Here is a 57,671-nt window from a genome sequence, read left to right on the forward strand (position 1 = left end):
GCTCAAGCCCGGCGGGGATCACCGACAAGCTGATTATCGACGCCACCACGCCTGTCGCCCCGGACAACCGTGGTCATTACAGCCAGCCGGTGGTGGACTTACCGGAAACCAAAGCCTGGGCTGAAAAACTGACCGCTATGCTGGCCGTACGTAAATAAGGAGAACAAGATGATTTGCCCACGTTGTGCCGATGAACAGATTGAAGTGATGGCGAAATCGCCGGTAAAAGATGTCTGGACGGTCTACCAGTGCCAGCATTGCCTTTATACCTGGCGCGATACCGAACCGCTGCGTCGCACCAGCCGCGAACATTATCCACAAGCGTTCCGTATGACGCAGAAGGATATTGATGATGCGCCAATGGTGCCGAGCATTCCGCCGCTGCTGGCGGCAGATAAGCGTTAATAAAAAATGCCGGGTAGAGGTTTTGCCTTACCCGGCCACGTTATTTAATTTTATAAAACGATAACCGTCCGCTCTCTGGCGAGCCGGTATCAATATAAACCTGATTGGCAAATATCTGGATATTCGTAAACATCATATGACCGAAGATAAAACAGTCGGCACCGTTTATTTCTTTTAACTCACCTTTAAGCGATTTCTGAACACGGTCAACAGGCCAGAGTAATTCGCTTTCTACTATTTCTTTGCCAAAGAGATATTCATTCCCTGGGTAATCTGCATGTGCGATGACATATTTTACTATGCCGTTAGTGATTTCAATAATATGTGGAAGGTTATGGAATCTTAGCAACAGATCTATTGCCTCTTGTTGTTCCGTATCATTTAAATCAAAAAACCAGTCGCCGCCGCTGGCTAACCACATATTTCCATCGCCAGTCGAGAATGCATCAAGCGCCATCGCTTCGTGGTTGCCTTTAACCGACGTAAACCAGGGCTGGTTTAACAGGCGTAGAACGTTCAGACTCTCCGGCCCACGATCAATGTTATCGCCTGTGGAAATAAGTAAGTCAGTTTCAGAGCAAAAAGAGAGTTGATGTAAGCGGGATTGTAATAATTGATATTCACCATGAATATCACCAACGGCCCATATATGGCGATAGTTATGAGCATCAATTTTTTGATAGCGAGTGGTAAGCATTTGCATAGACTCATATTTATATAATATGTATTATTATACCAGACCAGAGTATTGAAGTCTTTGGAGTAATAAATCACAAAAGGATGTTTTAAGATGCTGAGATATTTATATGCTTTCGTGTTAGTTTTCTGTTTTTTCACCTCTAATGTACAAGCTGCTTCTATAGAAGAAATAAATCGTTTAGAAAAACTTATAACCGAAGGTGATGTAATTGAGTGTACAGCGAATTTCAGTCAGACGGAGAATAACGAAACATACCAACTTAACCTTTTGGGAATAATGAAAGTTACTTACTCTGGGGAAAGTGAAAAACGCTACCACTCGACACAATATTATCGTTTAAACGGCTCCAAAATTCCCTTTATTCGTTATGAGATGGATATCATCACTACTCATGAAAAATCAAAGTTAAAAGAAGAGATTGTGCCTGACAGCGTACAGGTATTTTATCCTTCAGCACCAGAGCAAGAAGCGATATTAGCAGAAGCTGTACGGAAAATCGCACCAATGTCTATTGATCATGACGATATCACATTTACGACATTTCCTGATTACCAGGTGAAAGTGAAATCCCCCTCTATGCCAGAAGCGATGACTCAGTCTTGCCGGGTGCAAACGAAAAAGTAGTGAATAAACCCGACGGCATTGTGCCGTCGGGCATGTCAGGTTTACACCAGACTCTTCAAGCGATAAATCCACTCCAGCGCCTGACGTGGAGTCAGTGAATCCGGGTCGAGATTTTCCAGTGCCTCGACCGCTGGCGAGGTTTCTTCCGGTACTGACAGCAAAGACATTTGCGTACCATCCACTTGTGTAGCGGCGGCGTTCGGCGAAATGCTTTCCAGCTCACGCAGTTTTTGCCGCGCGCGTTTGATCACATCTTTCGGCACGCCTGCCAGCGCAGCGACTGCCAGGCCGTAGCTTTTGCTCGCCGCGCCGTCCTGCACGCTGTGCATAAAGGCGATCGTGTCGCCGTGTTCCAGCGCATCGAGATGCACGTTGGCTACGCCTTCCATTTTCTCAGGTAACTGGGTCAGCTCGAAGTAGTGGGTGGCAAACAGTGTCAATGCTTTGATTTTATTTGCCAGATTTTCCGCACATGCCCATGCCAGCGACAGACCGTCGTACGTGGATGTACCACGTCCGATTTCATCCATCAGCACCAGACTGTGTTCGGTCGCGTTATGTAGAATATTGGCGGTTTCGGTCATCTCCACCATAAAGGTTGAACGCCCGGAAGCCAGATCATCCGCCGCGCCGACGCGAGTGAAGATACGGTCAATCGGGCCAATTTCCACGCTTTGTGCCGGTACGTAACTGCCGATATACGCCATTAGCGCAATCAGTGCAGTTTGGCGCATATAGGTACTTTTACCGCCCATATTCGGGCCAGTAATGATCAACATGCGACGCTGCGGCGACAGATTCAGCGGGTTGGCGATAAACGGTTCATTCAGTACCTGTTCTACCACCGGATGGCGGCCTTCGGTAATGCGAATACCAGGTTTATCAATAAAAGTCGGGCAGGTGTAGTTCAGGGTATAGGCCCGTTCTGCCAGATTAACCAGTACGTCGAGTTCTGCCAGCGCGCTCGCGCTCTGCTGCAACGCTTCCAGATGCGGCAACAGCAGGTCGAACAGCTCTTCATAAAGCTGTTTTTCCAGCGCCAGTGCTTTGCCTTTTGAGGTGAGAACTTTATCTTCGTACTCTTTTAGCTCTGGAATAATGTAGCGCTCGGCGTTTTTCAGCGTCTGGCGACGCATATAGTTGATTGGTGCGAGATGGCTTTGTCCACGGCTAATCTGAATGTAATAGCCGTGCACCGCGTTAAAGCCAACTTTCAACGTGTCCAGACCGGTACGTTCGCGCTCGCGGATTTCCAGACGCTCCAGATAATCGGTCGCGCCGTCAGCCAGCGCGCGCCACTCATCCAGTTCCTCGTTATAGCCCGGTGCGATAACACCACCGTCGCGTACCAGCACCGGCGGCGTGTCGATGATTGCGCGCTCCAGCAGATCGCGCAGTTCGGCAAACTCGCCCATTTTTTCACGCAGTGCCTGTACCGGTGCACTATCGACAGTTTCTAACTGCGCGCGCAGTTCCGGCAGTTGCTGGAAGGCGTGGCGCATACGAGCAAGATCGCGCGGGCGAGCAGTACGCAACGCCAGACGCGCCAGAATACGTTCCAGATCGCCCACCTGACGCAGCACAGGCTGTAACTCAGCGGTGAAATCCTGCAATGCGCCAATAGTTTGCTGGCGCTGAAGCAACACACGGGTGTCGCGCACAGGCATATGCAGCCAGCGTTTCAGCATACGGCTACCCATCGGCGTGACGGTGCAGTCGAGCACGGAAGCCAGCGTATTTTCCGCGCCGCCCGCCAGATTCTGGGTAATTTCCAGATTACGACGCGTCGCGGCATCCATAATGATGCTGTCCTGCTCACGTTCCATCGTGATAGAACGGATATGCGGCAGGGTGGTGCGTTGGGTATCTTTTGCATACTGCAACAGGCAACCGGCAGCACAAAGCCCGCGTGGCGCGTTCTCGACGCCGAAACCAATCAGATCACGAGTGCCAAATTGCAGGTTTAACTGCTGACGCGCGGTATCAATTTCAAACTCCCACAGCGGACGGCGGCGCAGGCCGCGACGACCTTCAATCAGCGACATCTCGGCGAAATCTTCCGCATACAGCAGCTCTGCCGGGTTGGTGCGTTGCAGTTCTGCCGCCATCGTTTCGCGGTCAGCCGGTTCGCTCAGACGAAAACGCCCAGAGCTGATATCCAGCGTTGCATAGCCAAAACCTTTGCTGTCCTGCCAGATAGCCGCCAGTAGGTTATCCTGGCGTTCTTGCAACAAGGCTTCATCGCTGATAGTCCCCGGTGTGACGATACGTACAACCTTGCGCTCAACCGGCCCTTTGCTGGTCGCCGGGTCGCCAATTTGTTCGCATATAGCGACGGACTCGCCCTGATTCACCAGCTTAGCGAGATAGTTTTCTACCGCATGGTAGGGGATACCCGCCATCGGGATCGGTTCACCCGCAGATGCGCCGCGTTTGGTCAGCGAAATATCCAGCAGCTGCGACGCCCGTTTAGCGTCGTCATAAAACAGTTCGTAAAAGTCACCCATCCGGTAGAACAGCAGGATCTCCGGATGCTGGGCTTTCAGCTTGAGATACTGCTGCATCATTGGGGTATGGTCTGAGAGATCCTTGTCGATAGACTCTTTCATATTGATTCTACTCATTTTTTAAGTCTTGAGATTCCGCATATAGCCTCATGCAAAACCGCGTTAAACCCATATAAATCGATAAATTTGTATGCCAGAAGTATACCGGTATGTATCGGGTACATACTCTGACTTGCTGGTATACATTTATAAAAATGACACTTCTCAGTCGATTATAATCAATAAGTTATCTATCGACGTGAAACCAGAACTCGACCAGCAAGGGGGCGTTGTCTACTTACCCAATCCTGAACGAAAGCCGTATCTTATCACTGACAACCACAGAGATTCACCCGTGGTTTTGGTGTCAAAATCAGTGCCACCAAAGGAATCTATATAGGCGTATCATCAACAGACAAGCGGCCCACGACAAGGCACTGAAACAGGTTATCAGATCAATGGTTGGTTATGTCTCAGATTTTGCCAGCATTGTTCAGGCACGCGAGACTGCTCGCAAATTCGTTGAAACGATGAAGTTGACTAGGTAGTTCGAGTGCAGTGAAGCAAGAAAAAGAGGTTTTTTGTACAAAATAGAAGTTATCTTATGAGCAGCTCTAAACTAGCAAAGCTCATTGCATTGAATGCAATAATAAAGTCAAAAAAAGTATGACAGAAAGTTAAACCTTAGAGTGAAAGAGCCGGCTGGCGCGAGGAGTTTGTTTCAAGAGTGATAACAGCTGCAATACATGTGATTGAGATTGAAGCGGGAAATACCCAGCAATAACGATGTCAACTGGCTTAGCTATATCCTGTTCTTTATTCTGATGACACATAAAAAATTCAGAGGCCGTTCACAGCTCTAAGAAAGTAATGGACTTGGTTGGCAACAGAAGAAAATAAAAAACAGTCATTTTAATATTGATGAATGTTTAATATCTATGTGCTTTACTAAATATACACCTTATTATAGATTTTTCAAGATGGTTGCTATTGATAATATTAATATGGGTATCAATATAATTTAATATCGCTTTACTCATATATTCAATATATTTGTTGAAAGGATATAGAATTATACAACGAACAATAACGGAGTATGTCGATGACAAGTAAAGATATCACCACGGAAATAGAAGAAATTGAAATGTTAAATTCAGAAATGTTTCTATGCGGATTGGAAAAAAACATCAATTCTGAAAATAGTAATTCTCCTGTTTCCGATTATACTAGTGTCTTGAAATATCTGCGTAAAGAAGTTCAGAAGGTCACAACGCAACGAGAGGAAATAGAATTTGCCATGCTTTTTAAAGAAAAGTTGGCAGAATTTGCTGTGCGCTATAATTTACCAGAAGATCATTTTTCAATTGATATCGGTGGCGCACCATTTTTAGTTAAAGAATAAGGAGGGGAACATCTCATTTCAACTACTCATTTTGAGAATGGTGCATATTTCAGCCATCCACATGCTGACCATCAGATGGACTTAAGGGCTGATCAGCTTCCTAAAATAAAAATAGGTCAATACGTTCGTTTTGGCCGAAACGCATCGGTCAATGCTGGCGGCGATATCACTATTGGTATCGGTGTGTGGCTGTCACCGGGAAGCCAACTTCTTCGTCAGAATCATGATCCCTACGGTCGCCCATCTGTAGGGGCCAGAACTGTGGCAATGACAACGCTACCTGCTATAACCCTCTCTGATTATGCATGGGTCGGGAGAGAGGCTATGGTTGGATGGGCTGCAGACTATATTGGGAAAGCAAGCATTATTGCAACGAGAACGTTTGTAAATACATGGGTAGGGGATTATTCAATTGTAGGAGATCGAGGAAAGGTTTTACAATATATGCCATTTAAAGCCTATTTACTTGAGCATAAAAAATTATCATTCAAAGAAATGTTGATGATTGATGACTGGGTTTCTGTCGATGAAGAGTGGTTATGTTATTATAGGAATAAAGTTGAAGGTAACATTATAAACAACATCTTACATGAACAAATACAATTAAATAAAAATGATAGCGTTTTAATCATTAATCCACCAAATGCTAATGGTCTTGCTGATTTTACTAAACAGAAGTTGGATATAATCTCAACGGAACGAAGAGTTTGTGCTTCTGTATTACAATGGTGTTTAGATAATAATTGCTATAATGTTCGATTCAGAGGGGATTTTAATTTATCTTCATTACCATTTTTAACAGGAGGTAGTGCGCATTATCGTAGGAAAATAGGATATTCTCTTGTGTTGTGCCACCTTTCAGCTAAAGAAATTAATGATAAGTTAATGAATGAGATCATGCGAGTAGCCGCTCCTGGTGCTAAAATAATTTTGCAATTAGAAGCATATAAATTAATGTGGAGATCATGGTCTCGTGAATCATTATATAGTGAGATGGTTTTTGATCGTGATATTTCCTATGGGGAAAAATCATATGTTATAATAGAGAAAAAAAGATGAAATCTATGCCTTATGTAATGTTATCTCTGGCGGCTATATTCTGGGGTGGTAACTATGTTGTTGGTAAGATTATGGTGGTCAATATGGACCCTATTCTGTTATCAGAATTTAGATGGCTACTTACCAGTATAATCCTTGTTATATTTAATTTTTTGGCAATTAAAGAAAATATTAATTTAATAATTCGCAATAAAAAAAGCATTATATTATTAGCCATATTGGGACAAGTTATGTTTCCTGTGGCATTATATATTGGCTTACAATACACAACATCGTTAAATGCCGCTATATACTTATCGTCCACGCCTGGGCTAGTTCTTGCATTTAACTGGATGTTTTTTAGGGATTATATATCAAAATCAAATATTGTTGGTGTTATAATTAGTACATTGGGTGTTGCCTGGTTAGTTACAAAAGGCGATATAACTAATCTACAATTTTTGGAAAAAATTAATCGTGGTGACTATTGGACAATGATTTCCGCAGTTAGTTGGGCGATCTATTGTTCTTTCCTTAGAAAGAAACCGAAAGAAATATCTGGAAACGTATTTGTAACTGCATGTGCAATCGTTGGTGCAATTATATTAATACCATTTAGCTTGATTAATATAATTTACAATGGAGCATCATTAACATTCGCTCCTGATTTTTCTAATGTTCTTGGTATGGCATATCTTGTCATTTTTCCATCCTGGCTATCATATCTGTTTTGGAGTAAAGGTATTTCAATCATTGGTGCAACCAGAGGAGAGATTTTTACACATTTGATCCCATTATCTGCAGGTGTATTAAGTGTTATATTTCTCCAAGTGAAATTAGCACAATATCATGTGGTAAGTATTTTTGCTATATGCATAGGCGTTTTCCTTTGCTCTCGCCACGGAAAGAAGCCACTGAGTAAAATTTCATAAATGGGGATCTATATGAAATCACTTATTGATTGCACAATTAATGGGAATAGATTTGTTATCCTTCAAAAAGAATACTTTGATAAGAAGGATGTATATTTAATAAAAAACATATCAAGCTATGGACTTCTTCGTAAAAGCATTGAGCACAATATGTCTATACCATCTATAGTGGATAAATTACCTAATGTAAGACGGATACAGCAAGAAGATATAAAAAATAATATATATAATGTCCCTGTTAAGCCCGTCGATGACAGAAACGTTTTTGTCAGTTCTTTTGGGCGGACCCATGATATGATAAATGGATTGCCTGCCAGGAATCGAGAACTGGATTGGTTCTTTAAAGGAAATGGCTCTACGTTACGAACTACTGGTGAACGCATAACTCTTCCTATGCAGTCATTCTCAGGAGGAATTGAGGTCGAGTATGTATTAGTTATTATAATAACTAATAATGGAAGGCCAAAGATTGTTGGGTATACGATAGCTAATGATTTCTCGGATGTTGGAATGAGAAAAAAATATCCTAACTTAGCTAATCTATCTAAGTTGATGACCACAGGTATTGGGCATAAGTTAATATTAACTGATAAAATACCAGCGTATTCAAAGGTGGTTTGCAAGGTAGTGCGTGAGGGGTTAAATATATGGCAGAAAGAAAGTGCGCTTGGGTTCGAAAATATGAGTTTTCCCCAAAATAAACTAATGGATATCTTATTTAATAATGATTTGTTAAAGTCTCCTCCTTATTCTGTTCATTATTTATTATTAGGCGCGTCAATTAGCACCGATAAAGCGGGATTTGAGTTGCGTCATGGAGATAATATCATAATTGAATCTATAGAGGATGATCTTCTTCTGAATAATCCTTACGAAGAAGAGGCTGTTATATATTCATGTTGTTTGTAAGTATATTAGATAGGGGAGTTATTATGTGGCGGTGATGATTAGCGCCACATATAATCATTTAATTATTGATAATGATTTTATTTAAACTCATTTTATCTCTTTGAAATAATCTTTGATGATACCAACCAATGATAGAACGAAATGATGTTGTGAGTCTTTCGCATAAGATAAAACTGTATTAAATGGTGTAAACGTACCTGAAATATTGTGAATTTTTACAGTGCCTTTATATATCGTTGATGTGGCTAAAATCTTGGGGACCATTGAAATTCCTTTGTTTTTAGCTACGCCTCTAAAAAGAACAGAATAGGAACCACATTCTATAATTTTTTTGGGATGAAACCCAGCGGTAGAAAATAGGCTGTTAAGATTTCTGGACGATGCACTCCTTTTGCTACTCACCAGGAAAACACTATCTTTGAGCTCAGATAAATGTAATATTTCTCCTCTGTCCCGAGAAGAAATGATGACCATGTCGTCGGAAAATAGGTGAAAGTGACAGTTATTTTCTGCAACGATACCTGCGCCAGTAATAACAATATCCAGATCTCTGTTTTGTAGTTTTTCTGCCAATTCTAGAGAATTTCCTAGTGTTATATCAATATCTATTTTTTTATCATTGGCTCTATCGATAATAGTATGTAAATGTTCAGTTGGCAGGCTGGAAATACAGCCTAACCTAATTTCACGATAAGTATTATCTGTATGTAATTTACTTTCAATTTCATCAATCAGTGACAGAATTTTTTGAGCATAATCGTATAATAACCGCCCTTGTAACGTAGGGAATACACCATCACTTCGACGCTCCAGAAGTGAGACTCCAACCTTGCTTTCTAATTGTTTCAGGCGTAATGAAATACTGGATTGAGTTCTGTATAAGAAACGTGCAGCCTGGGTTACGCTACCGGTATCGACTGTTGCCATAAAAGCCTTTAATTCAGAAATTTCCATATTTAGTCTCTCAAAATAAATATACATCCGGTGCAGCTGGATTTTTTATATGCGCCTTGAGGCTTTGTTGGTAGTCGCTGCCTCACAGATGCATCGCGATCTGGCATTTACTTCTATGAATTACTTGGCCTGTAAATGAGATCGAGAGTTGTTCACTTATTTTATCCTCTTCTTTTTGGTGCTTAATGTACTCCTTTTAATCATTCAGTTAATGATGCTCGCCTCGGCAAAGTTCAGCAGTGCTGTTCTTACCTCTGGCTTTGGTATAAATGCGATATAGTTATTTTCACGAATTGTTCAGTCAGCCATTGTTTGCGGGCTTCTGGTCGCCGTTGTATAGGGATTCGGATTTAGTTCTCTGTGCATTTCCACATGTATGAGCATTATACGCTGAACGGTTCTCTGTTAACCACTGCGCCGTTGTGTCTGGCTGATGAAGTGTTTTCCATCGCTATCAGTATCATATTTTACAAGGTTGAAACATCGTAACCTCCGCTACCTGCGGCCCAATATATGGTTTCCCCATTTCGGCAGAGCAGCGCGAACTTCACACCCACTTTTTCACTGTTGTAGCAATGGAACCCGGAGTCATCTGAACACCAGTGCATATCGCCTTCTAAGGGTATGTGCTCGTTATTATGTAGCCACAGTAGATTATGCTCGCCCATTATACTTTCAAAGCCATTTGGCATTTGTTGAATTCACTACAGCATAAAGCTGACTGTTGACAATACTCAGAATACCTGATGTGAGAAAATTATCTGAGTATTCAGGCAGAAGAGGTTAAGTTGTTCTCTAAAAACATAAGAGCAAAAATAATGGCAATTCCAACAGTCGGAGAATCCATGAATAATCCTTATTTCAATAAAAAATTAATTTGTCTGATAAAATGTCGTGGTGTTTTTTTATTTAATTGACTATATTTCAATGGATGAATTTTGGATATAATAATGCATCAATAAAGTAGAACTGTTTATGAATTAAATATTCGATAAGTTAAACTTCATATTGAATGAATTTGATTTGCATTTAGTTGAAAATAATATTTCAGATATCAGATGGTTGTGCTGGACGTTAATATTAAAAATTAAAGTTATTAACTTTACTTTTTAATGAAGACGTTAAACATTATAGATGATATAACCCAAAGCAAAATTTGTGTGCTGGAGGAGGGGTTTTGATTGCATGACTTTGATATACAGATTTTAATGACAAAAAAGAATATAGCTTTTGCATGATGACTATGAAACAAGCTCGCAAATTGCCTCAGCTGGAGCCCCTCCTCCTTCAGAGCCATAGTCCCCATTAAAATAAAGTTGTAATATAAATGCACCTTAAGAGTATGGAGGCATCATGTCCGGCAAGCGTATCTCTCGTGAAAAACTGACGATTAAAAAAATGATCGATCTTTATCAAGCGAAATGCCCGCAGGCGTCAGCGGAGCCGGAGCATTACGATGCGTTGTTTACTTACGCGCAAAAGCGGTTGGATAAATGTGTGTTTGGCGAAGAGAAACCGGCGTGTAAGCAGTGTCCGGTGCACTGTTACCAGCCAGCAAAGCGTGAGGAGATGAAGCAGATTATGCGTTGGGCGGGGCCGAGAATGCTGTGGCGTCATCCGATCTTAACCGTGCGTCATCTGATTGATGATAAACGTCCAGTGCCAGAACTGCCGGAAAAATATCGCCCGAAGAAGCCACGTGAATAACATGCCGGACAGGCAGATCTGTCCGGCACTTCATGCTGTTAAACCAATGCCGCTTTATCAATCCCCAGCCGTTTCATCCGTGACAGCAGGGTGGTGCGTTTTAACCCCAGACGTTGTGCAGCGCCTTTTGGCCCGGCAACCACGCCATTAGTCTCTTTTAATACGCGGACAATCAGTTGATATTCATCTTCGCCTTCCTGGGCGACGACCGTCGCGGTCGGCGGTGTTTCAGGTTCTGACAGGGGGATATCGGGTAAAGAGAGTTGTAGGACGTTACCGCGTGTCAGCAACACCGCACGCTCAATGACGTTTTCCAGTTCGCGCACGTTACCTGGCCATTCCATATTGCTCAATGCGCGCAGAGTCTCGGCTGGAATGCTGTCAATGTTACGACCCAGGCGGCGGGCAATTTTGAAAGTAAAAGCTTTAGCCAGCAGCGGAATATCTTCCGGGCGCTCGCGCAGCGGCGGCAGATGAATCGGGAAGACATTCAGACGGTAATAGAGATCGCTTCGAAACTCGCGGTCAGCGACCATTTTTTTCAGATCGCGATTGGTCGCGGCAATTAAACGTACGTCAGTCTGAATGATTTTGTTGCTGCCGAGGCGTTCGAATTCCTGTTCTTGCAAGACACGCAGCAACTTAGGCTGTAACTCCAGCGGCATATCGCCCACTTCATCAAGGAACAGCGAGCTTTTATCAGCCAGTTCAAAACGACCAATACGCTGGGCGCTGGCACCAGTAAAAGCCCCTCGTTCGTGACCAAACAGGTCGCTTTCCAGCAGTCCCGCAGGCATGGCGGCGCAGTTCATCTTCACCATTCGCCGACCATTGCGGTTGCTAAGATTGTGGATCGCGCGGGCAATCAGTTCCTTACCCGTTCCCGTTTCACCGAGAATGAGTACGGTACTGTCGCTTTGCGCTACCATCTCAACCTGCTTGAGCACGCTATACATGGCTTCGCTGCGACCAATAATCTCGCCAAATTCGCTATCCACATTATTGAGCTGTTCAGTCAGAGCAAGGTTTTCATCAACCAGACGCTCTTTCAGACGATGGATTTCCTGATAGGCGAGGGCGTTATCCACGGCAATCGCCACACGTTCAGCAATCTGGCGCAGCAAACTCAGGTTAGTGGTGGTAAAGGTTTTCTCTTCGCACTGCGCCAGTTTCAGCACGCCCAGCATGGTGTTGCCAGACATCAACGGTAGCAGGCACAGCGTCTGGATCTGGTTGCCCCAGGTGTCGAACAACATGCGTTCGTAGGGGGCTAAATCGTCTCGTTCGTGGAGATTAAGCAGCAGCATCTCTTTGCTTTTAAATACGCGCTCGGTGAGGGTTCCTGCCTCATCAACTTCACTCTGCTCGTGAGTGGGATGCTGCTTATCGAGATAGTGAGTGGAGTAAACATTGAGTTTGTTTTTGCGGTGGCTGCGTAAAACGATGCTGATATCGTCGATATCGAAGTAGTAGTGGATTTCTTTAGCCACTTCGCTGACCAGGTCGTCCATGTCCAGACGAGAAAGTACCGCGTTGGTGATGGCAACCAGGATGCGGAAGTTATCCCGTTCCCGGCATAGCAGTTCGTAGTCGACATTGTTGATGACGCGGCTCTGAATTTGCTCGCTGACAACAGAAACAATCTGCGTAAATGTTTGCAGTCGATTGAACTCTTTTTCGCTCCACGGGCGATCGTCATAACGAATAAATTCACAGCCGCCAAAAATATGTCCTTCCGCTGCCTGCGGCATCAGGCAATAGTGACCAAATTTGGGGTATAGCCCACTCGCGGCCAGTTGCGGCCAGGTGTCACAAAACTCTTCGTAGCTGCAGTGCAGTGTGTCAGGGCGCGATAAAATGCTGCGCACTGGACCATGTGCCAGAATGGTTTCGTCTTCGTATTTAATGGGATTGTCTTTGTCACGCGACGCGTAATAAGACGCACGTTGAGTCTGCGCTTGCCACAACACAATAGCCGCGTTGTCGGCGAGCGCAGAACGCTTTACCAGTTGCGAAAGAGCCTCACACAGCGAGGCCATATCGGGCTGCTGCAATAGTGTCCGAGTGATGTCGAACAACCCTTGTTGTCCGAGATCACTCATCGGTGTATACGACATGTTGTTCTTCCAGGAAAGCACCGCTAAGCGGTGCAAAAGGTAAATGACAAATTCCAGGGGCTAGATTTTTATTAGCATATACGAGGTAGCGGTTCGGCGTGTGGTAGATCGAGAGTTCGTTTCACGCCATAAAGTCCAGCGAGACGAACACCTTTACGCTCAACCACTTCGCCAATCAATGCTGCATCTTGCCCCAGTGGGTGGGAACGCAGCGCCGCCAGCACTTGCTCTGCCGCGTTACGCTCTACGGCAATCACCAGCTTACCTTCGTTGGCAAAGTTGAGGGCGTCCAGTCCCAGCAATTCGCAAACGCCACGCACGGCAGGTTTAACCGGCAGTGCTGCTTCTGAAAGTTCAATACCGCAACCGCAGGCTGCCGCGAACTCATGAACTACCGCGTTCACTCCACCACGGGTAGCATCGCGCAGCGCTTTCACGCCGGGAATGTCGCGCAATGTCTGAATCAGCGGCGTCAGTACCGCGCAATCGCTGACCAGCTCGCCGTCCAGCCCCAGCTGCTCGCGCAGGTTAAGGATAGTTGCACCGTGGTCGCCGAGCGTACCGCTAACCAGCAGAACATCGCCTGCGGTGAGAGTTTGTGCTCCCCAGTGAATATTCGCTGGGATCGAGCCCATGCCGGCAGTATTGATAAACAGTTTATCCGCCGCCCCACGCTGTACCACTTTCGTGTCGCCAGTGACGATGGCGATTCCTGCCGCGCGGGCGGTTTCTGCCATGCTGGTTACTACCGCTTTCAGCGTCTCCATCGGTAATCCTTCTTCAAGGATAAATCCACAGGAGAGATAACGTGGGGTAGCGCCGCTGACCGCAACGTCATTGGCCGTGCCGCAAATCGCCAGCTTGCCGATATTACCGCCAGGGAAGAACAGCGGGTCGATGACGTAACTGTCAGTGGAGAACGCCAGACGGTCGCCTTCCGCCATCAGTTGCGCCAGGTCAAGACGAGCCTGATCTTCCTGTTCTGCCAGCCACGGATTAGCAAACGCCTCCATAAACAGGCTGTTGATTAATTGCTGCATCGCCTGGCCGCCGCTGCCGTGGGCGAGTTGGATATTATTCACGCTTCACTCTCCTGCTGACGATACTGATACCATGCGGCACATGCCCCTTCGGAGGAAACCATAAGTGCGCCGAACGCGGTTTGAGGATTACAGGTGTTACCAAACAGCGGGCATTGATGCGGCTTACATTTGCCGGTCAATACTTCACCACAACGTGCGCGTGGGTCATCGCAAACCTGCTGCGGTGCCGGGCGGAAATGTGCTTCGGCATCGAATCGTTGATAATCCGGCGTCAGGTGCACGCCAGAAGATTCGATCACCCCAAGGCCGCGCCATTCGCTATCGCCATTGACGCAGAAGACGTCAGCAATCGCCTGTTGTGCCAGCAAATTACCTGCATCTGGCACCACTCGTCGGTACTGATTCTCTACTTTGCTGTGGTCCGCTATTTTCTGCTCCACCAGCATCACCACGCCTTGCAGTAGATCAAGTGGTTCGAATCCAGCTACCACCAGAGGACGATGAAAATCGCTGGCGATAAAATTATAGGCATCGGTGCCAATCACCATACTGACGTGACCCGGCGCGAGAAACGCGTCGATGCCGTTATCGGGTTGTTCCAGCAAACTGCGCAACGTAGGGATCAGCGTAATATGCTGACAGAAAAAGTAAAAATTCTGCACATCGCGGGCTTTTGCCTGTTGCAGAGTGATGGCGGTGGTCGGCATGGTGGTTTCAAACCCTAAGCCAAAGAACACCACTTTACGAGTTGGGTTATCCTGCGCCAGTTTCAACGCATCCATTGGCGAGTAGACGATGCGCACATCGGCGCCACGTGCTTTTGCCTGCAACAACGACCCCTGTTTCCCCGGTACGCGCATGGCGTCGCCAAAGGTACAGAAGATGACGTCCGGATGGCTGGCAATTTCCACGCAGGTGTCGATTCTGCCCATTGGCAGAACGCACACCGGGCAACCAGGGCCGTGGATAAACTCAACGTTTTCCGGCAGTAACTGGTCGAGACCGAATTTAAAGATGGCGTGGGTATGACCGCCGCACACTTCCATAATCCGCAGAGGGCGGTCGGCAGTGTATGAAAGATGTGAAGCACGTTCGCGCAGATGCTCAATTAACTGCATCACTTGTTCCGGCGCGCGATATTCATCAACAAAACGCATTATTTTTCCTCGCCATACAACAGCGCGCCGACATCCGGCTCAACGTCAAACATATTTTGTAAGGCGTCGAGAGTGTCGCGCGCTTCGGCTTCATTAATTACGCTCATGGCAAAGCCAACGTGGACCAGTACCCACTGGCCTACGCGCGGCTGACCGTTTTCATCGCAACTGCCGACTAGCGTTAAATCGACATCGCGCTGAATGCCGCAGACGTCGACTTTCGCCTGGTTGCCGTCAATGGTGCGAATCTGGCCAGGAACGCCTATGCACATCGCTGTGCCTCCAGCCAGTTCAGCCACAGGTCCATCCCTTCGCCGCTGGTGGCGGAAATGAGGATGATTTCAATTTCTGGGTTCACTTCGCGGGCACAGGCGATGCACTTCTCAACGTCAAAGTTGAGATACGGCAGTAAATCAACTTTGTTGAGCAGCATCAGCGAGGCGGCGGCAAACATATGCGGATATTTCAGCGGTTTGTCTTCACCTTCGGTAACGGAAAGCACCGCCACTTTGTGTTTTTCACCGAGATCGAAGCTGGCCGGGCATACCAGGTTGCCAACGTTTTCGATAAACAGAATACCGTTATCGTCCAGTGGCAGGCGCGGTGCGGCGTCGGCGATCATCTGGGCATCGAGATGGCAGCCTTTACCGGTATTCACCTGAATCGCTGGTGTGCCGGTAGCGCGAATGCGGGCGGCATCGTTCACGGTTTGCTGGTCGCCTTCAATCACCGCACACGGAACGCTATCTTTCAGGCGCATTAAGGTTTCCGTCAAAAGCGTAGTTTTACCGGAACCAGGGCTGGAAACCAGGTTGAGTACCAACTGATTGCGGGCAGCAAAGCGCGCGCGGTTGCGTTCAGCCAGACGATTGTTTTTGTCCAGCACGTCAATTTCGACTTCCAGCATCCGACGCTGGCTCATACCCGGCGCATGAGTGCCAGCTTCACCGTGACCATAATGCAGGTCGCCTTCTTCGGTCTGGCTGGGGGTAAATTCAGGCGCTTTAATGCCGGTGATTTTCATCTTCGGCCGTGCCGCCGGGGCAAAAGGTGCGCTACGAAACGCGGAATGAGGGTTATGTTCATCACCCTCGATATACAGGTTGCCTTCACCGCAACCGCATGTTGTACACATCGCTCACTCCTGGTCTATTTCTATTCGCCGAATCTGTAAACCGTCGTCTGCCACAATCTGTAGCATGTCACCATGACACTGCGGACAGCGGCGGACGCGCTGGCTCAGTAGCGTCACATACTGCTGGCATGTTTCACACCAGCATTCGGCCTCTTGTTCTTCGAGGTGCAGTTTACAACCTTCTGCCACGCTGCCGCGGCAAACCAGATCAAAACAAAAGGCAAGAGAGCTGGTTTCGACACAAGAAAATGCGCCAATTTTGAGCCAGACCCCAGTTACGCGTTTTGCGCCGTGCTGTATGGCCTGCTGTTCGATCAATTCCAGTGCCCGCTGGCAGAGGGTTATTTCGTGCATATCGCCTCCCATTAACTGTTGCCCGTGACAAGCAATAATTATGCCAGTGTTGATTATCTCTGATGTGAACAATGTCGATGATGTCGAAATGACACGTCGTCATGGCGTCGAAAGTCGGCTGACTTATAAAAAATATATAAATAACAATGAGATAAAAATTGGCACAAAAAATGCTTAAGGCTGGCATCTCTGTTAAACGGGTAACCTGACAATGACTATTTGGGAAATAAGCGAGAAAGCCGATTACATCGCACAGCGGCATCGTCGCCTACAGGACCAGTGGCATATCTACTGCAATTCGCTGGTTCAGGGGATCACGTTATCAAAAGCGCGCCTGCACCACGCCATGAGCTGCGCGCCAGATAAAGAACTCTGTTTCGTACTTTTTGAACATTTTCGTATTTACGTCACCCTGGCGGATGGTTTTAACAGCCACACCATCGAGTACTACGTCGAAACGAAAGACGGTGAAGATAAACAGCGGATAGCACAGGCTCAGTTAAGCATTGACGGCATGATTGATGGCAAGGTCAACATCCGTAATCGAGAACAGGTTCTGGAACACTATCTCGAAAAAATCGCTGGTGTTTACGACAGCTTATACACCGCCATTGAGAACAATACGCCGGTGAATTTAAGCCAACTGGTAAAGGGGCAAAGCTCAGCAGCATGAGCTGAGGCTTTGCCTGGTTTGCAGGCGTCATGCCTGTTTGGGGATGGGCGTGTCGATGAGTGTCGAAAATGACATTTCATCGGCATGTTTTCGTCAAAAATGACAATCACCTGAGGAATGCCCGGTGAATCGTTTTGTAATTGCTGACTCCACGCTCTGTATCGGCTGCCACACCTGTGAGGCTGCCTGTTCAGAGACGCATCGCCAGCACGGCCTTCAGTCTATGCCGCGCCTGAGAGTGATGCTTAATGATAAAGAATCTGCGCCGCAGCTCTGTCACCACTGTGAAGATGCACCTTGTGCGGTAGTCTGCCCGGTTAACGCTATCACTCGTGTTGATGGCGCAGTCCAGCTGAATGAAAGCCTGTGCGTAAGCTGCAAACTGTGCGGCATCGCCTGTCCATTCGGCGCAATCGAATTTTCCGGCAGCCGTCCGCTGGATATTCCTGCAAATGCCAATACCCCGAAAGCGCCACCGGCACCGCCTGCTCCGGCGCGTGTCAGCACGCTGCTTGACTGGGTGCCGGGTATTCGCGCTATCGCTGTCAAATGTGACCTTTGTAGCTTTGATGAACAAGGTCCGGCCTGCGTGCGGATGTGCCCAACCAAAGCCCTGCATCTGGTGGATAACACCGATATCGCCCGCGTCAGCAAGCGTAAGCGTGAGCTGACCTTTAACACGGACTTTGGCGATCTCACCTTGTTTCAGCAGGCTCAAAGTGGAGAGGCTAAATGAGCGCAATTTCACTGATCAATAGTGGCGTGGCGTGGTTTGCCGCCGCCGCTGTTCTGGCATTTCTCTTTTCATTTCATAAGGCGCTAAGTGGCTGGATTGCCGGAATTGGCGGCGCAGTTGGTAGCGTGTACACGGCAGCGGCGGGGTTCTCCGTGCTGACTGGTGCAGTCGGCGTGAGCGGCGCGCTTTCGCTGGTGAGTTTCGATATTCAAATCTCCCCGCTTAACGCGATTTGGCTGATTACCCTCGGCCTTTGCGGTCTGTTTGTCAGCCTCTACAACATTGACTGGCATCGACATGCGCAGGTGAAGTGCAACGGTTTGCAGATCAATATGTTGATGGCTGCTGCCGTCTGTGCCGTCATCGCCAGCAACCTCGGTATGTTCGTGGTAATGGCAGAAATCATGGCCCTGTGTGCGGTGTTCCTCACCAGCAACAGTAAAGAGGGCAAACTGTGGTTTGCGCTGGGGCGTCTTGGCACTCTGCTGCTGGCGATTGCCTGCTGGCTGGTCTGGCAGCGTTACGGCACGCTGGATCTGCGCCTGCTGGATATGCGCGTGCAGCAACTGCCGCTCGGTTCCGATATCTGGCTGCTCGGCGTGATTGGTTTTGGCCTGTTGGCTGGGATTATCCCGCTGCACGGCTGGGTGCCGCAGGCACATGCTAACGCCTCTGCGCCAGCTGCGGCGTTGTTTTCCACTGTAGTGATGAAAATTGGTCTGCTGGGCATTTTAACCCTGTCACTGCTGGGCGGTAATGCACCGCTGTGGTGGGGAATTGCGCTGCTGGTGCTCGGCATGATTACCGCGTTCGTCGGCGGTCTGTATGCGCTGATGGAGCACAACATCCAGCGCCTGCTGGCTTACCACACCCTGGAGAATATCGGCATCATCCTGCTGGGGCTGGGGGCTGGCGTAACGGGTATCGCACTCGAACAACCGGCGCTGATTGCCCTTGGCCTGGTCGGTGGTCTGTACCATCTGCTTAACCATAGCCTGTTCAAAAGCGTACTGTTCCTCGGGGCGGGGAGCGTCTGGTTCCGTACCGGTCATCGCGATATCGAAAAACTCGGTGGTATTGGCAAGAAAATGCCGGTTATCTCCATCGCTATGTTGGTCGGGCTGATGGCAATGGCTGCGCTGCCGCCGCTGAACGGTTTTGCCGGGGAATGGGTTATCTATCAATCCTTCTTCAAACTGAGCAATAGTGGCGCGTTTGTTGCCCGTCTGCTGGGGCCGCTGCTCGCTGTGGGTCTGGCAATTACCGGTGCGCTGGCGGTGATGTGTATGGCGAAAGTCTATGGCGTCACTTTCCTTGGCGCGCCGCGTACCAAAGAAGCCGAAAACGCCACCTGTGCGCCGCTCCTGATGAGCGTATGCGTAGTGGCACTGGCGATTTGCTGCGTAATTGGCGGTGTTGCTGCGCCGTGGCTATTGCCGATGCTCTCTGCTGCTGTACCTCTGCCGCTGGAGCCTGCTAACACCACCGTTTCTCAACCAATGATCACACTGCTGCTGATTGCCTGCCCGCTACTGCCATTCATCATCATGGCGATTTGCAAAGGCGACCGTCTGCCGTCACGTTCCCGTGGCGCGGCCTGGGTGTGCGGCTACGACCATGAAAAATCAATGGTGATTACCGCTCACGGTTTTGCCATACCGGTTAAACAGGCGTTTGCGCCAGTGCTGAAACTGCGTAAATGGCTGAATCCGGTGTCGCTGGTGCCGGGCTGGCAGTGCGAAGGCAGTGCGTTGCTGTTCCGCCGGATGGCGCTGGTTGAACTGGCGGTGCTGGTGGTGATTATTGTTTCACGAGGAGCCTGAGAATGAGTGTTTTATATCCGTTAATTCAGGCGCTGGTGTTATTTGCCGTTGCGCCGCTGCTCTCCGGTATTACCCGCGTGGCGCGCGCCCGCTTGCATAACCGTCGCGGGCCGGGCGTGTTGCAGGAGTATCGCGACATTATCAAACTGCTGGGCCGCCAGAGCGTTGGCCCGGATGCCTCCGGCTGGGTGTTCCGCCTGACGCCGTATGTGATGGTGGGCGTCATGCTGACTATCGCTACTGCGCTGCCGGTGGTGACCGTTGATTCTCCGCTGCCGCAGCTGGGTGATTTGATCACCTTACTGTATCTCTTTGCCATCGCGCGTTTTTTCTTTGCCATTTCTGGTCTGGATACCGGTAGCCCGTTTACCGCTATCGGCGCGAGCCGTGAAGCGATGCTGGGTGTGCTGGTCGAGCCGATGTTGTTGCTTGGTCTGTGGGTTGCCGCGCAGGTTGCCGGTTCCACCAACATCAGCAACATCACCGACACCGTTTATCACTGGCCGCTGAGCCAGAGCATCCCGCTGGTGCTGGCGCTTTGTGCCTGTGCGTTCGCCACTTTTATCGAAATGGGCAAACTGCCGTTCGACCTGGCGGAAGCCGAGCAGGAGTTGCAGGAAGGTCCGCTCTCTGAGTATAGCGGCAGCGGCTTTGGCGTCATGAAATGGGGTATCAGCCTGAAACAACTGGTGGTGTTGCAGATGTTCGTCGGGGTGTTTATTCCGTGGGGACAAATGGAAACCTTCACCGCTGGTGGACTGCTGCTGGCGCTGGTGATTGCCATCGTCAAACTGGTGGTCGGCGTCCTGGTTATCGCGCTATTCGAAAACAGCATGGCCCGTCTGCGTCTTGATATTACTCCACGCATTACCTGGGCTGGGTTTGGCTTTGCATTTTTAGCGTTCGTCTCCTTGCTGGCGGCGTGATTAAAGAGAGTTTGAGCATGTCTGAAGAAAAATTAGGTCAACATTATCTCGCCGCGCTGAATGAGGCATTTCCGGGCGTCGTGCTGGACCACGCCTGGCAGACCAAAGATCAGCTGACTGTCACCGTGAAGGTGAACTATCTGCCGGAAGTGGTGGAGTTTCTCTACTACAAGCAGGGCGGCTGGCTGTCGGTGCTGTTTGGTAACGACGAACGCAAACTGAATGGTCATTACGCCGTTTATTACGTGCTGTCGATGGAGAAGGGGACTAAGTGCTGGGTAACGGTTCGCGTCGAAGTTGATGCCAACAAACCGGAGTATCCGTCCGTGACGCCGCGCGTTCCGGCGGCGGTGTGGGGCGAGCGCGAAGTGCGCGATATGTACGGTTTGATTCCGGTTGGTCTGCCGGATGAACGCCGTCTGGTGCTGCCGGATGACTGGCCGGATGAACTTTATCCGCTGCGTAAAGACAGCATGGATTATCGTCAGCGTCCGGCACCGACCACCGATGCTGAAACCTACGAGTTCATCAACGAACTGGGCGACAAGAAAAACAACGTCGTGCCGATTGGTCCGCTGCACGTTACTTCTGACGAACCGGGCCACTTCCGTCTGTTCGTCGATGGCGAAAACATTATCGACGCCGACTACCGCCTGTTCTATGTCCATCGCGGCATGGAAAAACTGGCGGAAACCCGCATGGGTTATAACGAAGTGACCTTCCTCTCTGACCGTGTGTGCGGGATCTGCGGCTTTGCTCACAGCACCGCCTACACCACGTCGGTGGAAAACGCGATGGGTATTCAGGTGCCAGAACGTGCGCAGATGATCCGCGCCATTCTGCTGGAGGTGGAACGCCTGCACTCGCATCTGCTCAACCTCGGCCTCGCCTGCCACTTTACCGGCTTCGACTCCGGCTTTATGCAGTTCTTCCGCGTGCGTGAAACCTCCATGAAAATGGCAGAGATCCTTACCGGTGCGCGTAAAACCTACGGCCTGAACCTGATCGGCGGGATTCGTCGCGATCTGCTGAAAGACGACATGATCCAGACCCGCCAGCTGGCACAACAGATGCGTCGTGAAGTGCAGGAGCTGGTGGATGTGCTGCTGAGCACACCGAACATGGAACAGCGCACTGTCGGCATTGGTCGTCTGGACCCGGAAATCGCCCGCGATTTCAGTAACGTTGGCCCGATGGTCCGCGCCAGCGGTCACGCCCGCGATACCCGCGCCGATCACCCATTTGTCGGCTATGGCCTGCTGCCAATGGAAGTCCACAGCGAGCAGGGCTGCGACGTTATTTCCCGTCTGAAAGTGCGTATCAACGAAGTCTATACCGCGCTGAACATGATCGACTACGGTCTGGATAACCTGCCGGGTGGCCCACTGATGGTGGAAGGCTTTACCTACATTCCGCACCGCTTTGCGCTGGGCTTTGCCGAAGCGCCGCGCGGCGACGATATCCACTGGAGCATGACCGGCGACAACCAGAAGCTGTACCGCTGGCGCTGCCGTGCCGCGACTTACGCGAACTGGCCGACCCTGCGCTACATGCTGCGTGGCAATACCGTTTCCGATGCGCCGCTGATTATCGGTAGCCTCGACCCTTGCTACTCCTGTACCGACCGCATGACCGTGGTCGATGTGCGTAAGAAGAAGAGCAAAGTGGTGCCGTACAAAGAACTCGAGCGCTACAGCATTGAGCGTAAAAACTCGCCGCTGAAATAAGGAATCGCCATGTTTACCTTTATCAAAAAAGTCATCAAAACCGGCACGGCGACCTCGTCTTATCCGCTGGAGCCGATTGCGGTTGATAAAAACTTCCGTGGTAAGCCAGAGCAGAACCCGCAGCAGTGCATCGGCTGCGCGGCCTGCGTCAATGCCTGCCCGTCAAACGCCTTAACGGTTGAAACTGACCTCGCCACAGGAGAGCTTGCGTGGGAGTTTAATCTCGGGCGTTGCATCTTCTGTGGACGCTGCGAAGAAGTTTGCCCGACGGCGGCGATCAAACTGTCGCAAGAGTACGAACTGGCGGTGTGGAAGAAAGAAGACTTCCTGCAACAGTCCCGCTTCGCGCTGTGTAACTGCCGCGTCTGCAATCGTCCTTTCGCCGTTCAGAAAGAGATCGACTACGCCATTGCGCTGCTTAAGCACAACGGCGACAGCCGCGCGGAAAACCACCGCGAAAGCTTTGAGACTTGCCCGGAATGTAAGCGCCAGAAATGCCTGGTGCCGTCCGACCGTATTGAACTGACTCGCCATATGAAAGAGGCCATCTGATGAGCAATTTATTAGGCCCCCGTGACGCCAACGGCATTCCGGTCCCGATGACGGTGGATGAATCCATCGCCAGCATGAAGGCGTCGTTACTGAAAAAAATCAAACGTTCTGCCTACGTTTACCGCGTGGACTGCGGCGGCTGCAACGGCTGCGAAATCGAAATTTTCGCCACTTTGTCGCCGCTGTTCGATGCAGAACGCTTCGGCATTAAAGTCGTTCCTTCACCGCGTCATGCGGATATTTTACTGTTTACCGGCGCGGTCACCCGTGCAATGCGATCCCCTGCGCTGCGTGCGTGGCAGTCCGCGCCGGACCCGAAAATTTGTATCTCCTACGGTGCCTGCGGTAACAGCGGCGGGATCTTCCACGATCTCTACTGCGTGTGGGGCGGTACGGATAAAATCGTCCCGGTGGATGTTTATATCCCTGGCTGCCCGCCAACGCCTGCCGCCACGCTGTACGGCTTTGCAATGGCGCTCGGCCTGCTGGAGCAGAAAATTCACGCCCGTGGCCCGGGTGAGCAGGATGAACAACCGGCAGAAATTCTGCATGGCGATATGGTGCAGCCGCTGCGTGTGAAAGTGGATCGCGAAGCACGTCGACTGGCGGGTTATCGTTACGGTCGTCAGATTGCCGATGATTACCTTACACAGTTAGGGCAGGGCGAAGAACAGGTTGCACGCTGGCTGGAAGCGGAAAACGATCCGCGTCTGAACGAGATTGTCAGCCATCTGAATCATGTTGTTGAAGAGGCGCGTATCCGATGAGTGAAAAGGTGGTGTTCAGTCAACTGAGCCGTAAATTTATTGATGAGAACGATGCCACGCCCGCCGAGGCGCAGCAGGTGGTCTATTACAGCCTGGCGATTGGTCACCACCTTGGGGTTATCGATTGCCTGGAAGCGGCGCTCACCTGCCCGTGGGATGAATATCTGGCATGGATTGCCACTCTGGAGGCGGGCAGCGAAGCCCGCCGCAAAATGGAAGGTGTGCCGAAGTATGGTGAAATCGTCATCGACATTAACCATGTGCCGATGCTGGCCAACGCATTCGATAAAGCCCGGGCAGCGCAAACTTCGCAGCAGAAAGAATGGAGTACAATGCTGTTAAGTATGTTGCATGATATTCATCAGGAAAACGCCATCTATTTGATGGTGAGGAGACTGCGTGACTGACGTTTTACTCTGTGTTGGCAATAGCATGATGGGCGATGATGGCGCAGGCCCGCTGCTGGCGGAAAAGTGCGCCGCCGCGCCGAAAGGCAACTGGGTGGTGATTGACGGCGGTAGCGCACCGGAAAACGACATTGTCGCTATCCGCGAACTGCGCCCGACACGGCTGCTGATTGTCGACGCCACGGATATGGGGCTAAACCCCGGCGAGATCCGCATCATCGACCCGGATGACATCGCCGAGATGTTTATGATGACTACCCATAACATGCCGTTGAACTACCTTATCGACCAGTTAAAAGAAGACATTGGCGAAGTGATTTTCCTCGGCATCCAGCCGGATATCGTCGGCTTTTACTACCCGATGACCCAGAGGATTAAAGATGCGGTTGAAACCGTTTATCAACGTCTGGAAGGCTGGGAAGGGAACGGCGGTTTCGCGCAGTTAGCGGTAGAAGAAGAGTAGTTTTTCAGTAAGGAATCAGGACAGGGATGTTCTTGATGAGGGAATCAGAACTGATAGCAAACGCCAGATTGCCCGATGCGCTGCGCTTATCGGGCCTACCTGGTTCGTGCGACACTAGGCCCGATAAGGCATTCATCACGCCGCATCCGGCATGGTTACTTACTCTAAATCTTCGCCATTACTGGCAATCACTTTTTTATACCACCAGAACGATTTCTTACGTGTGCGCGTCAGCGTACCGTTGCCTGCGTCGTCACGGTCTACGTAGACAAAACCGTAGCGCTTGCTCATTTCACCCGTTGAAGCAGAAACCAAATCAATACAGCCCCATGTGGTGTAGCCCATCAGAGGAATACCGTCTGCAATCGCTTCGCCCATTGCGCGGATATGTTCGCGTAAATAGCTGATGCGATAGTCATCGTTAATCTCGCCATTGGCAGCAAGTTCATCTTTTGCGCCGAGGCCGTTTTCCACCAGAAACAGCGGCTTCTGGTAACGGTCGTACATCATGTTCATGGTGATACGCAGACCGAGTGGATCAATTCCCCAGCCCCAGTCGCTTACCTGTAAATACGGGTTACGCAGCGATTTCACCACGTTCGCCGCACTGCTGTTGTTGGCGTTCATCTCCGCCGAGGCGCAGCGCGAGGCGTAATAGCTGAAGGAGACAAAATCGACGGTGTTTTTCAGGATTTCATCATCGCCCGGTGCTTTGTCGATGGTTACCCCTTTTTCGCGGAATACGCGGGCAGAGTAAGCCGGATACGCGCCGCGCGCCTGCACATCGATAAAAAACAGGTTTTCCCGATCTTTCTCCAGCGCCGCCCAGACATCTTCCGGCTTGCAACTGTAAGGGTAGAAGTTACCACCCGCCAGCATACAGCCCACCTGATTTTGCGGGTTAACCTCATGGGCGATTTTGGTGGCTAGCGCACTGGCAACCAGCTGGTGATGCGCGGCCTGATATTTCACCTGATCCTGATTTTCACCTTCTTCAAACACCAGACCCGCGCCGGAGAACGGGCTATGCAACATAATGTTGATTTCATTGAAGGTTAGCCAGTATTTCACCAGACCATCAAATGCTTCAAAGCAGGTCCGGGCGTAGCGGCTGAAAAACTCCACCAGCTTGCGGTTACGCCAGGAGCCATATTCGGTGACCAGATGCATCGGCACATCGAAGTGGCACAACGTGACCAGCGGTTCGATACCGTACTTTTTACACTCTTCAAAGACAGAACGATAAAAAGCAATGCCCTGCTGATTGGGCGTGATTTCATCGCCCTGCGGAAAGAGACGGCTCCAGGCAATTGAGGTACGGAAAACCTTGAATCCCATCTCTGCCATCAGGGCGATATCTTCTTTATAACGATGATAAAAATCCGTCGCCTCATGGCTGGGATAAAACTCGTCATCGCGCAACTGAAAACGTTTTTCCAGCCCCAGTTTCACCGCCATTCGATGCTCGCCGTGTGGGATCATATCGACCGTGGTCAGTCCTTTGCCACCTTCACGGAACGCACCTTCAGACTGGTTGGCGGCAAGCGCGCCGCCCCATAAAAAACCTTGCGGAAATACTGACATTTTCATCCTCAATTAAGACTTACTTCTTTGGCGACGGTCGGTTGTGCGCTCTGATGCTTTCGCGCCTCGGCAGCCGCTTCCTCAACAGGAATATCCTCAAAGCCGAGCAACAGTGTGAGGATAAACGACAGCACGACCGCCAGCGCCATGACCGCGAACACCCAGACGATGCTCATTGGATTCGCCGGATCGAAGAACTGCACGCTGGTAAATAGCCCCGGCGCTGCCATTGAGTGGCTGGCAAGCCCCGCCATACCGGCAACCGCGCCGCAAATAAAACCGCTGATAAGACTGGCGATAAGCGGACGTTTCAGGCGGATCGCCACGCCGTATAACGCCGGTTCGGAAATCCCCGCCATAATGGCTGATGCCGCCGCAGCCAGCGCCGTCTGGCGCAGTTCCGGGTTTTTCGTTTTCCACGCCACCGCCAGTGATGAACCGCCCAGCGACAGGTTAGCGCCGATCTCTGACGGCATGACCATCCCTTCTTTGCCGGTTTCGGCAATGGTCTGAATGATGGTTGGCGTAAAGACGCGGTGCATCCCGGTCATTACCAGCAGAGGCCACAGCGCGCCCATAATGGCGACTGAAAGCCAGCCCAGATAACCATGAATGGTGTAAACCAGCGCCGAAATGGCGCTACCGATCCAGATACCAATCGGGCCAATCAGCAGGATTGCCAGCGGTGCGGCAATCAACACAATCAGCATTGGTTTGAGGAAGTTTTTGGTCACCGCCGGTGTAATGCGATCCACCCAGCGTTCGATATATGACAGGCACCAGGTCATCACCAGCGCCGGGATCACCGTGTAGGTGTATTTCACCGCGGTGACCGGGATCAGGGCAAATTCGACATGTTCCCCCTGGGCCGCTTTCGCCATCAGTTCAATAAAACTCGGATGTACCAGCACACCCGCGATGGCAATCGCCAGCGACATATTGGTTTTAAATTTGATGGCGGCAGATGCCGCGACCATTAGCGGCAGGAAGAAGAAAGCACCGTCACCAATCACATTCAGAATGGTTAAGGTCGGCGATCCTTTTGTCAGCACGCCGCTCATCTCGAGGATCATCGCCAGCAGTTTGACCATCGATCCGCCGATAATCGCCGGGATCAGCGGTGACATGGTGCCGATCAGCGCATCGAGGATCCCCGCACCAATGCGACGTAGCGTGAGTTTGGGTTTACCTACGGGCTGTGCGGGCTGCATATCTCCCGGCAGCAGGCTGACGACTTCCTGAAAGGCTTGTGAAACGGTATTGCCGATAATCACCTGACACTGGTTGTCACTGCGTACCACGCCGAGCACGCCGGGGATGGTTTTTAACGTCGGGCTGTCGATAAGCGCATCATCTTTGATAACAAAGCGCAAACGCGTCATACAGTGCGTGACTGCCGAGATGTTATCAACGCCGCCCAGTGCCGCTATCACCGAGCGTGCCAGCGCCGCATAATTTTTGGCCATCGGATTTTATCCTGTTATCAGTAGGGTAGATGTAGTTGTTATCAGTCGACGTGACGGAAAAATGCCAATGCTGAAACGGAATTAGGAAACCGGTTTCACAAAATCATGAATAGTTGTCACTAAATAAGCAAGAGAGTTAATTGTTCATTTTTTATATTTGTGAAACCGGTCACCTGAATATTTTTCCCGCCGATTGCCCAAGGACAATCGGCAAACGGTGCAGTACACTGCGTTGATTGCGTGTAAAGGGATGAAAATGATGACGACGATGCTGGAAGTGGCGAAGCGCGCCGGGGTTTCAAAAGCGACCGTTTCCCGCGTGCTTTCAGGTAATGGCTACGTCAGCCAGGAGACTAAAGATCGCGTGTTTCAGGCGGTAGAAGAGAGCGGTTACCGTCCAAACTTGCTGGCGCGCAATCTGTCGGCGAAGAGTACTCAGACGCTGGGGCTGGTAGTGACCAACACGCTTTACCACGGCATTTATTTTAGTGAATTACTGTTTCATGCCGCGCGAATGGCGGAAGAGAAAGGGCGGCAGTTGCTATTGGCAGATGGTAAACACAGCGCCGAAGAAGAGCGCCAGGCGATTCAGTATCTGCTGGATCTGCGCTGCGACGCCATTATGATTTATCCGCGCTTTTTAAGCGTGGATGAAATTGATGACATCATTGACGCGCACAGTCAGCCGATAATGGTGCTTAATCGCCGCCTGCGCAAAAATAGCAGCCATAGCGTCTGGTGCGATCATAAACAGACCAGCTTTAACGCCGTGGCAGAGTTGATAAACGCCGGACATCAGGAGATTGCTTTCCTTACCGGCTCGATGGATTCCCCCACCAGCGTTGAACGTCTTGCCGGGTATAAAGACGCGCTGGCGCAGCATGGTATTGCGCTCAATGAAAAACTTATCGCTAACGGTAAATGGACGCCTGCCAGCGGGGCCGAAGGGGTAGAAATGTTGCTCGAACGTGGGGCTAAATTTAGCGCGTTAGTTGCCAGTAACGACGATATGGCGATAGGTGCGATGAAAGCGTTACACGAGCGCGGCGTAGCGGTGCCAGAGCAGGTGTCAGTTATCGGATTCGATGATATCGCAATTGCCCCCTACACCGTTCCGGCGCTCTCCAGCGTAAAAATTCCGGTAACAGAGATGATTCAGGAAATTATTGGACGGCTGATTTTTATGCTCGATGGCGGGGATTTCTCACCGCCGAAAACCTTCAGCGGAAAACTGATCCGCCGCGACTCACTCATTGCTCTTTCGCGATAAACATTGTCATCACATGTCATCGTCACTAGTGTCGATGACATCTTTTTTCCTGCATTACAGAAATTAATTTCCTTAAATAACAGTGAATTAAAAACTGGCATGATTTGTGAATGTATCGGCGCATTAACTGTCATTGCTGGAGAATTTGATGAACCGTTTCATCATTGCTGACGCGAGTAAATGTATTGGTTGCCGTACCTGTGAAGTGGCGTGCGTGGTTTCTCATCAGGAAAATCAGGACTGTGCATCGCTGACCCCGGAAACATTTTTACCGCGTATCCATGTCATTAAAGGTGTGAACATTTCCACGGCGACAGTTTGCCGTCAGTGTGAAGATGCACCGTGCGCTAACGTCTGCCCGAATGGTGCTATCAGCCGTGATAAAGGGTTTGTTCATGTGATGCAGGAACGTTGCATTGGTTGCAAAACCTGCGTTGTGGCTTGCCCGTATGGCGCGATGGAAGTGGTGGTACGTCCGGTGATTCGCAACAGCGGCGCGGGGCTGAATGTACGGGCTGACAAAGCCGAAGCCAATAAATGCGACCTGTGCAACCATCGTGAAGACGGCCCGGCGTGTATGGCGGCTTGCCCGACTCATGCGCTGATTTGTGTCGATCGTAATAAACTTGAACAACTGAGCGCAGAAAAACGTCGCCGCACGGCGCTGATGTTCTAAAAATCTTACAGAACTGTTCTGGCATCAAAGGAATTCCCGGAAATATTCGTAGAATACGGAGCGGGCGGTATCGCCGACCTGTGACTGCCGGATGCGACGCTGTCGTGTCCGGCTGGGCGGGTTACGCAATTCATGATGGCGGGAATAACTCAATGGCAAAAAACACATCTTGCGGTGTCCAACTGCGTATTCGTGGCAAAGTGCAGGGCGTCGGTTTTCGTCCGTTTGTCTGGCAGTTGGCACAGCAATTAAATCTTCACGGCGATGTCTGTAATGACGGCGATGGCGTAGAAGTCCGGCTGCTGGAAGACCCGGAAACGTTTCTTGTTCAATTGCATCAGCACTGTCCGCCACTGGCGCGTATTGATAGCGTCGAGCGTGAGCCGTTTATCTGGTCACAGCCGCCCACCGAGTTCACCATCCGCCAGAGCACAGGCGGCACCATGAATACGCAAATTGTTCCCGATGCCGCCACTTGCCCTGCTTGCCTTGCCGAAATGAATACCCCAGGCGAACGGCGTTATCGTTATCCGTTTATCAACTGTACCCACTGCGGCCCGCGTTTCACCATTATTCGCGCGATGCCTTACGACCGCCCGTTTACCGTGATGGCGGCGTTTCCGTTGTGTCCGGCTTGTGACAAAGAGTACCGCGACCCGCTCGATCGTCGCTTCCACGCCCAGCCGGTGGCCTGCCCGGAGTGTGGCCCACATCTTGAATGGGTAAGTCATGGTGAACATGCAGAACAAGAGGCGGCATTACAGGCGGCTATCGCACAGTTAAAAATGGGCAACATTGTCGCCATCAAAGGGATTGGCGGATTTCATCTTGCCTGCGATGCACGTAACAGTAACGCGGTGGCGACACTTCGGGCGCGCAAACATCGCCCGGCGAAACCGCTGGCGGTCATGTTGCCAGTGGCTGACGGTTTACCAGACGCTGCGCGCCAGTTGCTTACCACGCCCGCTGCGCCGATTGTGCTGGTGGATAAAAAATACGTACCTGAGATTTGTGATGATATCGCCCCTGGCCTTAACGAAGTCGGGGTGATGTTGCCTGCGAATCCGCTTCAGCATTTGCTGTTACAGGAACTGCAATGCCCGCTGGTGATGACCTCCGGCAACCTGAGCGGTAAACCACCGGCTATCAGCAACGCACAGGCGCTGGCGGATTTGCAGGGCATTGCCGACGGATTCTTGATACATAACCGCGACATTGTGCAGCGGATGGATGATTCGGTGGTGCGCGAAAGCGGCGAAATGCTGCGCCGTTCGCGGGGGTATGTGCCGGATGCGCTGGTTTTGCCTCCGGGCTTTAAAAATGTTCTGCCTGTGCTGTGTCTTGGCGCGGATCTGAAAAATACCTTCTGCCTGGTGCGCGGTGAACAAGCGGTGTTGAGTCAGCATCTGGGCGATTTAAGTGACGATGGCATCCAGATGCAGTGGCGCGAAGCGTTACGCCTGATGCAAAACATCTACGATTTCACTCCGCAATACGTTGTGCATGACGTGCATCCGGGCTATGTCTCCAGCCAGTGGGCGAGCGAAATGAATCTGCCGACGCAAACGGTACTGCATCATCATGCCCACGCGGCGGCGTGTCTGGCAGAACATCACTGGCCACTGGAGGGCGGTGATGTCATTGCTTTGACGCTCGACGGTATCGGTATGGGGGAGAACGGCGCTTTGTGGGGCGGCGAGTGCCTGCGGGTGAACTATCGCGAATGTGAGCACCTGGGCGGCTTGCCTGCAGTGGCGCTTCCGGGGGGCGATTTGGCTGCGAAGCAGCCGTGGCGAAACCTACTGGCGCAGTGCCTGCGCTTTGTGCCGGAGTGGCAGAATTACCCTGAAACGGTAAGTGTGCAACAGCAAAACTGGAGCGTGCTGGCGCGAGCCATTGAGCGTGGAATTAACGCGCCGCTGGCGTCATCGTGCGGGCGTTTGTTCGATGCTGTGGCGGCGGCACTGGGCTGTGCGCCAGCCTCGTTAAGTTATGAAGGTGAAGCGGCTTGTGCTCTGGAGGCGCTCGCAGCCTCATGCGACGGAGTGACGCATCCGGTGACGATGCCGCTGGTGGACAATCAACTGGATCTCGCTACTTTCTGGCAGCAGTGGCTGAACTGGCAGGCTCCGGTTAATCAACGCGCGTGGGCGTTTCATGATGCGCTGGCGCAGGGTTTTGCCGCGTTGATGCGTGAGCAGGCCACGATGTGTGGTATCACTACGCTGGTATTTAGCGGCGGGGTTATTCATAACCGTTTGCTGCGTGCACGTCTGGCGCACTATCTCGCTGATTTCACATTGCTGTTTCCACAGAGTTTACCGGCGGGTGATGGCGGTTTGTCTCTGGGGCAGGGGGTTATTGCTGCGGCGCGTTGGTTAGCGGGTGAACTCCAGAACGGATAAAGCGTGTTGCATTTGGACACCCTTGCCGGATGCGGCGTAAATGCCTTATCCGGCCTACACATGCGTCCCCGTAGGTCGGATAAGACGCGCCAGCGTCGCATCCGACATTTTGGGCACAGTAGCTGTATGTGACATGAATGCATTATGTGACCAACACATGCGCTCCCCGTAGGTCGGATAAGACGCGCCAGCGTCGCATCCGACATTTTGGGCACAGTAGGCGGATGCGACATGAACGCATTATGTGACCAACACATGCGCTCCCCGTAGGTCGGATAAGGCGCGTCAGCGTCGCATCCGACATTTTGGGCACAGTAGCCCGCCTACACCGGCAATGTTTTCAACAATCCAAATGCCTCTTTCATCCGATCCTCACTGACCACAAAGGCGCGAAGTTGGTCTGCATCGTCAACACCGCGCGCCACCATTCCCTGGCTTTCGGTATTAATCTGCCAGCGTAAATCCTGACGCTGGGTTTCGCCTGCCAGATGCAGCGGTAATTCCGGCGTTTTGATTTTCACCAGCATCGCCGGTAGTTTCAGCGGCGTGTTATTGCCGAGAAGATTTTTTGCCAGCACCATCGCGCTAAGTTGAATCGGCTGGAGGAACGGCAATACCTGACCGTTAATTTCCGCGCAATCGCCCAGCGCGTAAATATCGGCATTACTGGTTTGCAGATAACTATCGACGCAAACGCCGCGATTAATCGTCAGCCCGGCGCGTCGTGCCAGGGCGGTTTCCGGGCGCAGTCCGGTGGCGGCAATTACCGCATCCACTTCGATGCTGCGCTGGCGGTCCAGCGTTGCCTGAATGCCAGAATCCGTTTTTTCCAGCCCCTGCAACTGAGATTTCAACAGCAGATGAACGCCCATCTCCGTCAACCGATGCTGCAAGCGACTGCTTACTTCCGGTGGCATTAACGACGCCAGAATACTGGCAGCGTTGTCGATTAGCGTAACCATTTTGCCTGCACGACAAAAATCCATCGCCAGTTCGCTACCAATCAAACCACCGCCAACAATCAACACGCGTCGGGCATCCCGCAGTTGCGTTTCACAGGCGTGATACTCTTGCTGACTATTTAACGTCAGCATTAACTCACGCCCAGGCACTGGCGGGACAAAGGCGCTGGCACCGGTTGCCAGCACCAGCTTGTCGTATTGCCACTGATTATTCTGGCTTTTCACCACACGGGCTTCGGCATCGATATCCGTCACCCAGGTTTGCGGAAACAGGAGCAGATTAAACTGCTCGGCAAATTCACCCGCCGTCTGGCGGGTAAGGTCGTCGGCACGTTGCCCCTGACTGATAACATGGCTGAGGTCAGGTTTGTTGTACTCATCCATGCTGTCGGCGGCAATCAGGGTTAATGGAATACTGGCGTCCTGTTTGCGAATATTTTTCACCAGTTGGCGGGCGGCGAAGCCCGAACCAATGATCACAATGCCGTTCCTCATTTTGCCTCCGATGCCAGTTCGTCAAAGACGTCTTTGCCGAGGGAGCATTCCGGGCACAGGAAGTTATCCGGGACTTCACTCCACGGCGTTCCTGGCGCAACGTCCTGCATTGGCTCGCCTTTTGCCGGATCGTAAATCCACTGGCAGACGCTGCACTGCATCCGTGGGCCGAGGTCAGCCGTCGTGGTGGCAGAGGTTTCTTCTTTAACTACCGTATTCACCGTGCTCTGCGGCAGCGGCGCGAGCGCCCACTGACGGGCGATTTCGCGACCGTGTTCACGGCATAACTCCAGAGCGTCCTGGTCTGGTCGCCATTTCGCTTTCAGGCTAAGCGACATTTCGAAACCCGCATCCTGCAGGCGCGTGGAAAGACGATCCACCGCACCGCCGCTCCAGCCGTGAGAGCCGAAAGCACTGGCGCGTTTGTTACGGAAGCGTAATCCGGTCATCTCCTCCACCAGCCCGGCGATTTTCGGCATCATCACGTTATTCATCGTCGAAGTGCCGACCAGCACGCCTTTTGAGCGGAAGACATTGGTCAGGATTTCGTTTTTATCGCTTCGGGCGACGTTGAAAATTTTCACCGCCACGCGTGGGTCGGTTTCCGCAATCCCCTGGGCGATAGCGTCAGCCATCATGCGGGTGTTATTCGACATGGTGTCGTAGAAAATGGTGATTCTGTCTTCCTGATAATCAGCGGCCCACTTCAGGTACAGCTCGACAATTTGCGTCGGGTTATCGCGCCAGACCACGCCGTGGGAGGTCGCTATCATATCGACTGGTAAGTTAAAGCCCAGGATCTCGGTAATTTTCGGCGTTACCAGGCGGCTGAACGGCGTCAGGATATTGGCGTAGTAACGCTGGCACTGCTCGAAAAGCTCCGTCTGATCCACTTCATCGTTGAACAGATGCTCGTCGCAGTAGTGCTGACCGAAAGCATCGTTACTGAACAGCACCGCGTCGCCTGTCAGGTAAGTCATCATGCTGTCCGGCCAGTGCAGCATTGGTGTTTCGACAAAAATGAGCTGTTTGCCGTTGCCGATATCCAGCGTGTCGCCAGTTTTCACCACATTAAAATTCCACTCCGGATGATGGTGATGACCATTTATCGAGTCGATAGCGTTGGCTGTACAGTAGATCGGCGTATCGGGAATTTGTGCCATCAGTTCGGTCAGCGCCCCGGCGTGGTCCTCTTCTGCATGGTTAATCACGATGTAATCGATATCCGCCAGATCGATTTCATTACGCAGGTTCTGCACAAATTCGCGGCTGAATTTATGGTCGACGGTGTCGATCAGCACGTTTTTTTCTTCGCGGATGAGGTAGCTATTGTAGCTGCTGCCGCGCAGCGTTTTATATTCCGTGCCGTGAAAATCACGCACTTCCCAGTCACGTTGACCCACCCAATGAATGTTATTTTTCACCACAATAGACATAGCAACCTCAATTTATTCAGCGTGTTCTAAAAAGATGTCTTGCTAATTGCAGATTGCGTGCCAGTTTTTTATCTAATTGTTTTTACTCTATAAATAAAATTATGCTCATTAGTGAGTAGTCAAAATGACTATCAATAAAATGGTCGATATGACAATATCTATAGTCAAATTGACATTGAGGCAAAGATGAGTTTTTCCGTTGATGTGCTGGCGAATATCGCCATCGAATTGCAGCGTGGGATTGGTCATCAGGATCGTTTTCAGCGCCTGATCACCACGCTGCGTCAGGTGCTGGAGTGCGATGCGTCTGCGTTGCTACGTTACGACTCGCGGCAGTTTATTCCGCTTGCCATCGACGGGTTGGCGAAGGATGTACTCGGTAGACGCTTTGCGCTGGAAGGGCATCCACGGCTGGAAGCGATTGCCCGCGCCGGGGACGTGGTGCGCTTTCCCGCAGACAGCGAATTGCCCGATCCCTATGACGGTTTGATTCCCGGGCAGGAGAGTCTGAAGGTTCATGCCTGCGTTGGTCTGCCATTGTTTGCCGGACAAAACCTGATCGGCGCATTGACGCTCGACGGGATGCAGCCCGATCAGTTCGATGTTTTCAGCGACGAAGAGTTACGCCTGATTGCCGCGCTGGCGGCGGGAGCGTTAAGCAATGCGTTGCTGATTGAGCAACTGGAAAGCCAGAATATGCTGCCGGGCGATGCCGCTCCATTTGAAGCGGTGAAACAGACGCAGATGATCGGTCTGTCGCCAGGTATGACGCAATTAAAAAAAGAGATTGAGATTGTGGCGGCGTCCGATCTCAACGTCTTAATCAGCGGTGAGACGGGAACCGGTAAGGAGCTGGTGGCGAAAGCGATTCATGAAGCCTCGCCACGGGCGGTGAATCCGTTGGTCTATCTCAACTGTGCCGCACTGCCGGAAAGTGTGGCGGAAAGTGAGTTGTTCGGGCATGTGAAAGGAGCGTTTACTGGCGCTATCAGTAACCGCAGCGGGAAGTTTGAAATGGCGGATAACGGCACGCTGTTTCTGGATGAGATTGGCGAGTTGTCGTTGGCATTGCAGGCCAAGCTGCTGAGGGTGTTGCAGTATGGCGATATTCAGCGCGTTGGCGATGACCGCAGTTTGCGGGTCGATGTGCGCGTGCTGGCGGCGACTAACCGCGACTTACGTGAAGAGGTACTTGCAGGGCGATTTCGCGCTGACTTGTTTCATCGCCTGAGCGTGTTTCCACTTTCGGTGCCGCCGCTGCGTGAGCGGGGCGATGACGTCATTCTGCTGGCGGGGTATTTCTGCGAGCAGTGCCGCCTGCGGTTGGGGCTTTCCCGCGTGGTGTTAAGCGCCAGTGCGCGAAATTTACTGCAACACTATAGTTTTCCGGGGAACGTGCGCGAACTGGAACATGCTATTCATCGGGCGGTGGTACTGGCGAGAGCCACCCGCAACGGCGATGAAGTGATTCTTGAGGCGCAACATTTTGCTTTTCCTGAGGTGACGTTACCGCCGCCAGAAGCGGCGGCGGTGCCCGTTGTTAAGCAAAATCTGCGTGAAGCGACAGAAGCGTTCCAGCGTGAAACCATTCGCCAGGCACTGGCACAAAATCATCACAACTGGGCTGCCTGTGCGCGAATGCTGGAAACTGACGTCGCCAACCTGCATCGGTTGGCGAAACGTCTGGGATTGAAGGATTAAATAATCCCGGCCTGATAGAAATCCTGCAGGTTAATTGCGCCGGTGAGTTTGCCGTTTTCATCTACCACCGGTGCGGCGGTGATTTTGCGTTTCATCAGAACTTCTTTGGCGTCGATGGCGCGGCTTTGCGCCAGTAATGTGGTGCAGCCAACCGTCATCGCGTCATTAACTGGCGTGGTAAGTGAGCCGCCGCCAACCAGCCAGCGACGTAAATCGCCGTCGGTAAAGACGCCTTGTACCTGTTGTTGAGCGTCACATACCGCCACCAGCCCCAGCCCGGTGCGGCTGAGTTCCAGCATCGCGTCCATCACGCTGGCGGTTAACGCCACCTGCGGGATGGCATCATCACGGCGCATCAGATGATGCACTTTATTCAGCAAGCGAGCGCCCAGTGCTCCGGCTGGGTGGGAGCGAGCAAAATCTTCTTCATTAAATCCGCGCGCCTGCATGACTGCCATCGCCAGCGCATCGCCCATCATCAGGGTATTGACGGTGCTCGAGGTCGGCGCAAGGTGCATCGGACAGGCTTCGCGTTCAACGGAAATATCCAGTACCGCTTTCGCCGCCAGGCCCAGCGGTGACGTCGGTTTGCCGGTCATTGCCAGTAGCGCGATAGATTTATCTTCCAGACGCGGAATAATCAGATCCAGTTCCTTCGCACCACCGGAGTAAGAGATAAACAGCATCACATCGCGGCTTTCAATCATCCCCAGATCGCCGTGCAGCGCTTCTGCCGGATGGACAAAAAAAGCCGGTGTGCCGGTACTGGCAAGTGTTGCCGCGATTTTCTTACCAATGTGGCCCGATTTGCCAATTCCCGAAACCACCACTTTGCCTTCGCAGTGCAGGATGATATTGGCGGCGCGAACAAAATCATCGCCCAGACGTTCTGGTAAACGGCTTGCTTCCTGCAACTCCAGCATTAATGTCTGACGTCCCGCGTTCAGTAGTGCTTCACTCATTGCCTTCTCCGGTTATGATCACGTCGATCCCTTTCTCTTCCAGCGCCTGACGAAACGCTGGGTCAATACCTGCGTCGGTAATCAGCTTATCGACGCTTTCAAGACTGCAAACCACGTTGGGGCTTTTACGACCAAACTTCGATGAGTCAGCCATCAAAATGACTTCACGCGCGGCATTACACATCGCCTTACTGACGGTAAAAACTTCGTTGAAGGTGGTTACGCCCGCATTGAGATCGATGCCGTCAGTGCCCATGAACAATTTGTCGAAGGTGAAATGCTCGAAGGCATTCTCCGCCAGTTGCCCGTGAAATGAGGCCGATTTTTTGCGAAACGTTCCGCCTGGCATCAGGATGGTTTGTTCGTTATCCAGTTCGGATAGCGCATTGACGATATGCAGGCTGTTGGTCATCACCGTGATGTTATTAAAGCGCGATAGCATGGGGACCATCTGCAACACGGTACTGCCAGCATCAAGAATTATTGAGTCGCCATCATGAATAAAACTAACGGCAGCTTCCGCAATCAGCTCTTTCTTGTGGGTGTTGATAAGCGTTTTATGATCGATAGGCGGATCGGATTCCTCTTTATTCAACACCACACCGCCATAAGTACGAATGACGGTTCCGGCATGTTCCAGAATGACCAAATCTTTGCGAATGGTTGTGCCTGTGGTGTCAAAGTATTGCGCCAATTCTTCAACCGAGCATTTACCCTGCTTTTGCAGATACTCCAGAATGGCGGCCTGACGCTGACGAGGTTTCATAGGCGTGATTACCTGATTTAGGTTTCAAAATGATAACTTCGCAAGCAAGTAACATTCACAACGAAATTATCCACGTTTCAGTTTAAGCGCCAATGATAGAGCATTCTGTGACAGTGGATCATGGGGAAAGATCACATCGGGCCGTAAATCACCAGGATACATACCCGTAATTGCGGGTATTTTTTGCGGTTTGGCGAAAACGGTCAGTCCTTTCATAAACAAGGTATCGACGATGCGCTGCTGATCGTCCAGCGCGATGGCGACCACGACCCGTGGTTTAAAGCGCCCGCTGGAACGTCCCACGCCAACGCGCCCTTGTTGGCAAAGTGCATCGAAGGCACGGTTAAAACGAGAAATTTGCCAGCCGCCTAAGGCCAGTTGCGCACACCAGGCGATAACGGCGACGGTGATGAGTGCGGATACCATAACTTCTCCTTAATCTGGTGGCGGAAGTCCTGTAGGCCTGATAAGCGTAGCGCATCAGGCATTCTATTAGTCTCGCGGAGACCCTTTAAGGATCTCCGCTGTTGATCAGAACATCACCTGACCGCCAGTGACATTAATCGACTGTCCAGTGCAGTACGACGCCTTAGGACTGGCGTAGAACAGCAGCATATTCAGCACGTCCTGATAATCGCAGCCGCGTTTGAGCGGCACTTTATCGATGTAATACTGCTCGACTTGATCCGGTTTGATACCCAGCTTGGTCGCATATTGCGGTAGCAAAGACTGGAACATCGGCGATTTCAACAGGTTACCGAGCATCAGTGAATGCACCGTAATGCCGTATTCCGCCAGATCCAGCGCCAGTGATTGAGTCAGCCCGACGCCACCAAATTTCGCGGCGCTGTAGCCAGAGTTGTGTTTGCTGCCCACTTTGCCGGATTTCGAGTTGATCTGAATAATGCGCCCCTGAATCCCGTCGCGGATCATCAAACGCGAAAATTCACGCGCACACAGGAAATAGCCCACCAGATTCACCTGTAGCGAACGGTCAAAATCGCCGAGCTGGAAATCGCTGATAAAGGCTGCTTTTGCAATTCCGGCGCTGTAGACCAGTAAATCTACGCGACCAAAGATTTCATCTACCCCACGAGAGAGCGCCAGAACGCTTTGCTCGCTAGTGGCGTCAGCACCAAAACCGTACGCTGTTCCTTCACCATATTCGGCGTTAATTTCTTGTGCCACATTTGCGGCTTTGTCGCTCTGAATATCGACAACCGCGACGCGATACCCCTCGGCAGCCAGACCGTGGCACAGGAACGCGCCTAAGGTTTGCCCACCACCGATGACAACGGCAACCTGATTCATTTTTTACTCCTTAACAGATTCAAACTTCAAAACCGATCCCGGCGCGATATCGTCGGGTACAGGGCCTGCCACATGGACAGTGCCCGGAAATTCCGCTTCGTTTAAACCATCGAAGCGCAGGGTGACATGACCCAGTTCGCGAAGGTTGTCTTCCGCCACGCTGCCAACGGCGGTCACCGGATAGCGATGCTGCCCGAGCGAAAATTGCAAACCGGGATGGAGTGCACCTTTCAACTCGCCGTGGCAATGAATGAAGCAATACTCTTCGAGATCCGCAGGCGCGCCTTCACGAAAGGTGATAAGCATCTGGTCGCTGAGGGCGTCTGTGGCACTCGCGCCGATACGGGTGATGGTGGTCTGATAAATAACGGTCATGTTTCAGCCTCTATTGATAGATAAAACCGGAGACAAACCAGGCGATCAGTACAGTCGGCGCGCCGGTTAAAAAGCGGCTCACCAGTACAGAAGGGACACCGACGCGAACCGTATCCTGACGGGCTTCTGCCAGCGACAAACCGACCGGGATAAAGTCGCAGGCCGCTTGCGCGTTAATGGCAAACAGCGCCGGTAAAGCCAGATGCGGCGGAATATTGCCGAGGCCAATCTGAACGCCAATCAATACACCGATAACCTGTGCGATAACTGCGCCAGGGCCGAGGAAAGGTGAAAGCAGCGGGAAGGAGCAGATAAGCGCCAGCATCACCAGCCCCAGAGGATGACTCGCCAGCGGAGCAAGACCGTGGGCAATCCAGTCACCAAGGCCAGAAGCCATAATGATGCCAATGAGCGCCGAGACGAATGCCATAAACGGCAGAATGGTTTTTAATACAGTGTCGATGGTGTCACGACCAGATTGAAACAACACGGCTACGGCAGAACCCATACCCATTCCCACCTTCGCCAGTAAACCATCGCTTTGTTCGGTGATTTTCTTGCTGGTGTCATAGTCACGGCCCACAGAGGAGGGTTGTGGTGTCGCATCACCCACTACAGTGATGTTTTCTTCTTTCACGCCAGAGACATAAATATCTTCCACGATGTACGGCGCCAGCGGACCAGACTTGCCCGTCGAGTGGATATTAATGGTGGGAATACGCCGTTTCGGATAAATGCCGCAGCGTAATGTGCCGCCACAGTCGATTACCGCAACGCCAATTTCCGCTTCTGCGGGTTCACCTTCTTTAAACCCGTCGATAGCTTGCCAGCCAGTAAGTTGCGCCAGTTTGTCGACAATCGCAGGACGTGTACCGGCAGTGATATAGACGATTTTTTTTCCCGGAGTGGCATCCAGTTCAAGCGGGCCGCCCCAGCCACCCATCCCTTTTTCGATCCGAATACGTGTCATGATGTTGCTCCTGCCAGACGAACTTTCTGTTCAAGTTGAATGCCCATCTTTTTCTCGAAAATGGCGGTGGTCAGATCGGTTACCCAGCCGCGGAAGAAGTTGGTGACCAGACCAACCAGCAGATAGCTCACCGCCAGTGGGCCAAGTGGCAGATTCAGTGTTGTCAGGCCGTTGGCAATTCCAAGATAAACAAACAGTTCGCCAGGGTTAATATGGGGGAAGAGGCCATTCATTGAGTGGCAGCTATAAGAGGCCGCCGCGTAATAGCTGGGTTTGTACTTTTCCGGCATAAAGCGACCCAGGCTTAAGGTCATCGGGTTACAAAAGACAAACGTACCAATGCACGGTAGCAGCAGATAACGGGAAACAGGGTTACCGGCGCAACGTTGAGCAAATCGTTCAATACGATGCTGACCGATAAAATTAATCAATGCGTTCATGATAACCAGCAGGCTAATTAACAGCGGAAGAATGCCGGTCACCATCCCGGTAAACACCTCTCCGCCTTTCTGGAACAGCCCGATGAACCACTCTGCGCCATGAGTAATGGTTTCTATCATTGTTCTCTCCTTCAGTATTTATTGTTTTATTACCAAACGGCAACCTAATCTAATCAGATTGAAAGATTTAAAAGTGTTATTTTGATCGCAAAATGAAAGATAAATATTTTATTTTGAAAGTTTGACGGAGGGAGTGTCGATCAAGAGGATTTAAGTTATGTAAAGTCTGTATCGGGGGACGACTACCGCTTCCTTGTGCGGGGCGGGATGCTTTACCATACTTGCCCCTGGTTGAATCTGTTAAATGGACCCCTCATGTTCAAGCATCGTTATGTAACATTGCTTCCCCTTTTTGTGTTGCTTGCCGCCTGTAGCAGCAAGCCAAAACCGACTGAGACTGAAACAACCACCGGAACGCCGTCCGGCGGCTTCCTGCTTGAGCCGCAGCACAATGTGATGCAGATGGGCGGAGATTTCGCCAATAACCCGAATGCCCAGAAGTTCATCGACAAAATGGTGAACAAACACGGCTTCGATCGTCAGCAATTGCAGGAAATCCTCTCCCAGGCGAAACGTCTGGATTCGGTACTGCGGCTGATGGATGACCAGGCGCCATCCACATCAGTGAAGCCACCATCTGGCCCGAACGGCGCATGGCTGCGTTATCGCAAAAAATTTATTACTCCGGATAACGTGCAGAACGGCGTAGTTTTCTGGAATCAGTATGAAGATGCGCTGAATCGTGCGTGGCAAGTGTATGGCGTACCGCCGGAAATTATTGTTGGGATTATCGGCGTTGAAACCCGCTGGGGACGTGTGATGGGTAAAACCCGCATCCTTGATGCGTTGGCGACGCTGTCATTTAACTATCCGCGCCGTGCGGAGTATTTCTCTGGTGAACTGGAAACCTTCCTGCTGATGGCGCGCAACGAGCAGGACGATCCGCTCAATCTTAAAGGTTCCTTTGCCGGGGCGATGGGCTATGGTCAGTTTATGCCATCGTCTTACAAACAATATGCGGTAGATTTCAGCGGCGACGGGCATATCAACCTGTGGGATCCGGTTGATGCCATCGGTAGCGTGGCGAACTATTTCAAAGCGCACGGCTGGGTTAAAGGTGATCAGGTTGCGGTGATGGCAAACGGCCAGGCTCCGGGCTTACCAAATGGCTTCAAAACTAAGTACAGTATTTCGCAGCTTGCCGCGGCAGGTTTAACGCCACAGCAGTCGCTGGGCAATCATCAACAGGCCAGCCTGCTGCGTCTGGATGTTGGGACAGGTTACCAGTACTGGTACGGCCTGCCTAACTTCTACACCATCACCCGTTACAACCACAGCACCCATTACGCAATGGCGGTCTGGCAGTTAGGACAAGCCGTGGCGCTGGCGCGCGTACAGTAACTATCTGCAAGAGGGAGGTTAAACTTCCCTCTGCTTTTTTACTGTTTATTCGAATGACGTAATTGCTTGATTTTTTTCGACAGCGATATCGCATATCCCAGGCAGACAACGCCTAACGCAGCCTGGCCGAAGTCGAAAGGTTCAAGATAGCCAGAAGATAAAACCTTACATACCACTGAAACCAGTGCACTGATGCCACCAATGATGACCCACATACGCATTTGCGTGGTCTGTTTAAGCACGTTTTGTGGGGTGTTATCCGTTTTCTTTGTTGCCATTGCTATTCTCTCCCTGTGAAGACATATCAATGCGAACGCGGCATGGTAGCGCTTTTTCTTTACCGACTGGTCGCAACAGTCTTTTTTCGGAACGCGACTCGTAAAATGAACCGCTCATCCCCATCTTCTACGGGAAAGTGCTATCTTGTCCGGCATAAATTTTTGACTGACAGAGGTTGTGATGACTGACAGTGAACTGATGCAGTTAAGCGAGCAGGTAGGGCTGGCGCTGAAATCCCGTGGTGCAACCGTAACAACTGCTGAATCCTGTACCGGCGGTTGGGTCGCGAAAGTGATTACCGATATTGCTGGCAGTTCCGCCTGGTTTGAACGCGGATTTGTCACCTACAGTAACGAAGCCAAAGCGCAGATGATCGGCGTACGCGAAGAGACGCTGGCGCAGCATGGCGCGGTGAGTGAACCTGTCGTGGTGGAAATGGCGATAGGCGCACTGAAAGCAGCTCGTGCTGATTATGCCGTATCTATCAGCGGTATCGCCGGGCCGGATGGCGGCAGCGAAGAGAAGCCTGTCGGCACCGTCTGGTTTGCTTTTGCCTCTGCCAGCGGCGAAGGCATTACCCGCCGGGAATGCTTTAGCGGCGACCGCGATGCTGTGCGTCGTAAGGCGACGGCTTATGCCTTAAATACGCTATGGCAACAATTTCTACAAAACACTTGATACTGTATGACTATACAGTATAATTGCTTCAACAGAACATATTGACTATCCGGTATTACCCGGCATGACAGGAGTAAAAATGGCTATCGACGAAAATAAACAGAAAGCGTTGGCGGCAGCACTGGGCCAGATTGAGAAACAATTTGGTAAAGGCTCCATCATGCGCCTGGGTGAAGACCGTTCCATGGATGTGGAAACCATCTCTACTGGTTCTCTTTCACTGGATATCGCGCTTGGGGCAGGTGGTCTGCCGATGGGCCGTATCGTCGAAATCTACGGACCGGAATCTTCCGGTAAAACCACGCTGACGTTGCAGGTGATCGCCGCAGCGCAGCGCGAAGGTAAAACCTGTGCGTTTATCGATGCTGAACACGCGCTGGACCCAATCTACGCACGTAAACTGGGCGTCGATATCGACAACCTGCTGTGCTCCCAGCCGGACACCGGCGAGCAGGCACTGGAAATCTGTGACGCGTTGGCTCGCTCTGGCGCAGTAGACGTTATCGTCGTTGACTCCGTGGCGGCACTGACGCCAAAAGCGGAAATCGAAGGCGAAATCGGCGACTCTCACATGGGCCTTGCAGCACGTATGATGAGCCAGGCGATGCGTAAGCTGGCGGGTAACCTGAAGCAGTCCAACACGCTGCTGATCTTCATCAACCAGATCCGTATGAAAATTGGTGTGATGTTCGGTAATCCGGAAACCACTACCGGTGGTAACGCGCTGAAATTCTACGCCTCTGTTCGTCTCGACATCCGTCGTATCGGCGCGGTGAAAGAGGGCGAAAACGTGGTGGGTAGCGAAACCCGCGTGAAAGTGGTGAAGAACAAAATCGCTGCGCCGTTTAAACAGGCTGAATTCCAGATCCTCTACGGCGAAGGTATCAACTTCTACGGCGAACTGGTTGACCTGGGCGTGAAAGAGAAGCTGATCGAGAAAGCAGGCGCGTGGTACAGCTATAAAGGTGAGAAGATCGGCCAGGGTAAAGCGAATGCAACTGCCTGGCTGAAAGACAACCCAGAAACTGCGAAAGAAATTGAGAAGAAAGTACGTGAGTTGCTGTTGAGCAATCCGAACTCAACGCCGGATTTCTCTGTAGATGACAGCGAAGGCGTAGCAGAAACTAACGAAGATTTTTAATCGTTAGTTATTGATGATAATAGATAATGTGTGCACGGACGGTCCCCTCGCCCCTTTGGGGAGAGGGTTAGGGTGAGGGGAACAGGCCAGCGCTGGCGTGAAAAATTACTCTCACCTCGATCCTCTAACGAATTGGGCCTGCGGGAACATTCTGCACACTCATTGACTATTAAACCTGTTTATCAGCAATCTCTGGGTCGCATCTGCGGCCCTTTTGCTTTTTTACGTATAAGGGGGATGCCATGACAGAATCAACGCCCCGTCGCCCGGCCTATGCCCGCCTGTTGGATCGCGCCGTGCGCATCCTGGCGGTACGCGATCACAGCGAGCAAGAGCTGCGACGGAAACTCGCGGCTCCGGTCATGGGCAAAAATGGCCCGGAAGAGATTGATGCCACGGCAGAAGATTACGAGCGCGTTATTGCCTGGTGCCATGAACACGGCTATCTCGATGACAGCCGATTTGTTGCGCGCTTTATCGCCAGCCGTAGCCGCAAAGGTTATGGACCTGCGCGTATCCGTCAGGAACTGAATCAGAAAGGTATTTCCCGCGAAGCGACAGAAAAAGCGATGCGTGAATGTGACATCGACTGGTGCGCGCTGGCGCGCGATCAGGCGACGCGAAAATATGGCGAACCTTTGCCAACTGTCTTTTCAGAAAAAGTTAAGATCCAGCGTTTTCTGCTCTATCGTGGCTATCTGATGGAAGATATCCAGGAGATTTGGCGAAATTTTGCCGACTGAATGCATACGGTATTTTACTTCCCAGTCAAGAAAACTTATCTTATTCCCACTTTTCAGTTACCAGCCCGGCGGTTAAGGCACGCTGTAGCTGGTGGCGATATTTCGTTAGCTTGATTTCAGGATAATTATGAGCAAGAGCACCGCTGAGATCCGTCAGGCGTTTCTCGACTTTTTCCATAGTAAGGGACATCAGGTAGTTGCCAGCAGCTCCCTGGTACCCCATAACGACCCAACTTTGTTGTTTACCAACGCCGGGATGAACCAGTTCAAGGATGTGTTCCTTGGGCTCGACAAGCGTAATTATTCCCGCGCTACCACTTCCCAACGCTGCGTGCGTGCGGGTGGTAAACACAACGACCTGGAAAACGTCGGTTACACCGCGCGTCACCATACCTTCTTCGAAATGCTGGGCAACTTCAGCTTCGGCGACTATTTCAAACACGATGCTATCCAGTTTGCATGGGAGCTGCTGACCAGTGAAAAATGGTTTGCCCTGCCGAAAGAGCGTCTGTGGGTTACCGTCTATGAAAGCGACGACGAAGCCTACGAGATCTGGGAAAAAGAAGTCGGCATCCCGCGCGAACGTATTATTCGCATCGGCGATAACAAAGGTGCGCCATACGCATCTGACAACTTCTGGCAGATGGGTGACACAGGTCCGTGCGGCCCGTGTACCGAAATCTTCTACGATCACGGCGACCACATCTGGGGTGGCCCTCCGGGAAGTCCGGAAGAAGACGGCGATCGCTACATTGAGATCTGGAACATCGTCTTCATGCAGTTCAACCGCCAGGCTGACGGTACTATGGAACCGCTGCCGAAGCCGTCCGTAGATACCGGTATGGGGCTGGAGCGTATTGCTGCGGTGCTGCAACACGTTAACTCTAACTATGACATCGACCTGTTCCGCACGCTGATCCAGGCCGTAGCGAAAGTCACTGGCGCGACCGATCTGAGCAACAAATCGCTGCGCGTAATCGCTGACCACATTCGTTCTTGTGCGTTCCTGATCGCTGATGGCGTAATGCCGTCCAACGAAAACCGTGGTTATGTACTGCGTCGTATCATTCGTCGCGCGGTGCGTCACGGTAATATGTTGGGTGCGAAAGAAACCTTCTTCTACAAACTGGTTGGGCCGCTGATCGAAGTTATGGGCTCTGCGGGCGAAGACCTGAAACGCCAGCAGGCGCAGGTTGAGCAGGTTCTGAAGACTGAAGAAGAGCAGTTTGCCCGTACTCTGGAGCGCGGTCTGGCGCTGCTGGATGAAGAGCTGGCAAAACTTTCTGGTGATACGCTGGATGGTGAAACTGCTTTCCGTCTGTACGACACGTATGGCTTCCCGGTTGACCTGACGGCTGATGTTTGTCGTGAGCGCAACATCAAAGTTGACGAAGCTGGTTTTGAAGCAGCAATGGAAGAGCAGCGTCGTCGTGCGCGCGAAGCCAGCGGCTTTGGTGCCGATTACAACGCAATGATCCGTGTTGATAGCGCATCTGAATTTAAAGGCTATGACCATCTGGAACTGAACGGCAATGTGACTGCGCTGTTTGTTGATGGTAAAGCGGTTGATGCCATTAATGCAGGCCAGGAAGCGGTGGTCGTGCTGGATCAAACACCATTCTATGCGGAATCCGGCGGTCAGGTTGGCGATAAAGGTGAGCTGAAAGGCGCTAACTTCTCCTTTGCGGTGGAAGATACGCAGAAATACGGCCAGGCGATTGGTCACATCGGTAAACTTGCTGCGGGTTCTCTGAAAGTGGGCGACGCGGTACAAGCTGATGTAGATGAAGCACGTCGCGCTCGTATTCGTCTGAATCACTCAGCAACGCACTTGATGCACGCTGCGCTGCGTCAGGTTCTGGGTACTCATGTCTCCCAGAAAGGTTCGCTGGTTAATGACAAGGTGCTGCGTTTTGACTTCTCGCATAACGAAGCGATGAAACCAGAAGAGATTCGTGCTGTCGAAGATCTGGTGAACGCACAGATTCGTCGTAACTTGCCTATCGAAACCAACATCATGGATCTCGAAGCGGCGAAAGCGAAAGGTGCGATGGCACTGTTCGGCGAGAAGTATGATGAACGTGTACGCGTGCTGAGCATGGGCGATTTCTCCACCGAACTGTGTGGCGGTACTCACGCCAGCCGCACCGGTGATATTGGTCTGTTCCGCATCATCTCTGAATCGGGTACTGCTGCAGGCGTTCGTCGTATCGAAGCAGTAACCGGAGAAGGCGCTATCGCCACCGTTCATGCAGACAGCGATCGCTTAAGCGAAGTTGCGCATCTGCTGAAAGGCGATAGCAATAACCTGGCTGATAAAGTACGTTCAGTACTGGAACGTACGCGTCAGCTGGAAAAAGAGTTACAACAGCTTAAAGAACAGGCTGCTGCACAGGAAAGTGCGAATCTTTCCAGTAAGGCAATTGATGTTAATGGTGTTAAGCTGTTGGTCAGCGAGCTTAGCGGTGTTGAGCCGAAAATGTTGCGCACCATGGTTGACGATTTAAAAAATCAGCTGGGGTCGACAATTATCGTGCTGGCAACGGTAGCCGAAGGTAAGGTTTCTCTGATTGCAGGCGTATCTAAGGATGTCACAGATCGCGTGAAAGCAGGGGAACTGATTGGTATGGTCGCTCAGCAGGTGGGCGGCAAGGGTGGTGGACGTCCTGACATGGCGCAAGCCGGTGGTACGGATGCTGCGGCCTTACCTGCAGCGTTAGCCAGTGTGAAAGGCTGGGTCAGCGCGAAATTGCAATAATATAAGTGTCAGGCAATGCCGTGGACGTGCTTCACGGCATTCGCATCGACGCTATCGACAATGATAAAGTCAGGTTGAAGTTGTGTATATCGGCTAAACTTAGGTTTAACAGAATGTAATGCCATGACTGCTTAGATGTAATGTGTTTGTCATTGCTTACTTTTTGGCGTTATATGATGGATAATGCCGGGATACAGAGAGACCCGACTCTTTTAATCTTTCAAGGAGCAAAGAATGCTGATTCTGACTCGTCGAGTTGGTGAGACCCTCATGATTGGGGATGAGGTCACCGTGACAGTTTTAGGGGTAAAGGGCAACCAGGTACGTATTGGCGTAAACGCCCCGAAGGAAGTTTCTGTTCACCGTGAAGAGATCTACCAGCGTATCCAGGCTGAAAAATCCCAGCAGTCCAGTTACTAATCTTTCCGCGTCTCATCTTTAACGGTGAGACGCACCCTCAAAATTTCTCCTTCACTTCATTTTCTTTTCGCGCTACTCCCGTCCATTTAACTTTTGCCTTCATTTTTCTCTATCACTGCTACCTGTCAGAGGCCTGTTTTTCTGTTGATAAAACACTCTTTTTGACGTTTTTACAGACTAATTGAGCGCGAAGTGTGCAAACGATAAAAGTGTGGGAAAAATTGTTTGACTTATAAGTCTCAGAAAGTAATATGTGCGCCACGCAGCGACGATGAGCGACAAACAAGTTCTTCGAAGCACTCGTAAGAGGCGTGTGGTGAGGTGGCCGAGAGGCTGAAGGCGCTCCCCTGCTAAGGGAGTATGCGGTCAAAAGCTGCATCCGGGGTTCGAATCCCCGCCTCACCGCCATTTGCATCCGTAGCTCAGCTGGATAGAGTACTCGGCTACGAACCGAGCGGTCGGAGGTTCGAATCCTCCCGGATGCACCATCTCTTACTTGATACGGCTTTAGTAGCGGTATCAAAAAATCTGCAGTAAAGTAAGTTTCCCGATGCATCCGTAGCTCAGCTGGATAGAGTACTCGGCTACGAACCGAGCGGTCGGAGGTTCGAATCCTCCCGGATGCACCATCTCTTACTTGATACAGCTTTAGTAGCGGTATCAATATCAGCAGTAAAATAAATTTCCCGATGCATCCGTAGCTCAGCTGGATAGAGTACTCGGCTACGAACCGAGCGGTCGGAGGTTCGAATCCTCCCGGATGCACCATATTCTCCGTAATCATCAGTGATGATGGTTAAGAAGGATTTTCTTGCTTGATATGGCCTTAGTAGCGATATCAATATCAGCAGTAAAATAAATTTCCCAATGCATCCGTAGCTCAGCTGGATAGAGTACTCGGCTACGAACCGAGCGGTCGGAGGTTCGAATCCTCCCGGATGCACCATATTCTCCGAAATCTTCAGCAATGAAGGTATCGAAGAGGTAGCGGTATTAACCGCAGGCACCAGGGAGGATAACGTTGCTTTAGTAACGGCCCGAAGGGCGAGCCGCAAGGCGAGTAATCCTGCCGGATGCACCATCTTCTCCAAAAAATTTCCTTCAAAAACATCGCATTTCTAAATAACTATTTTATCCATATCCTTAATAATCTTCCCCTTCGCCATCAGCGACAAAATCAAGCAATTACGCTAAAGTAGCGTCATATTTTTCGACTTGCGAGAAGACCATGTACGAGCGTTATGCAGGTTTAATTTTTGATATGGATGGCACAATCCTGGATACGGAGCCTACGCACCGTAAAGCGTGGCGCGAAGTATTAGGGCACTACGGTCTTCAGTACGATGTTCAGGCGATGATTGCGCTTAATGGCTCGCCCACCTGGCGCATTGCTCAGGCGATTATTGAGCTGAATCAGGCAGATCTCGACCCGCATGCTCTGGCGCGTGAAAAAACAGAGGCGGTAAGAAGTATGCTGCTGGATAGCGTCAAGCCGCTTCCTCTTGTCGAAGTGGTGAAAAGCTGGCACGGACGTCGACCAATGGCTGTAGGAACGGGGAGTGAAAGCGCTATCGCTGAGGCATTGCTGGCGCACTTGGGATTACGCCGTTATTTTGACACCGTCGTTGCCGCCGATCACGTCAAACATCATAAACCTGCGCCAGACACATTTTTGTTGTGCGCGCAGCGTATGGGCGTGCAACCAACACAGTGTGTGGTCTTTGAAGATGCTGATTTCGGTATTCAGGCTGCTCGCGCTGCAGGCATGGACGCTGTGGATGTTCGCTTGCTGTGAGTGAAGCGTTATCGCTTTTCTCGTTGTTTGCCAGTAGTTTCCTCAGCGCTACACTATTACCCGGTAATTCCGAAGTCGTCCTGGTTGCAATGTTGCTTTCCGGGGTAAATCATCCCTGGGTTTTAGTGTTAACAGCAACAATGGGTAATAGCCTTGGAGGGCTAACTAACGTTATCCTTGGGCGTTTCTTTCCATTGCGCAAAACATCGCGCTGGCAAGAGAAAGCCATCGGCTGGCTGAAACGATATGGTGCAATCACACTATTATTAAGCTGGATGCCCGTGGTTGGCGATTTACTGTGTCTGTTAGCGGGGTGGATGCGCATCTCGTGGGGACCGGTAATCTTTTTTTTGTGCCTTGGTAAAGCGTTACGCTATGTTGCGATTGCAGTAGCTACCGTTCAGGGCATGATGTGGTGGCACTAATTGTAGGCCTGCACACATGGCCACCATTACAGTTATGCTAAATAAAACGATTTTGACAGGCGGGAGGTCAATTTGATCCCGGACGTATCACAGGCGCTGGCCTGGCTGGAAAAACATCCTCAGGCGTTAAAGGGGATACAGCGTGGGCTGGAGCGCGAAACTTTGCGTGTTAATGCTGATGGCACACTGGCAACAACAGGTCATCCTGAAGCATTAGGTTCCGCACTGACGCATAAATGGATAACCACCGATTTTGCGGAAGCATTGCTGGAATTTATTACACCAGTGGATGGTGATATTGAACATATGCTGACCTTTATGCGCGATCTACATCGCTATACGGCGCGCAATATGGGCGATGAGCGGATGTGGCCGTTAAGTATGCCATGCTACATTGCGGAAGGGCAGGACATCGAACTGGCGCAGTATGGCACTTCTAACACCGGACGCTTTAAAACGCTGTACCGTGAAGGGCTGAAAAATCGCTACGGCGCGCTGATGCAAACCATCTCCGGCGTGCATTACAACTTCTCTTTGCCTATGGCATTCTGGCAAGCGAAGTGTGGCGATATTTCGGGCGCTGATGCTAAAGAGAAAATCTCTGAGGGCTATTTCCGCGTTATTCGCAACTACTATCGCTTCGGTTGGGTCATTCCTTATCTGTTTGGCGCGTCTCCGGCAATATGCTCTTCATTCCTGCAAGGTAAACCAACGTCGCTGCCGTTTGAGAAAACCGAGTGCGGTATGTATTACCTGCCGTATGCGACCTCTCTTCGTTTGAGCGATCTTGGCTATACCAATAAATCGCAAAGCAATCTTGGTATTACCTTCAACGATCTCTACGAGTACGTAGCGGGCCTTAAACAGGCAATCAAAACGCCATCGGAAGAGTACGCGAAGATTGGTATTGAGAAAGACGGTAAGCGGCTGCAAATCAATAGTAATGTGCTGCAGATTGAAAACGAACTGTATGCGCCGATTCGTCCGAAACGCGTTACCCGCAGCGGAGAGTCGCCTTCTGATGCGTTGTTACGTGGCGGCATTGAGTATATTGAAGTGCGTTCTCTGGACATCAACCCGTTCTCGCCGATAGGTGTAGATGAACAGCAGGTGCGTTTCCTCGACCTGTTTATGGTCTGGTGTGCGTTAGCTGATGCGCCAGAAATGAGCAGTAGCGAGCTTGCCTGTACACGCGTTAACTGGAACCGGGTGATCCTCGAAGGTCGCAAACCGGGCCTGACGCTGGGTATCGGCTGTGAAACTGCGCAGTTCCCGTTACCGCAGGTAGGGAAAGATCTGTTCCGCGATCTAAAACGCGTCGCGCAAACGCTGGATAGCATTAACGGCGGCGAAGCGTACCAGAAAGTGTGTGATGAACTGGTCGCCTGCTTCGATAATCCTGATCTGACTTTCTCTGCCCGTATCTTAAGGTCTATGATTGATACTGGCATTGGCGGAACAGGTAAAGCGTTTGCAGAAGCCTACCGTAATCTGTTACGTGAAGAGCCACTGGAAATTCTGCGCGAAGAGGATTTTGTTGCTGAGCGTGAGGCGTCTAAACGCCGCCAGCAGGAAATGGAAGCCGCAGATACCGAGCCGTTTACGGTGTGGCTGGAAAAGCACGCCTGACAGAAAAGAAAAAGGCCACTCGTGAGTGGCCAAAATTTCATCTCTGAATTCAGGGATGATGATAACAAATGCGCGTCTTTCATATACTCAGACTCGCCTGGGAAGAAAGAGTTCAGAATATTTAAAAAAAATTTACCGGAGGTGGCTAAATGCCGTTGTTAGATAGCTTCACAGTCGATCATACCCGGATGGAAGCGCCTGCAGTTCGGGTGGCGAAAACAATGAACACCCCGCATGGCGACGCAATTACCGTGTTCGATCTTCGCTTCTGCGTGCCGAACAAAGAAGTGATGCCAGAAAGAGGGATCCATACTCTGGAGCACCTGTTTGCTGGTTTTATGCGTAACCATCTTAACGGTAATGGCGTTGAGATTATCGATATCTCACCAATGGGCTGCCGCACTGGTTTTTATATGAGTCTGATTGGTACGCCTGATGAGCAGCGTGTCGCTGACGCCTGGAAAGCGGCAATGGAAGACGTGCTGAAAGTGCAGGATCAGAATCAGATCCCGGAACTGAACGTCTATCAGTGTGGCACTTACCAGATGCACTCTTTGCAGGAAGCACAGGATATTGCGCGTAGCATTCTGGAACGCGACGTGCGCATCAACAGCAACGAAGAACTGGCGCTGCCGAAAGAGAAGTTGCAGGAACTGCACATCTAGGAGCAGGATCACAACGATTGTGCATCCGGAGAATGCCACCTGTGCAACGACAGGTGGCAAATTGACATCAGAAGAGATATTTCATGCCCAGTATTCCCTGGGTATCGCTGTAACCGCTATCCCCCACCTGCTGGGCGACATTGCCCCACAGTTGCAGATGCGGGTCAATCTCACCTTCAACACCTATTTTTAACTCTCCAATGTTTCGCGTACCGGCGATCTTGTCGCTGATGTTATCCATCTTAACGCTGTAATTGTGGGAGTTATAAATCCAGTTGGCTTCCACAAATGGCTGGAAGGAGCGGTCTTTATTATCATCGATGTGGTTATGGCCTTGCAGATACGCCTTCATCCCCAGCCGCGTTTGCAGATTGCCTTCGGTGCTGTCCTCAACAAGCGTGCCATTGTCTTCCGTATGATTGTCTGCCTTCACGTCCATCCACGTCAGCTGCATTTTGGGCTGCAACCAGTAGCTGGTACGGGCATCTGCGCTTTCACCGAGACGGAAGGTATAACCCGTTTCAATGGCGGCGGTGATGCCGTCAGAATGATATTTCTCACTCGGCAGATCCTCTCCTTTCACGGAGTTATCAAACCAGTTGTATAACAGCCAGCTATCAACATAGGTTCCGGTTTTGTCTGCTTCGTTAGCGTACCAGGTACCATACATCCCCACGCTGTAACCGTCTATTTGCCCATGAGAATTGTATCCGGTCAGGTTGGAGTGTGTGCGACTCTTATTGTTGGCATAGCCAGCCATTAAACCGAGATGCCAGCGATCAAGATCGTTACTGCTCCATTGCGCGAGGTCACCGCCCAGTTGCAGAACATAACGGTTGCTCTGAGTATTTAACTCATCCGAACTGTCTTTAAAGCGGTTATGCCCGCCAATGTTTCTCATCCACAAACTGGTAACTTTTTGCTCGCCGGTTAGCAGGTCCGTGTATTGTGTTTCACCAAGACGGTCATGCAGTCGGGTATTGAACAAGGTATTTGCAGCCTGAATATTAGCCAGATAGCTGCCAATCTCCGGGCGATACTGATGCTTTCTTTCTGGCAGCGGTTCAGGTGCAACGGGGGTATCCGGTGAAGCAGGTGTATAAGGTGACGCGGGTGGGATATCAGGCGTATCAGGTATTACAGGTGCAATGGGGGGGATAATGGGGATTTCACTGGTTAAGTACCAATTCTGATCGTCGCTTTTGGTTACGTTGTAATCATAGGCACCAGCAACAATACGACCTTCTTTAGTGAAAGTCCCCTTTGACAGACCCCCAACTTCCACAATTTGTATGCCTTCCAGGGTATCTGCCCCTCGACCACCTGCATTGTTAACTTTGACGCGGGTACTACCAGCAGTATCGCCTTTTACGACGAGTTTATCCGTTACGGAATTATCTTCACCTAATGCAGTGTGCATGATTAACAGGGCATTATCGGCGGTGTAGTTGCCGTTAATGGTGAGTGTTGTTGGCGTGAATTCGTGGCCATTTTTGTACGAAGAAAATGTCGCTGTTCCCGCCAGCGCCAGAGTATTTAATGTTTGCGAATGCGTGTTTAAATCGAGATGACCAGCACTGTCGACAACATAATCCGAGTTTGGGCTGAAGGTATCGTTGATACCGGCACGCAAGGTGCCTTTACTAATATTCGTTTGGCCAGAGTAGGTATTTGCGCCAGTCAACGTAGTGATTCCTGAACCTACCTGGTTAATCTCGCCTTTGCCAACTATATCCGCAGCCAGGATAAAATCTTCGCTGGAGTGGTTAAAATTAATTTGGGCAGTACTACTCCCGACATCGCTTCCCATATGGATAGTTGGCGTCTTGATGATTCCCGCTTTCTGCTCGGCTTCTCCCACAGTCCCACCTATGTTTAGAATACCGGTGCTGGTGTCTGCCATCCCAAGCCAGATAAATTGATTAGCGCTGACCGTGGCATTATTACTCACGGTAAGTATCCCCTTGGCCTCGTTCTGCGATGGATCCAATCCTCCAAGGCTGATAAATTCATTTACTGTTAATGAAGAATTGTCGCCATCAACCAGCGTTTCACCGTATCCAGTCCCGTGAAAATCACCCATATTTCCAGTAAAACCAATGAGCACATCTTTTGATGCTGTAAGACGACCGCCATGAGTTATTTCAAGTTTACCTGTCCCCTGATCGCCAACCATCACATATCTTGCAGAAACGGAAGAACCCGCACCGTCAATAATAACTTGCCCTTGAGCCTGGTAATTAAATTCACCGATTCTGAATTCATTTAAATCGGTGATGGTACTGCCGCTAAGTACCATTAAAGTTCCTGAACCACCATTAGTGCCTAAATAAACGTCGCGTTCATTAGGCGATGCATTACTAAGCGTCAGATGAGTATTGTTTTCTAATTTCACTACCCCTGAGGTAGCATTGCCGATTATGATTTTTGACGTAGTCAGATCCCGCCCGTCTATATTCAATGTTCCTTCGCTTTTTGAACCAACATTAAGATAATGAAATTGATCCCAGACTGATGAATTATTTTCGGATGAGGATAGCGTTACAACATCATTATTGTTGATGGTAACATCACTGTTGATGGTCGTGGGTGGTGTCCATGCCAGAGAAACGGGCATTGATAACACGGTCGGAATAGCTATTGCCAGCGTTGGTAAGGGATGCTTCCTGATATTCATAAAGTTCCTCTTCATCCTTATGATTTATTTTTAGATAAATAACGAATTCACAGTAAAAACGTAAAAACTTAGTTTTTTAACGTCTTTTAATCAGGCTACTGTTCTACCAATGGAAGGGTAGTGTGTGAAATCAATACTTATAAATCAGTTTAATTTCTAAGTAATTTAATATTAATTTGTTTTGATGATTTAGGTGTTGTGCTAAAAAATAAGTTGCATAGTATTCTGTAGCAAAAATATTTAAATATCTTAGGTGGTAAAAAATGATAAAAAGAAAAATTAGGAAAATCATTAAGATATATGGTGTAGATATTTTTTTTGGATTTAATAAAAATGACGAATTATTTGCATGTTTATTGTTTGCACATCTTTTTAGAAGGGGTAAATACCAGGATTTTTATCAAAAAATAATATAAATGTGATTTCTGTGTATCGATAAAATGAATGAAAATATGAGATAAAACACACGATCATTAAGAAGAATATAAATACATTGTCTGTTTTTTCTGATTGCAGAACTGTTTATTAAGCAACCCTCAATAATGGCATCATTTGGCGTTGATTAAACAACCGTTTGCAGAATGAGCAAATAAAAAGGGAGCCGCAGCTCCCTTTGACAACCTTAGTGCGCACCGCCTCCGCCGCCACCTGCGCCAAAAGGCGGTTTAGCAAACCACACCAGCCCCAGCAGGACGAGGAATATCCCGGCTGACATCCAGAAGATCTCATTGGCGGAAATAATCAGCCCCTGATTGGTGATTTGCTGGGCAATCCAGCCAGATGCCTGCTGTTGCGTCATCCCCAGCCCTTCCAGTTGACTGTACATCGCCTGGGCGTTCGGGTTATACGGGTTCACCGACTCGGTCAACTGCGCATGGTGCATCGACTCGCGGTTGGTCCACATAGTCGTCGTTATGGACGTACCGATAGACCCCGCCAGCGTTCGCGTAAAGTTGGAGAGGCTCGATGCCGCCGCCAGTCGTTCCGGTGGCAAACCGGATAGCGTAATGGTGGTCAGCGGCATAAAGAAGCAGGCCACCGCAAACCCCTGGATAAACTGCGGCCAGGCCGACGCGCCAAAATC

Annotated in this window: 54 protein-coding genes and 5 tRNA genes (2 of these 59 cut by a window edge); 36 read left to right on the forward strand and 23 right to left on the reverse strand. The window is 50.6% G+C overall.

Going from position 1 to position 57,671, the window contains the following annotated elements:
• Window positions 1-158 carry the final stretch of a non-oxidative hydroxyarylic acid decarboxylases subunit C gene (locus tag D9742_RS03660; RefSeq protein WP_130236019.1) on the forward strand. 1,270 nt of this gene lie to the left of the window's left edge, so the window shows 158 of its 1,428 coding nt (coding positions 1,271-1,428); its start codon lies off the left edge, out of view; its stop codon occupies window positions 156-158.
• Between the two features lie 10 nt (window positions 159-168).
• Complete coding sequence (locus D9742_RS03665; protein ID WP_000562985.1) at window positions 169-405, forward strand: non-oxidative hydroxyarylic acid decarboxylases subunit D; 237 nt, start codon at window positions 169-171, stop codon at window positions 403-405.
• Window positions 406-445: 40 nt separating this feature from the next.
• Here D9742_RS03665 and pphB read toward each other — a convergent pair whose 3' ends face one another.
• A complete protein-coding gene (gene pphB, locus D9742_RS03670) occupies window positions 446-1,102 on the reverse strand; it encodes a protein-serine/threonine phosphatase (RefSeq protein ID WP_130236020.1) in 657 nt (218 codons plus the stop codon).
• Window positions 1,103-1,195: 93 nt separating this feature from the next.
• Here pphB and D9742_RS03675 point away from each other — a divergent pair, with 93 nt between their 5' ends.
• Window positions 1,196-1,729, forward strand: coding sequence for a hypothetical protein (locus tag D9742_RS03675; protein WP_130236021.1), 534 nt, complete (start codon window positions 1,196-1,198; stop codon window positions 1,727-1,729).
• A gap of 41 nt (window positions 1,730-1,770) precedes the next feature.
• Here the strand turns inward: D9742_RS03675 and mutS are convergent, their stop codons facing one another.
• Window positions 1,771-4,338, reverse strand: coding sequence for a DNA mismatch repair protein MutS (gene mutS / locus D9742_RS03680; RefSeq protein ID WP_130236119.1), 2,568 nt, complete (start codon window positions 4,336-4,338; stop codon window positions 1,771-1,773).
• 1,039 nt (window positions 4,339-5,377) lie between these two features.
• On the opposite strand from mutS, the gene D9742_RS03690 reads away from it, so the two are divergent.
• The 4 genes from D9742_RS03690 to D9742_RS03705 all read left to right on the forward strand — a co-directional run bounded on the left by D9742_RS03690 (window position 5,378) and on the right by D9742_RS03705 (window position 8,556).
• A complete protein-coding gene (locus tag D9742_RS03690) occupies window positions 5,378-5,677 on the forward strand; it encodes a hypothetical protein (RefSeq protein WP_130236022.1) in 300 nt (99 codons plus the stop codon).
• A gap of 75 nt (window positions 5,678-5,752) precedes the next feature.
• On the forward strand, window positions 5,753-6,736 hold the full coding sequence (locus tag D9742_RS03695; RefSeq protein ID WP_130236023.1) for a hypothetical protein: 984 nt from the start codon (window positions 5,753-5,755) through the stop codon (window positions 6,734-6,736).
• Between the two features lie 5 nt (window positions 6,737-6,741).
• Window positions 6,742-7,647 carry a DMT family transporter gene (locus D9742_RS03700; RefSeq protein ID WP_130236120.1) on the forward strand — a complete coding sequence of 302 codons (906 nt, stop codon included), beginning with the start codon at window positions 6,742-6,744 and terminating at the stop codon, window positions 7,645-7,647.
• A gap of 12 nt (window positions 7,648-7,659) precedes the next feature.
• Window positions 7,660-8,556 (forward strand): hypothetical protein, encoded by an 897-nt coding sequence (locus D9742_RS03705; protein WP_130236024.1) that lies wholly within the window; start codon window positions 7,660-7,662, stop codon window positions 8,554-8,556.
• An 87-nt stretch (window positions 8,557-8,643) separates the two neighbouring features.
• On the opposite strand, the gene D9742_RS03710 is transcribed toward D9742_RS03705, so the two are convergent.
• Window positions 8,644-9,510: a LysR family transcriptional regulator gene (locus tag D9742_RS03710; RefSeq protein ID WP_165382751.1), complete on the reverse strand. Its 867-nt coding sequence runs from the start codon at window positions 9,508-9,510 to the stop codon at window positions 8,644-8,646.
• Window positions 9,511-10,863: 1,353 nt separating this feature from the next.
• On the opposite strand from D9742_RS03710, the gene D9742_RS03715 reads away from it, so the two are divergent.
• A complete protein-coding gene (locus D9742_RS03715) occupies window positions 10,864-11,217 on the forward strand; it encodes a nitrous oxide-stimulated promoter family protein (RefSeq protein WP_130236026.1) in 354 nt (117 codons plus the stop codon).
• A gap of 38 nt (window positions 11,218-11,255) precedes the next feature.
• Here D9742_RS03715 and flhA read toward each other — a convergent pair whose 3' ends face one another.
• The 6 genes from flhA to hypA form a co-directional block, all read right to left on the reverse strand.
• Window positions 11,256-13,334, reverse strand: a complete 2,079-nt coding sequence (flhA, locus tag D9742_RS03720; protein WP_130236027.1) for a formate hydrogenlyase transcriptional activator FlhA — start codon at window positions 13,332-13,334, stop codon at window positions 11,256-11,258.
• A 71-nt stretch (window positions 13,335-13,405) separates the two neighbouring features.
• Window positions 13,406-14,416, reverse strand: coding sequence for a hydrogenase maturation carbamoyl dehydratase HypE (hypE, locus tag D9742_RS03725; RefSeq protein ID WP_130236028.1), 1,011 nt, complete (start codon window positions 14,414-14,416; stop codon window positions 13,406-13,408).
• A complete protein-coding gene (gene hypD, locus D9742_RS03730) occupies window positions 14,413-15,534 on the reverse strand; it encodes a hydrogenase formation protein HypD (RefSeq protein ID WP_130236029.1) in 1,122 nt (373 codons plus the stop codon). Before hypD ends, hypE begins: the two co-directional genes overlap by 4 nt.
• Entirely contained in the window at window positions 15,534-15,806 is a 273-nt protein-coding gene (gene hypC / locus D9742_RS03735; protein WP_000334881.1) for a hydrogenase 3 maturation protein HypC, read from the reverse strand. The genes hypD and hypC overlap by 1 nt, the downstream gene beginning before the upstream one ends.
• Window positions 15,797-16,669 (reverse strand): hydrogenase nickel incorporation protein HypB, encoded by an 873-nt coding sequence (hypB, locus tag D9742_RS03740; RefSeq protein ID WP_130236030.1) that lies wholly within the window; start codon window positions 16,667-16,669, stop codon window positions 15,797-15,799. The genes hypC and hypB overlap by 10 nt, the downstream gene beginning before the upstream one ends.
• A 3-nt stretch (window positions 16,670-16,672) precedes the next feature.
• Entirely contained in the window at window positions 16,673-17,023 is a 351-nt protein-coding gene (hypA, locus tag D9742_RS03745) for a hydrogenase maturation nickel metallochaperone HypA (RefSeq protein WP_130236031.1), read from the reverse strand.
• Window positions 17,024-17,234: 211 nt separating this feature from the next.
• Between hypA and hycA the strand changes: the two genes are divergently transcribed.
• The 9 genes from hycA (at window position 17,235) to hycI (ending at window position 25,097) form a co-directional block, all read left to right on the forward strand.
• Window positions 17,235-17,696, forward strand: a complete 462-nt coding sequence (gene hycA / locus D9742_RS03750; protein WP_130236032.1) for a formate hydrogenlyase regulator HycA — start codon at window positions 17,235-17,237, stop codon at window positions 17,694-17,696.
• Window positions 17,697-17,820: 124 nt separating this feature from the next.
• Window positions 17,821-18,432, forward strand: a complete 612-nt coding sequence (gene hycB, locus D9742_RS03755) for a formate hydrogenlyase subunit HycB (protein ID WP_059268566.1) — start codon at window positions 17,821-17,823, stop codon at window positions 18,430-18,432.
• Window positions 18,429-20,255 carry a formate hydrogenlyase subunit 3 gene (gene hycC / locus D9742_RS03760; RefSeq protein ID WP_130236033.1) on the forward strand — a complete coding sequence of 609 codons (1,827 nt, stop codon included), beginning with the start codon at window positions 18,429-18,431 and terminating at the stop codon, window positions 20,253-20,255. The genes hycB and hycC overlap by 4 nt, the downstream gene beginning before the upstream one ends.
• A gap of 2 nt (window positions 20,256-20,257) precedes the next feature.
• A complete protein-coding gene (gene hycD, locus D9742_RS03765) occupies window positions 20,258-21,181 on the forward strand; it encodes a formate hydrogenlyase subunit HycD (protein WP_130236034.1) in 924 nt (307 codons plus the stop codon).
• Between the two features lie 17 nt (window positions 21,182-21,198).
• A complete protein-coding gene (hycE, locus tag D9742_RS03770) occupies window positions 21,199-22,908 on the forward strand; it encodes a formate hydrogenlyase subunit HycE (RefSeq protein WP_001288134.1) in 1,710 nt (569 codons plus the stop codon).
• A 9-nt stretch (window positions 22,909-22,917) separates the two neighbouring features.
• Window positions 22,918-23,460 carry a formate hydrogenlyase subunit HycF gene (gene hycF / locus D9742_RS03775; RefSeq protein WP_000493785.1) on the forward strand — a complete coding sequence of 181 codons (543 nt, stop codon included), beginning with the start codon at window positions 22,918-22,920 and terminating at the stop codon, window positions 23,458-23,460.
• A complete protein-coding gene (gene hycG / locus D9742_RS03780) occupies window positions 23,460-24,227 on the forward strand; it encodes a formate hydrogenlyase subunit HycG (RefSeq protein WP_000067401.1) in 768 nt (255 codons plus the stop codon). Before hycF ends, hycG begins: the two co-directional genes overlap by 1 nt.
• Window positions 24,224-24,634, forward strand: coding sequence for a formate hydrogenlyase assembly protein HycH (gene hycH, locus D9742_RS03785; protein ID WP_001291918.1), 411 nt, complete (start codon window positions 24,224-24,226; stop codon window positions 24,632-24,634). Before hycG ends, hycH begins: the two co-directional genes overlap by 4 nt.
• Window positions 24,627-25,097 (forward strand): hydrogenase maturation peptidase HycI, encoded by a 471-nt coding sequence (gene hycI / locus D9742_RS03790; protein WP_130236035.1) that lies wholly within the window; start codon window positions 24,627-24,629, stop codon window positions 25,095-25,097. Before hycH ends, hycI begins: the two co-directional genes overlap by 8 nt.
• A 159-nt stretch (window positions 25,098-25,256) precedes the next feature.
• Here the strand turns inward: hycI and ascB are convergent, their stop codons facing one another.
• Together ascB and ascF are read right to left on the reverse strand one after the other, a co-directional pair.
• Window positions 25,257-26,681: a 6-phospho-beta-glucosidase AscB gene (gene ascB / locus D9742_RS03795; protein WP_089630469.1), complete on the reverse strand. Its 1,425-nt coding sequence runs from the start codon at window positions 26,679-26,681 to the stop codon at window positions 25,257-25,259.
• Window positions 26,682-26,689: 8 nt separating this feature from the next.
• Window positions 26,690-28,147, reverse strand: coding sequence for a PTS cellobiose/arbutin/salicin transporter subunit IIBC (ascF, locus tag D9742_RS03800; protein WP_024249982.1), 1,458 nt, complete (start codon window positions 28,145-28,147; stop codon window positions 26,690-26,692).
• Window positions 28,148-28,406: 259 nt separating this feature from the next.
• Between ascF and ascG the strand changes: the two genes are divergently transcribed.
• From ascG to hypF, 3 genes are all read left to right on the forward strand, one after another.
• Complete coding sequence (gene ascG, locus D9742_RS03805; protein WP_165382754.1) at window positions 28,407-29,417, forward strand: DNA-binding transcriptional regulator AscG; 1,011 nt, start codon at window positions 28,407-28,409, stop codon at window positions 29,415-29,417.
• A gap of 148 nt (window positions 29,418-29,565) precedes the next feature.
• Window positions 29,566-30,093 (forward strand): electron transport protein HydN, encoded by a 528-nt coding sequence (gene hydN, locus D9742_RS03810; RefSeq protein WP_001078777.1) that lies wholly within the window; start codon window positions 29,566-29,568, stop codon window positions 30,091-30,093.
• A gap of 152 nt (window positions 30,094-30,245) precedes the next feature.
• A complete protein-coding gene (gene hypF, locus D9742_RS03815) occupies window positions 30,246-32,498 on the forward strand; it encodes a carbamoyltransferase HypF (RefSeq protein WP_130236037.1) in 2,253 nt (750 codons plus the stop codon).
• A gap of 323 nt (window positions 32,499-32,821) precedes the next feature.
• On the opposite strand, the gene norW is transcribed toward hypF, so the two are convergent.
• Window positions 32,822-33,955, reverse strand: coding sequence for an NADH:flavorubredoxin reductase NorW (gene norW / locus D9742_RS03820; RefSeq protein ID WP_130236038.1), 1,134 nt, complete (start codon window positions 33,953-33,955; stop codon window positions 32,822-32,824).
• Window positions 33,952-35,391, reverse strand: coding sequence for an anaerobic nitric oxide reductase flavorubredoxin (gene norV, locus D9742_RS03825; RefSeq protein ID WP_000029622.1), 1,440 nt, complete (start codon window positions 35,389-35,391; stop codon window positions 33,952-33,954). Before norV ends, norW begins: the two co-directional genes overlap by 4 nt.
• 186 nt (window positions 35,392-35,577) lie before the next feature.
• Here norV and norR point away from each other — a divergent pair, with 186 nt between their 5' ends.
• Complete coding sequence (gene norR, locus D9742_RS03830) at window positions 35,578-37,092, forward strand: nitric oxide reductase transcriptional regulator NorR (protein WP_130236039.1); 1,515 nt, start codon at window positions 35,578-35,580, stop codon at window positions 37,090-37,092.
• Here the strand turns inward: norR and gutQ are convergent.
• The 7 genes from gutQ to srlA all read right to left on the reverse strand — a co-directional run bounded on the left by gutQ (window position 37,089) and on the right by srlA (window position 42,036).
• The gene (gene gutQ / locus D9742_RS03835; RefSeq protein ID WP_130236040.1) at window positions 37,089-38,054 is read right to left on the reverse strand and encodes an arabinose-5-phosphate isomerase GutQ; all 966 of its coding nucleotides are present in this window, start codon (window positions 38,052-38,054) and stop codon (window positions 37,089-37,091) included. The two genes, norR and gutQ, sit on opposite strands and share 4 nt — an antisense overlap.
• Window positions 38,047-38,820: a glucitol operon DNA-binding transcriptional repressor SrlR gene (gene srlR / locus D9742_RS03840; protein ID WP_130236041.1), complete on the reverse strand. Its 774-nt coding sequence runs from the start codon at window positions 38,818-38,820 to the stop codon at window positions 38,047-38,049. The genes gutQ and srlR overlap by 8 nt, the downstream gene beginning before the upstream one ends.
• A 66-nt stretch (window positions 38,821-38,886) precedes the next feature.
• Window positions 38,887-39,246 (reverse strand): transcriptional regulator GutM, encoded by a 360-nt coding sequence (gene gutM, locus D9742_RS03845; protein ID WP_130236042.1) that lies wholly within the window; start codon window positions 39,244-39,246, stop codon window positions 38,887-38,889.
• 105 nt (window positions 39,247-39,351) lie between these two features.
• Complete coding sequence (gene srlD / locus D9742_RS03850; protein WP_001077351.1) at window positions 39,352-40,131, reverse strand: sorbitol-6-phosphate dehydrogenase; 780 nt, start codon at window positions 40,129-40,131, stop codon at window positions 39,352-39,354.
• Window positions 40,132-40,134: 3 nt separating this feature from the next.
• Complete coding sequence (gene srlB, locus D9742_RS03855) at window positions 40,135-40,506, reverse strand: PTS glucitol/sorbitol transporter subunit IIA (protein WP_000216201.1); 372 nt, start codon at window positions 40,504-40,506, stop codon at window positions 40,135-40,137.
• Between the two features lie 10 nt (window positions 40,507-40,516).
• Window positions 40,517-41,476 (reverse strand): PTS glucitol/sorbitol transporter subunit IIB, encoded by a 960-nt coding sequence (gene srlE / locus D9742_RS03860; RefSeq protein WP_130236043.1) that lies wholly within the window; start codon window positions 41,474-41,476, stop codon window positions 40,517-40,519.
• Window positions 41,473-42,036 carry a PTS glucitol/sorbitol transporter subunit IIC gene (gene srlA, locus D9742_RS03865; protein WP_130236044.1) on the reverse strand — a complete coding sequence of 188 codons (564 nt, stop codon included), beginning with the start codon at window positions 42,034-42,036 and terminating at the stop codon, window positions 41,473-41,475. The genes srlE and srlA overlap by 4 nt, the downstream gene beginning before the upstream one ends.
• Before the next feature lie 255 nt (window positions 42,037-42,291).
• On the opposite strand from srlA, the gene mltB reads away from it, so the two are divergent.
• Entirely contained in the window at window positions 42,292-43,377 is a 1,086-nt protein-coding gene (gene mltB, locus D9742_RS03870; protein ID WP_130236045.1) for a lytic murein transglycosylase B, read from the forward strand.
• 38 nt (window positions 43,378-43,415) lie between these two features.
• Here mltB and D9742_RS03875 read toward each other — a convergent pair whose 3' ends face one another.
• The gene (locus tag D9742_RS03875) at window positions 43,416-43,655 is read right to left on the reverse strand and encodes a hypothetical protein (protein WP_130236046.1); all 240 of its coding nucleotides are present in this window, start codon (window positions 43,653-43,655) and stop codon (window positions 43,416-43,418) included.
• Window positions 43,656-43,836: 181 nt separating this feature from the next.
• On the opposite strand from D9742_RS03875, the gene pncC reads away from it, so the two are divergent.
• The 14 genes from pncC to luxS all read left to right on the forward strand — a co-directional run bounded on the left by pncC (window position 43,837) and on the right by luxS (window position 53,910).
• On the forward strand, window positions 43,837-44,334 hold the full coding sequence (gene pncC / locus D9742_RS03880) for a nicotinamide-nucleotide amidase (RefSeq protein WP_130236047.1): 498 nt from the start codon (window positions 43,837-43,839) through the stop codon (window positions 44,332-44,334).
• A gap of 79 nt (window positions 44,335-44,413) precedes the next feature.
• A complete protein-coding gene (gene recA, locus D9742_RS03885; RefSeq protein WP_000963143.1) occupies window positions 44,414-45,475 on the forward strand; it encodes a recombinase RecA in 1,062 nt (353 codons plus the stop codon).
• A 242-nt stretch (window positions 45,476-45,717) separates the two neighbouring features.
• Entirely contained in the window at window positions 45,718-46,218 is a 501-nt protein-coding gene (gene recX / locus D9742_RS03890) for a recombination regulator RecX (protein WP_130236048.1), read from the forward strand.
• 127 nt (window positions 46,219-46,345) lie between these two features.
• Entirely contained in the window at window positions 46,346-48,976 is a 2,631-nt protein-coding gene (gene alaS, locus D9742_RS03895) for an alanine--tRNA ligase (RefSeq protein ID WP_130236049.1), read from the forward strand.
• Between the two features lie 234 nt (window positions 48,977-49,210).
• Window positions 49,211-49,396, forward strand: coding sequence for a carbon storage regulator CsrA (gene csrA, locus D9742_RS03900; RefSeq protein WP_000906486.1), 186 nt, complete (start codon window positions 49,211-49,213; stop codon window positions 49,394-49,396).
• A 315-nt stretch (window positions 49,397-49,711) separates the two neighbouring features.
• A tRNA-Ser gene (locus tag D9742_RS03905) sits at window positions 49,712-49,804 on the forward strand.
• A gap of 3 nt (window positions 49,805-49,807) precedes the next feature.
• Window positions 49,808-49,884, forward strand: a tRNA-Arg gene (locus D9742_RS03910).
• 64 nt (window positions 49,885-49,948) lie between these two features.
• Window positions 49,949-50,025: transfer RNA gene (locus tag D9742_RS03915), tRNA-Arg, on the forward strand.
• Window positions 50,026-50,087: 62 nt separating this feature from the next.
• Window positions 50,088-50,164, forward strand: a tRNA-Arg gene (locus D9742_RS03920).
• Between the two features lie 101 nt (window positions 50,165-50,265).
• Window positions 50,266-50,342 (forward strand) — tRNA-Arg (locus D9742_RS03925).
• A 282-nt stretch (window positions 50,343-50,624) separates the two neighbouring features.
• A complete protein-coding gene (gene yqaB, locus D9742_RS03930; protein ID WP_130236050.1) occupies window positions 50,625-51,191 on the forward strand; it encodes a fructose-1-phosphate/6-phosphogluconate phosphatase in 567 nt (188 codons plus the stop codon).
• Window positions 51,188-51,616, forward strand: a complete 429-nt coding sequence (locus tag D9742_RS03935) for a YqaA family protein (RefSeq protein WP_130236051.1) — start codon at window positions 51,188-51,190, stop codon at window positions 51,614-51,616. Before yqaB ends, D9742_RS03935 begins: the two co-directional genes overlap by 4 nt.
• Window positions 51,617-51,688: 72 nt before the next feature.
• Entirely contained in the window at window positions 51,689-53,245 is a 1,557-nt protein-coding gene (gene gshA / locus D9742_RS03940; RefSeq protein WP_130236052.1) for a glutamate--cysteine ligase, read from the forward strand.
• Window positions 53,246-53,394: 149 nt separating this feature from the next.
• Window positions 53,395-53,910 (forward strand): S-ribosylhomocysteine lyase, encoded by a 516-nt coding sequence (gene luxS, locus D9742_RS03945; protein WP_001130211.1) that lies wholly within the window; start codon window positions 53,395-53,397, stop codon window positions 53,908-53,910.
• A gap of 67 nt (window positions 53,911-53,977) precedes the next feature.
• Here the strand turns inward: luxS and D9742_RS03950 are convergent, their stop codons facing one another.
• Both D9742_RS03950 and emrB read right to left on the reverse strand, forming a co-directional pair.
• A complete protein-coding gene (locus D9742_RS03950) occupies window positions 53,978-56,587 on the reverse strand; it encodes an autotransporter outer membrane beta-barrel domain-containing protein (RefSeq protein ID WP_130236053.1) in 2,610 nt (869 codons plus the stop codon).
• Window positions 56,588-57,209: 622 nt separating this feature from the next.
• Window positions 57,210-57,671, reverse strand: partial view of a multidrug efflux MFS transporter permease subunit EmrB gene (gene emrB, locus D9742_RS03955; protein WP_001305258.1) — the final stretch only. It continues 1,077 nt past the right edge of the window; only the last 462 of its 1,539 coding nucleotides appear in the window; its start codon lies beyond the right edge, outside the window; it ends in the stop codon at window positions 57,210-57,212.

This window comes from Escherichia sp. E1V33 (assembly GCF_004211955.1).
Lineage (GTDB): Bacteria > Pseudomonadota > Gammaproteobacteria > Enterobacterales > Enterobacteriaceae > Escherichia.

Bases quoted from the DNA above. Each gene is read 5' to 3' on its own strand.
- norW (WP_130236038.1), bottom strand. From the start codon at position 33,955: ATGAGGAACGGCATTGTGATCATTGGTTCGGGCTTCGCCGCCCGCCAA.
- D9742_RS03710 (WP_165382751.1), bottom strand. From the start codon at position 9,510: ATGGAAATTTCTGAATTAAAGGCTTTTATGGCAACAGTCGATACCGGT.
- recX (WP_130236048.1), top strand. From the start codon at position 45,718: ATGACAGAATCAACGCCCCGTCGCCCGGCCTATGCCCGCCTGTTGGAT.
- hycA (WP_130236032.1), top strand. From the start codon at position 17,235: ATGACTATTTGGGAAATAAGCGAGAAAGCCGATTACATCGCACAGCGG.
- srlR (WP_130236041.1), bottom strand. From the start codon at position 38,820: ATGAAACCTCGTCAGCGTCAGGCCGCCATTCTGGAGTATCTGCAAAAG.
- D9742_RS03665 (WP_000562985.1), top strand. From the start codon at position 169: ATGATTTGCCCACGTTGTGCCGATGAACAGATTGAAGTGATGGCGAAA.
- hypA (WP_130236031.1), bottom strand. From the start codon at position 17,023: ATGCACGAAATAACCCTCTGCCAGCGGGCACTGGAATTGATCGAACAG.
- hycD (WP_130236034.1), top strand. From the start codon at position 20,258: ATGAGTGTTTTATATCCGTTAATTCAGGCGCTGGTGTTATTTGCCGTT.
- srlE (WP_130236043.1), bottom strand. From the start codon at position 41,476: ATGACACGTATTCGGATCGAAAAAGGGATGGGTGGCTGGGGCGGCCCG.
- hypD (WP_130236029.1), bottom strand. From the start codon at position 15,534: ATGCGTTTTGTTGATGAATATCGCGCGCCGGAACAAGTGATGCAGTTA.
- pphB (WP_130236020.1), bottom strand. From the start codon at position 1,102: ATGCTTACCACTCGCTATCAAAAAATTGATGCTCATAACTATCGCCAT.
- D9742_RS03875 (WP_130236046.1), bottom strand. From the start codon at position 43,655: ATGGCAACAAAGAAAACGGATAACACCCCACAAAACGTGCTTAAACAG.
- csrA (WP_000906486.1), top strand. From the start codon at position 49,211: ATGCTGATTCTGACTCGTCGAGTTGGTGAGACCCTCATGATTGGGGAT.
- norR (WP_130236039.1), top strand. From the start codon at position 35,578: ATGAGTTTTTCCGTTGATGTGCTGGCGAATATCGCCATCGAATTGCAG.
- D9742_RS03695 (WP_130236023.1), top strand. From the start codon at position 5,753: ATGGACTTAAGGGCTGATCAGCTTCCTAAAATAAAAATAGGTCAATAC.
- flhA (WP_130236027.1), bottom strand. From the start codon at position 13,334: ATGTCGTATACACCGATGAGTGATCTCGGACAACAAGGGTTGTTCGAC.
- D9742_RS03700 (WP_130236120.1), top strand. From the start codon at position 6,742: ATGCCTTATGTAATGTTATCTCTGGCGGCTATATTCTGGGGTGGTAAC.
- ascB (WP_089630469.1), bottom strand. From the start codon at position 26,681: ATGTCAGTATTTCCGCAAGGTTTTTTATGGGGCGGCGCGCTTGCCGCC.
- gutQ (WP_130236040.1), bottom strand. From the start codon at position 38,054: ATGAGTGAAGCACTACTGAACGCGGGACGTCAGACATTAATGCTGGAG.
- hypB (WP_130236030.1), bottom strand. From the start codon at position 16,669: ATGTGTACAACATGCGGTTGCGGTGAAGGCAACCTGTATATCGAGGGT.
- hycC (WP_130236033.1), top strand. From the start codon at position 18,429: ATGAGCGCAATTTCACTGATCAATAGTGGCGTGGCGTGGTTTGCCGCC.
- srlB (WP_000216201.1), bottom strand. From the start codon at position 40,506: ATGACCGTTATTTATCAGACCACCATCACCCGTATCGGCGCGAGTGCC.
- hycE (WP_001288134.1), top strand. From the start codon at position 21,199: ATGTCTGAAGAAAAATTAGGTCAACATTATCTCGCCGCGCTGAATGAG.
- srlD (WP_001077351.1), bottom strand. From the start codon at position 40,131: ATGAATCAGGTTGCCGTTGTCATCGGTGGTGGGCAAACCTTAGGCGCG.
- mltB (WP_130236045.1), top strand. From the start codon at position 42,292: ATGTTCAAGCATCGTTATGTAACATTGCTTCCCCTTTTTGTGTTGCTT.
- mutS (WP_130236119.1), bottom strand. From the start codon at position 4,338: ATGAAAGAGTCTATCGACAAGGATCTCTCAGACCATACCCCAATGATG.
- srlA (WP_130236044.1), bottom strand. From the start codon at position 42,036: ATGATAGAAACCATTACTCATGGCGCAGAGTGGTTCATCGGGCTGTTC.
- ascF (WP_024249982.1), bottom strand. From the start codon at position 28,147: ATGGCCAAAAATTATGCGGCGCTGGCACGCTCGGTGATAGCGGCACTG.
- alaS (WP_130236049.1), top strand. From the start codon at position 46,346: ATGAGCAAGAGCACCGCTGAGATCCGTCAGGCGTTTCTCGACTTTTTC.
- D9742_RS03675 (WP_130236021.1), top strand. From the start codon at position 1,196: ATGCTGAGATATTTATATGCTTTCGTGTTAGTTTTCTGTTTTTTCACC.
- yqaB (WP_130236050.1), top strand. From the start codon at position 50,625: ATGTACGAGCGTTATGCAGGTTTAATTTTTGATATGGATGGCACAATC.
- hycG (WP_000067401.1), top strand. From the start codon at position 23,460: ATGAGCAATTTATTAGGCCCCCGTGACGCCAACGGCATTCCGGTCCCG.
- recA (WP_000963143.1), top strand. From the start codon at position 44,414: ATGGCTATCGACGAAAATAAACAGAAAGCGTTGGCGGCAGCACTGGGC.
- hydN (WP_001078777.1), top strand. From the start codon at position 29,566: ATGAACCGTTTCATCATTGCTGACGCGAGTAAATGTATTGGTTGCCGT.
- ascG (WP_165382754.1), top strand. From the start codon at position 28,407: ATGACGACGATGCTGGAAGTGGCGAAGCGCGCCGGGGTTTCAAAAGCG.
- norV (WP_000029622.1), bottom strand. From the start codon at position 35,391: ATGTCTATTGTGGTGAAAAATAACATTCATTGGGTGGGTCAACGTGAC.
- D9742_RS03950 (WP_130236053.1), bottom strand. From the start codon at position 56,587: ATGAATATCAGGAAGCATCCCTTACCAACGCTGGCAATAGCTATTCCG.
- gutM (WP_130236042.1), bottom strand. From the start codon at position 39,246: ATGGTATCCGCACTCATCACCGTCGCCGTTATCGCCTGGTGTGCGCAA.
- hycF (WP_000493785.1), top strand. From the start codon at position 22,918: ATGTTTACCTTTATCAAAAAAGTCATCAAAACCGGCACGGCGACCTCG.
- hypC (WP_000334881.1), bottom strand. From the start codon at position 15,806: ATGTGCATAGGCGTTCCTGGCCAGATTCGCACCATTGACGGCAACCAG.
- D9742_RS03690 (WP_130236022.1), top strand. From the start codon at position 5,378: ATGACAAGTAAAGATATCACCACGGAAATAGAAGAAATTGAAATGTTA.
- pncC (WP_130236047.1), top strand. From the start codon at position 43,837: ATGACTGACAGTGAACTGATGCAGTTAAGCGAGCAGGTAGGGCTGGCG.
- D9742_RS03715 (WP_130236026.1), top strand. From the start codon at position 10,864: ATGTCCGGCAAGCGTATCTCTCGTGAAAAACTGACGATTAAAAAAATG.
- hycH (WP_001291918.1), top strand. From the start codon at position 24,224: ATGAGTGAAAAGGTGGTGTTCAGTCAACTGAGCCGTAAATTTATTGAT.
- hypF (WP_130236037.1), top strand. From the start codon at position 30,246: ATGGCAAAAAACACATCTTGCGGTGTCCAACTGCGTATTCGTGGCAAA.
- D9742_RS03705 (WP_130236024.1), top strand. From the start codon at position 7,660: ATGAAATCACTTATTGATTGCACAATTAATGGGAATAGATTTGTTATC.
- luxS (WP_001130211.1), top strand. From the start codon at position 53,395: ATGCCGTTGTTAGATAGCTTCACAGTCGATCATACCCGGATGGAAGCG.